Annotated in this window: 54 protein-coding genes and 1 tRNA gene (2 of these 55 running past the window's edge); 30 read left to right on the top strand and 25 right to left on the bottom strand. The window is 69.4% G+C overall.

Annotated elements, in window-relative coordinates; translation table 11 throughout:
* The 4 genes from scpA to ACW14X_RS09725 form a co-directional block, all read left to right on the top strand.
* Window positions 1-1,865, top strand: the 3' portion of a protein-coding gene (gene scpA / locus ACW14X_RS09740) for a methylmalonyl-CoA mutase (RefSeq protein WP_350841187.1). 313 nt of this gene lie to the left of the window's left edge; 1,865 of the gene's 2,178 nt are visible here — the last part of the coding sequence; the start codon falls outside the window, past its left edge; the stop codon is at window positions 1,863-1,865.
* 124 nt (window positions 1,866-1,989) lie between these two features.
* Window positions 1,990-3,618, top strand: coding sequence for a protein kinase domain-containing protein (locus ACW14X_RS09735; protein WP_457166060.1), 1,629 nt, complete (start codon window positions 1,990-1,992; stop codon window positions 3,616-3,618).
* Window positions 3,619-3,630: 12 nt separating this feature from the next.
* On the top strand, window positions 3,631-4,629 hold the full coding sequence (meaB, locus tag ACW14X_RS09730; protein ID WP_457165465.1) for a methylmalonyl Co-A mutase-associated GTPase MeaB: 999 nt from the start codon (window positions 3,631-3,633) through the stop codon (window positions 4,627-4,629).
* A gap of 12 nt (window positions 4,630-4,641) precedes the next feature.
* Window positions 4,642-5,826 (top strand): amidohydrolase, encoded by a 1,185-nt coding sequence (locus tag ACW14X_RS09725; RefSeq protein WP_350841193.1) that lies wholly within the window; start codon window positions 4,642-4,644, stop codon window positions 5,824-5,826.
* Window positions 5,827-5,833: 7 nt separating this feature from the next.
* Here the strand turns inward: ACW14X_RS09725 and ACW14X_RS09720 are convergent, their stop codons facing one another.
* From ACW14X_RS09720 to ACW14X_RS09705, 4 genes are all read right to left on the bottom strand, one after another.
* A complete protein-coding gene (locus tag ACW14X_RS09720) occupies window positions 5,834-7,117 on the bottom strand; it encodes an ABC transporter permease (protein ID WP_201451128.1) in 1,284 nt (427 codons plus the stop codon).
* A gap of 5 nt (window positions 7,118-7,122) precedes the next feature.
* Window positions 7,123-8,403, bottom strand: a complete 1,281-nt coding sequence (locus ACW14X_RS09715) for an ABC transporter permease (protein WP_457165464.1) — start codon at window positions 8,401-8,403, stop codon at window positions 7,123-7,125.
* A complete protein-coding gene (locus tag ACW14X_RS09710; RefSeq protein ID WP_160025225.1) occupies window positions 8,400-9,914 on the bottom strand; it encodes an ABC transporter ATP-binding protein in 1,515 nt (504 codons plus the stop codon). Before ACW14X_RS09710 ends, ACW14X_RS09715 begins: the two co-directional genes overlap by 4 nt.
* 114 nt (window positions 9,915-10,028) lie before the next feature.
* Entirely contained in the window at window positions 10,029-11,117 is a 1,089-nt protein-coding gene (locus tag ACW14X_RS09705; RefSeq protein ID WP_160025224.1) for a BMP family lipoprotein, read from the bottom strand.
* Between the two features lie 179 nt (window positions 11,118-11,296).
* Between ACW14X_RS09705 and ACW14X_RS09700 the strand changes: the two genes are divergently transcribed.
* From ACW14X_RS09700 to ACW14X_RS09690, 3 genes are read left to right on the top strand one after another with little or no spacing between them, the layout of a single operon-like run.
* On the top strand, window positions 11,297-11,710 hold the full coding sequence (locus ACW14X_RS09700; protein WP_160025223.1) for a cytidine deaminase: 414 nt from the start codon (window positions 11,297-11,299) through the stop codon (window positions 11,708-11,710).
* A 53-nt stretch (window positions 11,711-11,763) separates the two neighbouring features.
* A complete protein-coding gene (locus tag ACW14X_RS09695; RefSeq protein WP_457165463.1) occupies window positions 11,764-13,047 on the top strand; it encodes a thymidine phosphorylase in 1,284 nt (427 codons plus the stop codon).
* Window positions 13,048-13,106: 59 nt separating this feature from the next.
* Complete coding sequence (locus ACW14X_RS09690) at window positions 13,107-14,150, top strand: S66 family peptidase (RefSeq protein WP_457165462.1); 1,044 nt, start codon at window positions 13,107-13,109, stop codon at window positions 14,148-14,150.
* 7 nt (window positions 14,151-14,157) lie between these two features.
* Here the strand turns inward: ACW14X_RS09690 and ACW14X_RS09685 are convergent, their stop codons facing one another.
* A complete protein-coding gene (locus ACW14X_RS09685) occupies window positions 14,158-14,613 on the bottom strand; it encodes a MaoC family dehydratase (protein WP_160025220.1) in 456 nt (151 codons plus the stop codon).
* A gap of 35 nt (window positions 14,614-14,648) precedes the next feature.
* Between ACW14X_RS09685 and ACW14X_RS09680 the strand changes: the two genes are divergently transcribed.
* On the top strand, window positions 14,649-15,728 hold the full coding sequence (locus ACW14X_RS09680) for an adenosine deaminase (protein WP_457165461.1): 1,080 nt from the start codon (window positions 14,649-14,651) through the stop codon (window positions 15,726-15,728).
* On the opposite strand, the gene ACW14X_RS09675 is transcribed toward ACW14X_RS09680, so the two are convergent.
* Both ACW14X_RS09675 and deoC read right to left on the bottom strand, forming a co-directional pair.
* Entirely contained in the window at window positions 15,703-16,314 is a 612-nt protein-coding gene (locus ACW14X_RS09675; RefSeq protein ID WP_457165460.1) for a uridine kinase family protein, read from the bottom strand. The two genes, ACW14X_RS09680 and ACW14X_RS09675, sit on opposite strands and share 26 nt — an antisense overlap.
* Window positions 16,315-16,344: 30 nt before the next feature.
* Complete coding sequence (gene deoC, locus ACW14X_RS09670) at window positions 16,345-17,013, bottom strand: deoxyribose-phosphate aldolase (RefSeq protein ID WP_457165459.1); 669 nt, start codon at window positions 17,011-17,013, stop codon at window positions 16,345-16,347.
* Between the two features lie 45 nt (window positions 17,014-17,058).
* On the opposite strand from deoC, the gene ACW14X_RS09665 reads away from it, so the two are divergent.
* Complete coding sequence (locus ACW14X_RS09665; RefSeq protein WP_457165458.1) at window positions 17,059-17,628, top strand: hypothetical protein; 570 nt, start codon at window positions 17,059-17,061, stop codon at window positions 17,626-17,628.
* A gap of 4 nt (window positions 17,629-17,632) precedes the next feature.
* Here the strand turns inward: ACW14X_RS09665 and ACW14X_RS09660 are convergent, their stop codons facing one another.
* The 3 genes from ACW14X_RS09660 to ACW14X_RS09650 form a co-directional block, all read right to left on the bottom strand.
* On the bottom strand, window positions 17,633-19,282 hold the full coding sequence (locus ACW14X_RS09660; protein WP_350719771.1) for a phospho-sugar mutase: 1,650 nt from the start codon (window positions 19,280-19,282) through the stop codon (window positions 17,633-17,635).
* A gap of 641 nt (window positions 19,283-19,923) precedes the next feature.
* Entirely contained in the window at window positions 19,924-20,721 is a 798-nt protein-coding gene (locus tag ACW14X_RS09655; RefSeq protein ID WP_400460525.1) for a purine-nucleoside phosphorylase, read from the bottom strand.
* Between the two features lie 31 nt (window positions 20,722-20,752).
* Window positions 20,753-21,205, bottom strand: a complete 453-nt coding sequence (locus ACW14X_RS09650) for a gamma-glutamylcyclotransferase family protein (protein WP_141806039.1) — start codon at window positions 21,203-21,205, stop codon at window positions 20,753-20,755.
* Between the two features lie 72 nt (window positions 21,206-21,277).
* Here ACW14X_RS09650 and lpdA point away from each other — a divergent pair, with 72 nt between their 5' ends.
* Complete coding sequence (gene lpdA / locus ACW14X_RS09645; RefSeq protein WP_160025212.1) at window positions 21,278-22,678, top strand: dihydrolipoyl dehydrogenase; 1,401 nt, start codon at window positions 21,278-21,280, stop codon at window positions 22,676-22,678.
* A 67-nt stretch (window positions 22,679-22,745) separates the two neighbouring features.
* Here lpdA and ACW14X_RS09640 read toward each other — a convergent pair whose 3' ends face one another.
* Window positions 22,746-23,279: a TetR/AcrR family transcriptional regulator gene (locus ACW14X_RS09640; protein ID WP_160025211.1), complete on the bottom strand. Its 534-nt coding sequence runs from the start codon at window positions 23,277-23,279 to the stop codon at window positions 22,746-22,748.
* Window positions 23,280-23,398: 119 nt separating this feature from the next.
* Here ACW14X_RS09640 and ACW14X_RS09635 point away from each other — a divergent pair, with 119 nt between their 5' ends.
* The 3 genes from ACW14X_RS09635 (at window position 23,399) to erm (ending at window position 26,415) form a co-directional block, all read left to right on the top strand.
* Window positions 23,399-23,941, top strand: a complete 543-nt coding sequence (locus tag ACW14X_RS09635) for a DinB family protein (protein WP_457165457.1) — start codon at window positions 23,399-23,401, stop codon at window positions 23,939-23,941.
* Between the two features lie 35 nt (window positions 23,942-23,976).
* Window positions 23,977-25,377, top strand: a complete 1,401-nt coding sequence (locus ACW14X_RS09630) for an NAD(P)H-quinone dehydrogenase (protein ID WP_457165456.1) — start codon at window positions 23,977-23,979, stop codon at window positions 25,375-25,377.
* A gap of 279 nt (window positions 25,378-25,656) precedes the next feature.
* A complete protein-coding gene (gene erm / locus ACW14X_RS09625) occupies window positions 25,657-26,415 on the top strand; it encodes a 23S ribosomal RNA methyltransferase Erm (RefSeq protein WP_457165455.1) in 759 nt (252 codons plus the stop codon).
* Window positions 26,416-26,511: 96 nt separating this feature from the next.
* On the opposite strand, the gene ACW14X_RS09620 is transcribed toward erm, so the two are convergent.
* A complete protein-coding gene (locus ACW14X_RS09620; protein ID WP_457165454.1) occupies window positions 26,512-29,889 on the bottom strand; it encodes a pyruvate carboxylase in 3,378 nt (1,125 codons plus the stop codon).
* Window positions 29,890-30,026: 137 nt separating this feature from the next.
* On the opposite strand from ACW14X_RS09620, the gene ACW14X_RS09615 reads away from it, so the two are divergent.
* A complete protein-coding gene (locus ACW14X_RS09615; RefSeq protein WP_160025206.1) occupies window positions 30,027-30,947 on the top strand; it encodes a hypothetical protein in 921 nt (306 codons plus the stop codon).
* Here ACW14X_RS09615 and ACW14X_RS09610 read toward each other — a convergent pair.
* The 3 genes from ACW14X_RS09610 to ACW14X_RS09600 form a co-directional block, all read right to left on the bottom strand.
* Complete coding sequence (locus ACW14X_RS09610) at window positions 30,944-31,624, bottom strand: hypothetical protein (RefSeq protein WP_457165453.1); 681 nt, start codon at window positions 31,622-31,624, stop codon at window positions 30,944-30,946. The two genes, ACW14X_RS09615 and ACW14X_RS09610, sit on opposite strands and share 4 nt — an antisense overlap.
* Entirely contained in the window at window positions 31,624-32,790 is a 1,167-nt protein-coding gene (locus ACW14X_RS09605) for a hypothetical protein (RefSeq protein WP_457165452.1), read from the bottom strand. The genes ACW14X_RS09610 and ACW14X_RS09605 overlap by 1 nt, the downstream gene beginning before the upstream one ends.
* A gap of 94 nt (window positions 32,791-32,884) precedes the next feature.
* Window positions 32,885-33,793, bottom strand: coding sequence for a LysR family transcriptional regulator (locus tag ACW14X_RS09600; RefSeq protein ID WP_457165451.1), 909 nt, complete (start codon window positions 33,791-33,793; stop codon window positions 32,885-32,887).
* 93 nt (window positions 33,794-33,886) lie between these two features.
* Between ACW14X_RS09600 and ACW14X_RS09595 the strand changes: the two genes are divergently transcribed.
* Both ACW14X_RS09595 and ACW14X_RS09590 read left to right on the top strand, forming a co-directional pair.
* Entirely contained in the window at window positions 33,887-35,269 is a 1,383-nt protein-coding gene (locus ACW14X_RS09595) for an MFS transporter (RefSeq protein WP_350841226.1), read from the top strand.
* Entirely contained in the window at window positions 35,266-36,054 is a 789-nt protein-coding gene (locus ACW14X_RS09590; RefSeq protein ID WP_457165450.1) for a 3-hydroxybutyrate dehydrogenase, read from the top strand. Before ACW14X_RS09595 ends, ACW14X_RS09590 begins: the two co-directional genes overlap by 4 nt.
* A gap of 11 nt (window positions 36,055-36,065) precedes the next feature.
* On the opposite strand, the gene ACW14X_RS09585 is transcribed toward ACW14X_RS09590, so the two are convergent.
* Entirely contained in the window at window positions 36,066-36,995 is a 930-nt protein-coding gene (locus tag ACW14X_RS09585; protein WP_457165449.1) for an NAD-dependent epimerase/dehydratase family protein, read from the bottom strand.
* Between the two features lie 150 nt (window positions 36,996-37,145).
* Here ACW14X_RS09585 and ACW14X_RS09580 point away from each other — a divergent pair, with 150 nt between their 5' ends.
* Entirely contained in the window at window positions 37,146-37,841 is a 696-nt protein-coding gene (locus tag ACW14X_RS09580; protein ID WP_457165448.1) for a TetR/AcrR family transcriptional regulator, read from the top strand.
* A 227-nt stretch (window positions 37,842-38,068) separates the two neighbouring features.
* On the opposite strand, the gene ACW14X_RS09575 is transcribed toward ACW14X_RS09580, so the two are convergent.
* Entirely contained in the window at window positions 38,069-39,832 is a 1,764-nt protein-coding gene (locus ACW14X_RS09575; RefSeq protein ID WP_457165447.1) for an acetyl/propionyl/methylcrotonyl-CoA carboxylase subunit alpha, read from the bottom strand.
* Between the two features lie 46 nt (window positions 39,833-39,878).
* On the bottom strand, window positions 39,879-40,841 hold the full coding sequence (locus tag ACW14X_RS09570; RefSeq protein WP_457165446.1) for an N-acetylglucosamine kinase: 963 nt from the start codon (window positions 40,839-40,841) through the stop codon (window positions 39,879-39,881).
* A gap of 124 nt (window positions 40,842-40,965) precedes the next feature.
* On the opposite strand from ACW14X_RS09570, the gene ACW14X_RS09565 reads away from it, so the two are divergent.
* From ACW14X_RS09565 to ACW14X_RS09540, 6 genes are all read left to right on the top strand, one after another.
* Window positions 40,966-41,715, top strand: coding sequence for a sugar isomerase domain-containing protein (locus ACW14X_RS09565; protein ID WP_457166059.1), 750 nt, complete (start codon window positions 40,966-40,968; stop codon window positions 41,713-41,715).
* A gap of 51 nt (window positions 41,716-41,766) precedes the next feature.
* Window positions 41,767-43,176, top strand: a complete 1,410-nt coding sequence (gene ngcE, locus ACW14X_RS09560; RefSeq protein ID WP_160025197.1) for an N-acetylglucosamine/diacetylchitobiose ABC transporter substrate-binding protein — start codon at window positions 41,767-41,769, stop codon at window positions 43,174-43,176.
* Window positions 43,177-43,180: 4 nt separating this feature from the next.
* Window positions 43,181-44,206 carry a carbohydrate ABC transporter permease gene (locus tag ACW14X_RS09555; RefSeq protein ID WP_160025196.1) on the top strand — a complete coding sequence of 342 codons (1,026 nt, stop codon included), beginning with the start codon at window positions 43,181-43,183 and terminating at the stop codon, window positions 44,204-44,206.
* 79 nt (window positions 44,207-44,285) lie between these two features.
* Entirely contained in the window at window positions 44,286-45,173 is an 888-nt protein-coding gene (locus ACW14X_RS09550) for a carbohydrate ABC transporter permease (RefSeq protein ID WP_160025195.1), read from the top strand.
* Between the two features lie 66 nt (window positions 45,174-45,239).
* Entirely contained in the window at window positions 45,240-46,418 is a 1,179-nt protein-coding gene (locus ACW14X_RS09545) for an acyl-CoA dehydrogenase family protein (protein ID WP_350841582.1), read from the top strand.
* A gap of 80 nt (window positions 46,419-46,498) precedes the next feature.
* Complete coding sequence (locus ACW14X_RS09540; protein ID WP_457165445.1) at window positions 46,499-47,104, top strand: GtrA family protein; 606 nt, start codon at window positions 46,499-46,501, stop codon at window positions 47,102-47,104.
* On the opposite strand, the gene ACW14X_RS09535 is transcribed toward ACW14X_RS09540, so the two are convergent.
* The gene (locus ACW14X_RS09535; RefSeq protein ID WP_457165444.1) at window positions 47,061-47,660 is read right to left on the bottom strand and encodes a Maf family protein; all 600 of its coding nucleotides are present in this window, start codon (window positions 47,658-47,660) and stop codon (window positions 47,061-47,063) included. The genes ACW14X_RS09540 and ACW14X_RS09535 overlap by 44 nt on opposite strands.
* A gap of 143 nt (window positions 47,661-47,803) precedes the next feature.
* Here ACW14X_RS09535 and ACW14X_RS09530 point away from each other — a divergent pair, with 143 nt between their 5' ends.
* The 3 genes from ACW14X_RS09530 to ACW14X_RS09520 all read left to right on the top strand — a co-directional run bounded on the left by ACW14X_RS09530 (window position 47,804) and on the right by ACW14X_RS09520 (window position 48,841).
* The gene (locus ACW14X_RS09530; protein WP_457165443.1) at window positions 47,804-48,187 is read left to right on the top strand and encodes a DUF805 domain-containing protein; all 384 of its coding nucleotides are present in this window, start codon (window positions 47,804-47,806) and stop codon (window positions 48,185-48,187) included.
* Window positions 48,188-48,237: 50 nt separating this feature from the next.
* Window positions 48,238-48,319, top strand: a tRNA-Leu gene (locus tag ACW14X_RS09525).
* Window positions 48,320-48,430: 111 nt separating this feature from the next.
* On the top strand, window positions 48,431-48,841 hold the full coding sequence (locus ACW14X_RS09520) for a hypothetical protein (RefSeq protein ID WP_160025191.1): 411 nt from the start codon (window positions 48,431-48,433) through the stop codon (window positions 48,839-48,841).
* A gap of 2 nt (window positions 48,842-48,843) precedes the next feature.
* Here the strand turns inward: ACW14X_RS09520 and bcp are convergent, their stop codons facing one another.
* Window positions 48,844-49,314, bottom strand: coding sequence for a thioredoxin-dependent thiol peroxidase (gene bcp, locus ACW14X_RS09515; protein WP_141806014.1), 471 nt, complete (start codon window positions 49,312-49,314; stop codon window positions 48,844-48,846).
* A gap of 82 nt (window positions 49,315-49,396) precedes the next feature.
* Between bcp and ACW14X_RS09510 the strand changes: the two genes are divergently transcribed.
* Complete coding sequence (locus ACW14X_RS09510) at window positions 49,397-49,654, top strand: DUF3618 domain-containing protein (RefSeq protein ID WP_160025189.1); 258 nt, start codon at window positions 49,397-49,399, stop codon at window positions 49,652-49,654.
* A gap of 29 nt (window positions 49,655-49,683) precedes the next feature.
* Complete coding sequence (locus ACW14X_RS09505; RefSeq protein WP_457165442.1) at window positions 49,684-50,010, top strand: GroES family chaperonin; 327 nt, start codon at window positions 49,684-49,686, stop codon at window positions 50,008-50,010.
* Window positions 50,011-50,090: 80 nt separating this feature from the next.
* Here the strand turns inward: ACW14X_RS09505 and ACW14X_RS09500 are convergent, their stop codons facing one another.
* From ACW14X_RS09500 to ACW14X_RS09485, 4 genes are all read right to left on the bottom strand, one after another.
* A complete protein-coding gene (locus tag ACW14X_RS09500; RefSeq protein WP_400460639.1) occupies window positions 50,091-50,681 on the bottom strand; it encodes a class F sortase in 591 nt (196 codons plus the stop codon).
* Window positions 50,674-51,915: a hypothetical protein gene (locus ACW14X_RS09495; protein WP_457165441.1), complete on the bottom strand. Its 1,242-nt coding sequence runs from the start codon at window positions 51,913-51,915 to the stop codon at window positions 50,674-50,676. The genes ACW14X_RS09500 and ACW14X_RS09495 overlap by 8 nt, the downstream gene beginning before the upstream one ends.
* A gap of 103 nt (window positions 51,916-52,018) precedes the next feature.
* The gene (locus tag ACW14X_RS09490; protein WP_457165440.1) at window positions 52,019-52,888 is read right to left on the bottom strand and encodes a GmrSD restriction endonuclease domain-containing protein; all 870 of its coding nucleotides are present in this window, start codon (window positions 52,886-52,888) and stop codon (window positions 52,019-52,021) included.
* 217 nt (window positions 52,889-53,105) lie between these two features.
* Window positions 53,106-54,413 (bottom strand): hypothetical protein, encoded by a 1,308-nt coding sequence (locus ACW14X_RS09485; RefSeq protein ID WP_457165439.1) that lies wholly within the window; start codon window positions 54,411-54,413, stop codon window positions 53,106-53,108.
* A 450-nt stretch (window positions 54,414-54,863) separates the two neighbouring features.
* Here ACW14X_RS09485 and ACW14X_RS09480 point away from each other — a divergent pair, with 450 nt between their 5' ends.
* Window positions 54,864-55,535, top strand: a complete 672-nt coding sequence (locus ACW14X_RS09480) for a biliverdin-producing heme oxygenase (RefSeq protein ID WP_350841598.1) — start codon at window positions 54,864-54,866, stop codon at window positions 55,533-55,535.
* A 16-nt stretch (window positions 55,536-55,551) separates the two neighbouring features.
* Window positions 55,552-56,115 (top strand): TetR/AcrR family transcriptional regulator, encoded by a 564-nt coding sequence (locus ACW14X_RS09475; RefSeq protein WP_457165438.1) that lies wholly within the window; start codon window positions 55,552-55,554, stop codon window positions 56,113-56,115.
* A gap of 22 nt (window positions 56,116-56,137) precedes the next feature.
* Here ACW14X_RS09475 and ACW14X_RS09470 read toward each other — a convergent pair whose 3' ends face one another.
* On the bottom strand, window positions 56,138-56,806 hold the 3' portion of the coding sequence (locus ACW14X_RS09470) for an enoyl-CoA hydratase/isomerase family protein (protein WP_457165437.1). Its footprint extends 45 nt past the window's final position; only the last 669 of its 714 coding nucleotides appear in the window; its start codon lies off the right edge, out of view — the gene reads right to left on this strand; it ends in the stop codon at window positions 56,138-56,140.

Raw genomic sequence — 56,806 nt, 5'->3', positions numbered from 1 at the left:
GCGTCGCCTTCGACCTGGCCACCCACCGTGGCTACGACTCCGACCACCCGCGGGTGCGCGGCGATGTCGGCATGGCGGGCGTCGCGATCGACTCCATCTACGACACCAGGACGCTGTTCGACGGCATCCCGCTGGACCAGATGTCGGTCTCGATGACGATGAACGGTGCGGTGCTGCCGGTGCTGGCGCTCTACATCGTGGCCGCTGAGGAGCAGGGTGTCCCGCCCGAGAAGCTGGCCGGGACCATCCAGAACGACATCCTCAAGGAGTTCATGGTCCGCAACACCTACATCTACCCGCCGGCGGCGTCGATGCGAATCATCGGCGACATCTTCTCCTACACCGCCGCGAAGATGCCCCGGTTCAACTCGATCTCGATCTCCGGCTACCACATGCAGGAGGCCGGGGCGACGGCCGATCTCGAGCTCGCCTACACGCTGGCCGACGGTGTCGAATACCTGCGGACCGGTCTGGCCGCCGGCCTCGACGTCGACGCGTTCGCGCCGCGGCTCAGCTTCTTCTGGGCGATCGGGATGAACTTCTTCATGGAGGTCGCCAAGATGCGCGCGGCCCGCGCGCTGTGGTCGCGCCTGGTCTCGCAGTTCGACCCGTCCAACCCCAAGTCGCTCTCGCTGCGGACCCACTCGCAGACCTCCGGCTGGTCGCTGACCGCCCAGGACGTCTTCAACAACGTCGGCCGCACCGCGATCGAGGCGATGGCCGCGACCCAGGGCCACACCCAGTCGCTGCACACGAACGCGCTGGACGAGGCGATCGCGCTGCCGACCGACTTCTCGGCCCGCATCGCCCGCAACACCCAGCTGCTGCTGCAGCAGGAGTCCGGCACGACCGAGATCATCGACCCGTGGGGCGGCTCCTACTACGTCGAGCGTCTGACGCACGACCTCGCCGAGCGCGCCTGGGCCCACATCCAGGAGGCCGAGGCGGCCGGCGGCATGGCCAAGGCGATCGAGCAGGGCATCCCGAAGATGCGCATCGAGGAGGCGGCCGCCCGCACCCAGGCGCGCCTCGACTCCGGTGCCCAGAAGCTGATCGGCGTCAACACCTTCCGGCTCCCCTCCGAGGACCCGCTCGACGTGCTCAAGGTCGACAACGACCAGGTCTACAAGCAGCAGCTCGCCAAGCTCGAGCGGCTGCGCGCGGAGCGCGACGACGAGGACGTACGCCGGGCTCTGGAGGCCATCACCAACGCGGCCGGCTCGACGAGCAAGCCCAGCGGCACCGGCAACCTGGACGGCAACCTGCTCAAGCTGGCCGTCGACGCGGCCCGGGCGAAGGCGACCGTCGGCGAGATCTCCGACGCGATGGAGAAGGCCTGGGGACGGCACCAGGCCGTCATCCGTACCATCTCCGGTGTGTATCGGGACGAGGCGACGACGTCGGGTGACTCGAAGGTCACCAAGGTGCTGGAGGCGACCAAGGAGTTCGAGGAGGCCGAGGGTCGCCGCCCGCGGATCCTGGTCGCGAAGATGGGCCAGGACGGCCACGACCGTGGCCAGAAGGTCGTGGTCTCGGCCTTCGCAGACCTCGGCTTCGACGTCGACGTAGGCCCGTTGTTCTCCACCCCCGAGGAGGTCGCGCAGCAGGCGGTCGACGCCGACGTACACATCGTCGGGGTCTCGTCGCTGGCTGCCGGTCACCTCGCGCTGCTCCCCGCGCTGAAGGCGGCGCTGGAGGAGCAGGGGCGCCCGGACATCATGATCGTCATCGGCGGGGTCATCCCGCCCGACGACGTGGCCACGCTCGAGCAGATGGGCGCCGCCGCGGTCTTCCTGCCCGGCACCGTCATCGCCGACTCCGCCATCGACCTGCTCGGTCGTCTGCGGGAGCAGCTCGATCACTGACCAGCGGTAGCTCCGAGTATGTCCTCGCCGGGGGCGTCGGGCTCGTCTAGCCTCAGAGCTGTGACGGACCTACGCCCCGGGCGGGCATCCGGGGACGGGCTGATGAGGGGTCGGCGCCTACGAGATCCTCAGCAAGCTCGGTGAGGGCGGCATGGGTGTCGTCCACCTGGCCCGCCACGAGGAGACCGGCGAGCGGGTGGCGCTGAAGGTGCTGCGTACCCATGTCGTGGGGGACGAGGAGACCCGCGCCCGGCTGGAGCGCGAGGTGCGGTCGCTGCGGCAGGTGCGCAGCCCGTGGATCGCCGAGATCGTCGACGCCGACCCGTACGCCGACCTTCCCTACGTCGCGACCCGCTACGTGCCCGGGCCGACGCTGCACGACCGGATCAAGGACGACGGACCCGTCGTCGGCGAGGACCGGTTCTGGCTGGCGCGCTGCCTGGCCGGCGGCGTCGCCGCCTGCCACGACGCCGGCGTGCTGCACCGTGACGTGAAGCCCTCCAACGTGGTGATGGAGGGGCGTACGCCGGTGCTCATCGACTTCGGGCTCGCCCGCGTCGCCGACGATCCCAAGATCACCCTCACCGGATGGCTGGTCGGCACCCCGGGTTACCTGGCGCCGGAGATCCTGGAGGGGACACCCTCCTCGCCGGCCAGCGACGTGCACTCCTGGGCCGCCACCACGGCCTATGCGCTGTTGGGCCGGCCGCCGTTCGGGACCGGTCCGTCGATGGCCGTCCTGGATCGCGTACGCCGCGGCCAGCACGACCTCGACGGCATCGAGGGGTCGATGCGGGACGTCCTGACGGCGGCGCTGGCGACGGATCCCGCTGACCGGCCGGGCCTGGAGGAGCTGCGGGAGTGGCTGATGGAGCCCGAGGTGCCGTGGTCGGGAGCCGACGCCTCGGCGGTCACCAAGGTGCTGCCGGTGACGATGCCGCTGGCCGCCGCACCGGTGGACGCCGGGCTGAAGCCGACGCTGGTGGACCCGGACGCCGCCGGCGATGCCGTCACGGAGGTGGAGGAGGTGCCGCCGACCGCGGTGACCGTGGCCGACGCACCGGCCGAGCCGGTCGTGGTGCGCCGGTTCGACCCGCAGGCGCCGCCACCGGCTCCCTCGCCCGAGCCCGGCTGGAGCCCACCCAGCAAGCACGCCAACCTCAAGCGCTGGCCGGGACCGATGCACTTCCTGATCCTGGTCGCGCTCGCCGCGATCCTCGCCGGGGTCGTGGCTGCGTACCCGTTCCTGGGCGCCACCCTGCTCGGCCTCGGTGTCTGGCTGCTGCGGTCGGTCTCGCTGGCTGCCGACCATCTCTCGAAGCGTCGCGAGGCGCGAGGCCGGAAGTGGTACGACGGCCTCTGGGCGCTCGTCCGCTCACCGTGGGACCTGGTGCGCGCCGTCCCCGGCACGGTGGCGTTGACCGCGCTGACGGGCGTGATCGCGGCCGCCGTCGCGGTCGGCTGCCTGGCGCTCGGGCTGCCGCTGACCGCGGTGCTCTACGTCGCCGCGATGGTCTTCATGTCCGCGGCCTGGCTCGCCTCGCAACGGGTCCGCGACACCGTCGGACCGGTCGCCCGCGCAGCGTCCTCGCCGTCACAGCGCTGGGCCGTCGCCGTCGTCGGCCTGGCGATCATCGCGGTGGCCGTCGCCTGGTATGCGCTGCAGATGGGCGTCTCCTGGGTGCCGCTGGACGACGTACGTTCGGGTCAGCTGCCGGGCGTCGTGCGCGACGTCCTGCGGCGCGCTCGCTGACCGGGTTCGCGATTGGCTAAGGTGCTGGCCATGCCAGGGCCCGACGTACAAGACCTTCTCGACGGCATCAGCGACGGCAAGCGGGCGGCGGTGTCACGGGCGATCACCTTGGTGGAGTCGACCAAGCCCCAGCACCGCGACATCGCGCGCGAGCTGCTCACCAAGCTTCCGGCCGGCGACACGGTGCGCGTCGGGATCTCCGGCGTTCCCGGGGTCGGCAAGTCGACCTTCATCGAAGCGCTCGGCAGCCGGCTGACCGCCAACGGCCTCAAGGTGGGAGTGCTGGCCGTCGACCCGTCCTCGGTACGCACCGGAGGCTCTGTCCTGGGCGACAAGACGCGCATGCAGCGGCTCTCCGTGGACCCCAACGCGTTCATCCGGCCCTCCCCGTCGGCCGGGACGCTCGGCGGGGTCGCCCGGGCGACCGTGCAGGCGATGGCGGTGCTCGAGGCGGCCGGCTACGACGTGGTGCTGGTCGAGACGGTCGGCGTCGGGCAGTCCGAGGTGACCGTGGCGGGGATGGTGGACACGTTCCTGTTCCTCACCATCGCGCGCACCGGGGACCAGCTGCAGGGCATCAAGAAGGGCATCCTGGAGATCTCCGACGTGATCGCGGTCAACAAGGCCGACCCCGACGACCCCCACCGTGCCCAGGAGGCGCGTGCGGCCGCCCGCGAGCTCGCCGGCGCGCTCCGGCTGGTGCGCTCCCGCGAGGAGTGGGCGCCACCGGTGGTCACCGCCTCGGCGCTCCACGACGACGGGGTCGACTCGGTCTGGGAGCAGGTGATGGCCCACCGCGCCCACCTCGGCGAGGACGGGCTGCGCACCAAACGCGCCGAGCAGCAGCTCGACTTCACCTGGGCGCTCGTCCGCGACGAGCTCGACCAGCGGCTCAAGCACTCCGCGGGCGTCAAGGCGATCCGCGACGAGGTGCGTGCCGAGGTGCTCTCCGGGGAGCTTCCGGCGACCGTCGCCGCGGACAGGATCCTCGCCGCCTACGACAAGGATTAGTCTGACAGGACCATGCTGGAGCCTGCTGCCTTCCTCGCCGAGCGAGTCGATGCCTACGACGCCGAGCTGATCGACCTGCGCCGGGACATCCACGCGCACCCGGAGCTCTCCTGGCAAGAGCATCGCACCACCGAGCTGGTCGCCGAACGACTGGAGAAGGCGGGCTGGCAGGTCGACCGGCCGTCCGCGACCGGTCTGATCGCCGACCTGGGCGGTGGGGGCAAGGAGTCGAGGATCGTCGCGCTGCGCGGCGACATGGACGCCCTGCCCGTCGACGACGTCACCACCGACATCTGGACGAGCACCGTTCCCGGGGTCGCGCACGCCTGCGGCCACGACGTCCACACCACGGCCCTGCTCGGCGCCGGCCTCGCGCTGGCCGACCTGCATCGCGAGTCACCGCTGCCCGGTGGCGTACGTCTGCTGTTCCAGCCCGCCGAGGAGGTCATGCCCGGAGGGGCGCTGCACCTGATGAGCCTGGGCGCGCTCGACGACGTGGAGCGGATCTTCGCGCTGCACTGCGACCCGACCGTGGACGTCGGCCGCGTCGGGATCCGCTCCGGCGCGCTGACCAGCGCGGCCGACCTGATCGACGTACACCTCAGCGGCACCGGCGGTCACACCTCGCGCCCGCACCTGACCGGCGACCTGGTCTTCGCGCTCGCCAAGGTGACCACCGAGCTGCCGGTGATCCTGAGCCGGCGGATGGACCCCCGGGCCGGCGTGAGCGTGGTCTGGGGCAAGGTCACCGCCGGCCAGATCCACAACGTGATCCCCGCCCACGGCTCCGTCGGAGGCACCGTACGGATCCTCGACAGCGACGCCTGGAGCGAGGTCGAGCACGTCGTGCGCGAGGTCGTCGCCGAGATCATCGCCCCCTACGGCGTGACCGCCGCCGTCGACTACACCCGCGGTGTCCCACCGGTGAGCAACGACGAGGAGTCCCACCAGATCCTCGTGGAGAGCGTCCGTGAGGTTCTGGGGGAGCGGGGTGCCGTCGTCTCCGCGCAGAGCCTCGGCGGCGAGGACTTCGGCTGGTACCAGGAGCAGGTCGCCGGCTCGATGTTCCGGCTCGGCGTACGCACCCCCGGCGGCCCCACCTACGACCTCCACCAGGGCGATCTGCGCATCGACGAACGCGCGGTGGGCGTCGGCGCCAAGGTTCTGGCCGCCGCCGCCCACCGCGCGCTGGTCTAGCTCGGGGCTACCCCTTTCGGTACGGGATGCCGTCGGCGGCGGGGGCGCGCGAGTGCCCGACGAGACCGGCGACGGCGAAGATCGTCACCACGTACGGCAGCATCAGCATGAACTGCGACGGCACCGGAGAGCCGATCACCGAGAGCACGGACTCGACGTTGGAGGCGAAGCCGAAGAGCAGCGCCGCCAGCGTCGCCTTGATCGGATCCCATTTGCCGAAGATCACCGCCGCCAGCGCGATGTAGCCCGCGCCGCCGGTCATCTCGCGTCCGAAGGACGGCACCGAGACGAGCGTGTACGTCGCTCCGCCGATGCCCGCGATCGCGCCGGCCAGCACGATCGTGCGGTAGCGGGTCGCGATCACGTTGATGCCGACGGTGTCGGCCGCCTTCGGGTGCTCGCCGACCGCGCGCACGCGCAGGCCCCACTTGGACCGGTAGAGGGCCCAGGCGACGAGGAAGACGGCGGCGTACATGATGTAGACCAGCACCGTCTGGCGGAAGAAGATCGGGCCGACCACCGGGATGCCGGACAGCAGCGGGATCTCCAGGCGCGGGAAGTGCGGCGGGTTGTTCAGTGCCCCGGCGTTCTCCGAGAGGACCTGGGAGAACATGAAGCTGGTGAAGCCGATCACGAGCACGTTGAGGACGACACCGACGATGACCTGCTCGACCCAGTAGGTGATCGCGAACAGGCCCAGGAGCAGCGCGACCAGCATCCCCGCGACCATCGCGGACACCAGACCGGCCCACGGACTGCCGGTGAGGGAGGCGACGATCGCGGCGCCGAAGGCGCCGAAGAGCAGCTGGCCGTCGATGGCGATGTTGACGACGCCCGCCCGCTCACCGAGTACGCCGCCGAGCGCACCGAACACCAGCGGCACCGCCAGCGCCAGCGCGCCGGCGAGCAGGCCGACCACGGGCAGCGTCTTGCCCGCGACCGCCCAGGCCAGGAACCCGGACACGGCGATCACGGCGAACGCCGCGACCAGCACCAGGGGAGTCTTGCGGCCGGCGCGAGCGTTCCAGGCGGCGTACGCCGTGCACAGCAGGCACAGCACCACGGCCGTCCACACGACGCCGTTGGCAGGCAGCGTGATGTCGGGGATGGCGAACCAGTCACCGTCGCGGCTCCACCGGAAGGTGGAGTCACCGGTGCGCGGCGCCACGATGACGAGCAGCGCCACCAGCACGGTGAACACCGCCATGACGATGGGCGTCTTCCACAGGCCCGGGATGCGCTCGGCGACGACTGGTTCGTCGGAGTTGACCGGAAGATCGACAGTGGACACGGTCCTCAGGCCTCCTTCGTGGGGAGTCGGAAGATCGCCTTCACCAGAGGTGGCGCGGCGAGGAAGAGCACGATCAGGGACTGGATGACCAGCACGATGTCGACCGGGATGCCTTCGGAGGCCTGCATGAAGAAGCCGCCGGACTTGAACGCGCCGAACAGGACCCCAGCGGCCAGGATGCCGAACGGCCGCGACCGGCCCAGCAGCGCGACGGTGATCGCGTCGAAGCCGATCCCGGCGTCGAGACCGCTGGTCGCGCCGTCGGTCACCGAGCCGAGCACCTGGTTCACACCGGCCAGGCCGACCAGCGCGCCGGAGATCAGGAACGCGCTCAGGTAGGCGACCCCGACGTTGATGCCGGCAGCCTTCGCGGCCGAGGGGTTCTCGCCGACCGCACGGAACCGGTAGCCGAGCGAGGAGCGGTTGAGGATCCACCAGACCAGGAACGTCGCCAGCACTGCGAGCAAGAACCCGGCGTGCAGGTTGAACTGCGGCCCGAGCAGGTCGGGCAGGATCGCCGACTCCGGCATCGGCGAGGACTTCGGGTTGCCCGACCCGGGCGCCTGGAGCAGCGACTTGCGGGTCAGGGCGTAGAAGACCAGGTAGTAGCCGATGTAGTTGAGCATGATCGTCACGATCACCTCGTGGGCGCCGGTGAGCGCCTTGAGGAGGCCGGCGATCCCGCCCCACAGGGCGGCAGCCAGTGCTCCGACGAGGATGGCCAGCGGCAGGTGCACGATCATCGGCAGGTCGAACCTGACCGCCACGAACGCGGCCGCGGCGCCACCGAGCAGCATCTGCCCGCGGCCGCCGATGTTGAAGAGCCCGGCGCGGAAGGTCAGGCCGATGCCGAGCCCGGCCAGCGTCAGCGGCGCGGCGAACTTCATCGTCTCGGTGATCGGCTTGATCTGCTGGGCGAACGTGCCGCCCAGATCGTTGTAGACCGAGCCCCGCCACAGCGAGACGTACGCCCCCGAGATGGCCTCCCACGCGTAGAAGAACGTGTCGGAGGGGCGGGCGAAGAAGTAGGAGAGCCCGTAGCGGACGTCCTCGTCGGTGAAGAGGATCATCAGCGACCCGAAGAACATCGCGAGCACCACCGAGAGCACCGCGACCAGCGCGTTGCCCGTGGTGATCTCGCGCATCGCCACGTGCCAACGGCTCGCCTCGGGCACCCGGTCGGTGTCGGCAGACGCCTTCACCGGCTCAGCAGGCTCGGTCGACTCAGTCGGCTCGGTGGGCTCTGTCGTCTCGGCCGGCTGGTTCTCCGGCCCCTTCTCGCTCACGACTCGCTCCCTTCAGGAGACTCGCCGGCCATCATCAGGCCGAGGGTGTCGCGGGAGGTGTCGGCGGGCACGATGCCCACGACCCGCCCGCGGTAGAGGACCATGATCCGGTCGGCGAGAGCGGCGATCTCGTCGAGCTCGGTGGAGACCACGAGCACCGGGACACCGGAGTCGCGCGCGGCCACGATCTGCTGGTGGATGAACTCGATCGACCCGACATCGACGCCGCGCGTCGGCTGTGCCGCGACGAGAAGTCGCAGGTCACGGGAGAGTTCACGGGCGACGACGACCTTCTGCTGGTTGCCGCCCGACAGCTGCCCGGCCAGGGTCGAGACCCCGGGGGCGCGTACGTCGTACTCGGCCAGCTTCTCCTTGGCGAAGGTGTCGAGCTTCTTCAGGTTCAGCGAGCCGCGCGAGACGAAGGGCTCGTCGTAGCTGCGGTTGAGCATGAGGTTCTCGGCGATGGTGAAGTTGCTGACGAGACCGTCGACCTGGCGGTCCTCGGGGATGAACCCGATCCCGGCCTCGAGCGCCTTGCGCACCGAGCGGCCCACGATCTCGCGGCCGTCGAGCATGATCGAGCCCTCGACGTGCGGAGCCAGGCCGACCATGGCCTCGGTGAGCTCGGTCTGGCCGTTGCCCTGGACCCCGGCGACGGCGAGGATCTCACCGACGTCGATGTGGAAGCTGATCGAGTCGACGTGGACACGACCGTCCTCGTCGGCGACGGTGAGGTCGGAGACGACGAGCGCGCGCTCGCCCGGCTGCGCCGGGTCCTTGTGCACCTTGAGCTCGACCGGTCGCCCCACCATCAGGGCCGCGAGCTCGGCGTTGGAGGCCTCCGGGGAGGCCTCGCCGACCACGGCGCCGCGGCGGATGACCGTGATCCGGTCGGCCACCTCGCGCACCTCGCGCAGCTTGTGGGTGATGAACACGATGCCCGTGCCCGACTCCTTGAGCTGGCGCATGATCGCCATCAGCTCGTCGGTCTCCTGGGGCGTCAGCACAGCGGTCGGCTCGTCGAAGACGAGCACCTCGGCGTCACGCGAGAGAGCCTTGATGATCTCGACCCGCTGCTGCACGCCGACGGGGAGATCCTCGACGAGCGCGTCGGGGTCCACCTGGAAGCCGAAGCGCTCGGAGATCTCCCGGACGCGCTTGCGGGCGGCGTCGAGGTCGAGACTGCCGGCGAACCCGGTGGCCTCGTGGCCGAGCATGACGTTCTCGGCGACGGTGAAGACGGGGATGAGCATGAAGTGCTGGTGCACCATGCCGATGCCGGCGGCCATCGCATCGCCGGGACCCTTGAAGCGCTGCGGCACGTCGTCGATGACGATCTCGCCCTCGTCGGCCTGGTAGAGGCCGTAGAGGACGTTCATCAGCGTGGACTTGCCCGCGCCGTTCTCACCGAGCAGGCAGTGGATCTCACCCGGCTCGACGGTCAGGGAGATGTGGTCGTTGGCGACCAGGGAGCCGAAGCGCTTGGTGATGTCGCGAAGCGCGAGTCTCATGGCACGGATCATTCCTTGCAGGGGTGGAGAAATTCCGGAAGTACGTGGTGAGGGGGCCGGGTGTGTCCGGCCCCCTCGTCGTGGTGGTCGCGACGAGCGGGACCACCACCTAGGTCACTTCGCCAGGTAGGAGTTGACCTTGATCGAGCCGTCCTTGATGCCCGCGGTGACTTCCTCGATCTCGTCGGGGAGGGTCTCGGAGACCTTGGACTCGAAGTTGTGGAACGGCGCCAGGCCGACCCCGTCGTTCTCCAGCGTGCCGACGTACGGCGTCGCGTCGAACTTGTCCTCACCCGCGGCGAGGATGACATCCGTGGTGGAGGTCTTCATGTTCTTCAGGATGGAGGTGAGCACGACGTCCTGGGTGTTCGGGTCGGTCTCGTAGAAGTCGGCGTCGACACCGATCAGGGCGACCTCCTTGCCGGAGTCGTCGATCGCGGTGAGCGCACCCTGGTAGATCGGGCCGCCGACCGGCAGGATCACGTCGGCGTTCTGGTCGATGATCTGGCGGGCCGTGTTGGTGGCCTTCTCGTTGGCGACGAACTCACCGGTGAAGGAGCCCTTCTCGCCACCCTCGTAGCCGACGACCTTGACGTCCTTGTTCTTGGTCTTGGCGTAGTACTCGACGCCCTGCTTGAACCCGTCCATGAAGATCGTCACGGTCGGGAACGGCTGGCCGCCGTAGGTGCCGACGACGCCGGTCTTGGTGTAGTCGGCGGCGACGTAGCCGGCCAGGAATGCGGCCTGGGCGGTGTCGTAGAGGATCGGCTTGATGTTCTCCGCGTCGGTCTTGCCGTCGAAGTCGGCGTCGGCCGCGTCGTCGATCAGGACGTACTCGGTCTCGGGGTTGGCCTTGGCGGACTCGATGGTCGCGGCCGAGAGCGCGAAGCCGACGGTCACGATGGTGTCGCAGCCCTGCCCGACCAGGCTCTCCAGGTTGGAGGTGTAGTCGTTGGGGCTGTTGGACTCGACGTCCTTGAACTTCGCGCCGAGCTCGTCGGCGGCTTCCTTCACACCCTCGTAGCTGAGCTGGTTGAACGACTTGTCGTCGAACCCGCCCTCGTCGGAGACGATGCAGGGAAGGTAGTCGCTGTTCCCCTCCCCAGCGCGCTCGGCCGGCGCCTCTCCGCACGCGGCGAGCGCGGCAGTGGTCAGGACCGCGGCGAAGCCGCCGGCGGCGGCCTTCTTGATGTTGTTCTTCACTGGTGCCTCCAGGTCGTTGCTCCGCGAAGCGCGGCGCAAAGGACATTCATGTCCGAACGTTCTCCCCAAAGACCGAGCATTGCCAGGGATTACGCGAACGGTTACCAACTTTTGATCTCGACGAAGCCTAAGCCTCGTACCTTGTGCTTGGTTGTCCGGACAGGCTTTAAGGTCGAACCATGACCGAGAAGCAGACGTACGCCGCAGAGGGCTTTGACTGGGAAGGCCTGCGTGCACAGGCGGTGGAAGCCGCAAAACATGCGTACGCGCCCTACTCCAACTACCCCGTCGGAGTGGCCGGATACGCAGACGACGGACGCCTGCTCCACGGGTGCAACGTGGAGAACGCCGCCTACGGCGTGACCCTCTGTGCCGAGTGCGGGCTCGTCTCCTCACTGCACATGACCGGCGGCGGCCGCCTCACCCACGTCGTCTGCGTCGACGGCTCCGGGGAGGTCATCATGCCCTGCGGCCGCTGCCGTCAGCTGCTCTGGGAGAACGGCGGCCCGGAGCTGCTGCTGATGACCGTCTCGGGAGTGAGGCCGATGTCCGAGGTCCTCCCGGACGCCTTCGGTCCGGAGAATCTCGCGTAGGCCTGGCTCCGGCCGGTAGCGGACCTGCGGCGATCGCGCCTTACGCTGTCCGCATGGCGGAACATGATGCGGTCGAGGTGATCCTCGCCAAGCGCGACGGTGGCGAGCTGAGCGACTCCCAGATCGACTGGATGATCGCGGCGTACACCCGTGGGGTGGTGGCCGAGGAGCAGATGTCGGCGCTCAACATGGCGATCCTGCTCAACGGGATGTCGCGGCGGGAGATCGCGAGGTGGACGGCGGCGATGATCGCCTCGGGAGAGCGGATGTCGTTCTCCTCCCTGGACAGGCCGACCGCCGACAAGCACTCCACCGGAGGCGTGGGCGACAAGATCACGCTGCCGCTGGCACCGCTGGTCGCCGCGTGCGGGGTGGCGGTGCCGCAGCTGTCCGGGCGCGGGCTCGGCCACACCGGTGGCACGCTCGACAAGCTCGAGTCGATCCCGGGGTGGCGCGCGTCGCTCTCGAACGAGGAGATGCTGGCCCAGCTCGGGTCGGTCGGTGCGGTGATCTGCGCGGCCGGTGAGGGGCTGGCTCCGGCCGACCGCAAGCTGTACGCGCTGCGCGACGTCACCGGCACCGTCGAGTCGATTCCGTTGATCGCCTCCTCGATCATGTCCAAGAAGATCGCCGAGGGCACCGGGGCGCTGGTCCTCGACGTCAAGGTCGGTGCCGGGGCGTTCATGAAGACGCTCGCCTCGGCGCAGGAGCTGGCGCGCACGATGGTCGACCTCGGCACCGACGCGGGCGTCAACACGGTCGCGCTCGTGACCGACATGGCCACCCCGCTCGGCCTGACCGCCGGCAACGCCATCGAGGTCACCGAGTCCGTCGAGGTCCTGGCCGGCGGCGGACCCGCCGACGTCGTCGAGCTGACCGTCGCGCTGGCCCGGGAGATGCTGGCCGCTGCCGGTGTGTCCGGCCCGGATCCCGCCGACGTACTCGCCTCCGGCAGGGCCATGGATGCCTGGCGGGCGATGATCTCGGCCCAGGGCGGCGATCCGTCGGCACCGCTGCCGGTCGCCCGCGAGACCCACGTGGTCACCGCGCCGACGTCCGGTGTCCTCACCCGGCTCGACGCGATGGCTGTCGGGCTCGCCGCCTGGCGCCTCGGCGCCGGGCGGGAGCGGAAGGAGGACGCCGTCCAGGCCGGGGCCGGGGTCACCTGGCACGCTCGCCCGGGCGACTCCGTCGCTGCCGGTGCGCCGCTGTTCACCCTCCACACCGACACCCCTGAGCGCTTCGACCGTGCGCTGGCCGCGCTGGAGGGTGGCTACGAGATCGAGGACGGGGCTGCGTACGAGGCGACTCCGCTGATCCTCGACCGGATCGGCTGACTCGACCAGCGCGCGATAACCGTTCGCTTCACCGGTCGGCGTACCGCCAGACTTCACTCATGGAGATCGTCAAGCCACCCAAGGCCGTCGCGGGCGACAAGGTCGCCGTGCTGTCACCCTCGTTCGCCGCGCCCGGGGTGGCACCGGCGATCCACGAGCAGGCGCTGAGGCGGCTGACTGAGGTGACCGGGCTGGTGCCGGTGGAGTACCCGACGACGAGGAAGGTCGGTGCGACGCCGCAGCAGCGGGCGGCCGACCTGAACGCCGCGTTCGGCGATCCGGAGATCCGGGCGGTGCTGGCGACCATCGGGGGCGAGGACCAGATCACCGTGATCCCGCATCTCGACGCCGAACTCGTGCGGGCCGACCCCAAGCCGTTCCTCGGCTACAGCGACAACACCAACCTGCTCAACTGGCTGTGGACCAACGGCGTGGCCGCCTTCCACGGTGGCTCGACCCAGGTCCACCTCGGTCCGGGGCCGGGAGTCGATCCGATCCACGAGGCTTCGCTCAAGGCCGCGCTCCTCACGGGCGAGACCCTCGAGATCACCGAGCCAGGCGAGTCCGAGGACATCGGGCGCGACTGGAACGACCCGCGCGCGCTGACCGAGTACGGCGAGCGGGAGGCGACCGAGCCCTGGACCTGGACGGGTCCCGAACGGAAGGTCACCGGCCGCACCTGGGGAGGCTGCATCGAGATCCTCCAGTGGGCGCTGACCGCCGGACGCTTCCCGGCCGATCCCGGGGTGCTGGCGGGTGGCGTACTCCTCCTGGAGACCTCCGAGGAGCTCATCCCGGCGCAGGAGTTCGGCTGGATCGCGCGCTCGCTGGGAGAGCGCGGGCTGCTCGAGGCGATCGGCGCGGTGGTCGTCGCCCGTCCGCCGACCTCCGACTTCGAGCGCCGGCCCAGCGCCGAGGAGCGTGCCGCGAAGCGCGCCGAGCAGCGCGACGCGGCGATCGAGACCGTCGCTCGCTACAACCCTGACGCGGTGGTCGTCTTCGGCCCGCCGTTCGGGCACACCCGGCCGCAGTGGATCGTGCCCTACGGCGGCGAGATGACCGTCGACGGCACGACCCAGCGTCTGTGGGCCGACTTCTCCTGAGCGGGGCTCAGTCCGCCAGGAGCAGGACGACCGACTCCGCGACGCAGGCGGGCTTGGCGGAGCCCTCGATCTCGACCGTCGTCCTCACGACGAGCTGGAGGCCGGTGGGGAGCTCGGTGACCTCGCCGAAGGTGATGACCGGGCGGATGCGGGAGCCGACCAGGACAGGCATCGGGAACCGGACCTTGTTGAGGCCGTAGTTGAGCTTCGCGCCGGGGGTCTCCAGCGAGTAGACGCTCATGCCGAGGTAGGGGATCAGCGACAGGGTCAGGTAGCCGTGGGCGATGGTGCCCCCGAAGGGACCCTCCTTGGCCCGCTCCTCGTCGACGTGGATCCACTGGTGGTCGCCGGTGGCGTCAGCGAAGGCGTTGACGCGGTCCTGGTCGACCTCGAGCCATTCGCCGGTGCCGATCTCGGTGCCTGCGGCGTCGGAGACTTCTTGGAGAGTGGTGAATGTGCGCACCCCCGGAATCTAGCGGCATACGGAATGATGGGCCCATGGAACCGTCCGACATGCAGATCAAGGCCGCCCCGAAGGTGCTGCTCCACGACCACCTCGACGGTGGCGTACGTCCCTCGACCCTCGTCGAGCTCGCCGCTGAGGTGGGTCACCGGCTGCCGGAGGGGACTCAGGACGATCCGGTCGCGCTGGAGGAGTGGTTCGTGACCAGTGCGGACTCGGGGTCGCTGGAGCGCTACCTCGACACCTTCGCGCACACGCTGGCGGTCATGCAGACGCTGCCTGCGCTGACCAGGGTGGCTCGGGAGTGCGTCGAGGACCTGGCCGAGGACGGCGTCGTCTACGCCGAGGTCCGCTGGGCGCCGGAGCTCCATCTGGCCAACGGTCTCGAGCTGGACGAGGTCGTCGCGGCCGTCCAGACCGGGTTCGACGAGGGGATGGCGGCCGTTGCGGCGACCGGTCGGAAGATCGTCGTACGCCAGCTGCTCACCGCCATGCGGCAGGCCGCTCGCGCCGCCGAGATCGCCGAGCTCGCGGTGACCTGGCGCGACCGCGGCGTCGCCGGGTTCGACATCGCCGGGCCGGAGAAGGGCTTCCCGCCGAGCCGGTTCCTGGCGGCGTTCGAGCACCTCGCCGCCGAGAACATGCGCTTCACGATCCACGCCGGCGAGGGCTTCGGGCTGCCCTCGATCTGGGAGGCGGTGCACCCCTGTGGCTGCGACCGGCTCGGTCACGGCGTACGCATCGTCGACGACATCACCCTCGAGGAGGGCGAGGCGCCGCGGCTCGGCCGGCTCGCTGCGTACGTCCGCGACCGGCGGATCCCCCTCGAGCTCTGCCCGCGCTCCAACGTGCAGACCGGGGCGGCGAAGTCGATCGCCGAGCACCCGATCGGGCTGCTCTACGACCTGGGTTTCCGGGTCACGATCAACACCGACAACCGACTGATGTCACGCACCTCGATGTCGGCGGAGATGGCCGGCATCGTGGAGGCCTTCGGCTGGGGGCTGCCCGAGCTCCAGCGGCTGACGACCAACGCGATGAAGTCGGCGTTCCTGCCCTACGACGAGCGGGTCGACCTGATCCACGAGATCAAGGACGCGTACGCGGCCCTGTGAGTCGCTGGATGGCGATGAAGCCGTGCTTCGGGTAGACCGCCGTGCAGCCCTTCGCGACCGCGTCGGCGACGACCTGCGGCTGTGCGCGCATCAGCGCCAGGCCCCGCTTGACCAGCACGAACGGTGGTTTGCGGTGCTCGCGGAGGTCGCGGGTGAGTCGGCGCCAGAAGGTCACCGTCGGTGACTGGGTGACGCAGAAGGCGGCGGCCAGCAGCCCCGCGTCGCGGCACTCGGCGACGATGTCCTGGGCGAAGATCCCCTCGGCGACGAAGAACGGCTCGTCGCCGAGGGTCAGTGACTGGCAGCCGGTGCGGCCGTCGTGGGCGATGTCGTAGACGGGTACGTCGGCAGTGCCCGTCTCGCAGAGCGCCGTGATCGCCTTCACCGCGTCAGCGGGATGCCAGGAGTCGGGGTGGTCCCAGTCGACCAGGCCCGCGTTGGGGCCCTCGGTGATCCGGGGGAGCGAGGGGTCGGAGCCGTCCTTGTAGAAGTCGTCCAGCCTCAGGACCGGCAGCCCGAGCCGCTCGGCGAGGCGGGACTTGCCGGCGCCCGAGGGGCCGGCGAGGACGATGACCTGAGCGCGCACCGGAGCATTCTCGCCTGTGGCGGGCCGAAGTCAGTAGCCGGCGCCGGGAGCCGACCCCGCCAGCAGCGCGCGCGAGCCCGACACCCCGAGCCTGGTCGCCCCTGCGGCGATCATCTGCTCGGCCTGCTCCATGGTGCGTACGCCGCCCGAGGCCTTGACCCCGAGGTCGGGGCCGACGGTCTGGCGCATCAGCTTCACGGCGTGGACGCTGGCGCCGCCGGCGGGGTGGAAGCCGGTGGAGGTCTTCACGAAGTCCGCGCCGGCACGGACGGCCGCCTGGCACACGCCGACGATCTCGTCGTCGTCGAGCGCCGCGGACTCGATGATCACTTTCAGCACGGTGGGAGCGGGAACGGCCGCACGTACGGCGGCGATGTCGGCCTCCACGTCGTCGTACCGCTTCTCCTTCGCGGCGCCGACGTCGATGACCATGTCGACCTCGTCCGCGCCGGCGTCGACCGCGGCGCTGGCCTCGGCGGCCTTGATCGAGGAGAGGTGCTTGCCACTCGGGAACCCGCACACGACCGCGATCTTCAGCTCGGCCGGCGCGTTGACCGGGAGCATCGAGGGAGAGACGCACACCGAGTAGGTGCCGAGCTCGGCGGCCTCAAGGATCAGCGCCTCGACGTCGGCGTGGGTCGCCTCGGGCTTGAGAAGGGTGTGGTCGATCAGCTTCGCGATGTCAGCGGGGGTAGGCACGGGCTCAGCATATGCATCTACGCCCGGAGGGCTAAGGTTTGCGCCGTGAATGACGATCAGCCCGAGGAGTGGTTCCGCAACTCCAGCAGCACCACGTGGGGATTCCTCTCGGCAGGGGCCGCGATCGCGGTCGTGGTGATCGACGCGGTCACCGGCTGGCACCCCGAGACGACAGCCGGTGGGGTGCTCTTCGCGCTGGTCGCGTACGCCGCGTTCGTCCGCACCAAGGTCGGGGTCAGCGAGGGCGACTTCGTCCTCCACCACCTCTACTCGACGGTGCGCTTCCCGATGGCCGCCCTGGAGAGCGTCTCGGTCGGCCGCACCCTCGGCGCCTACGCCGGCGGACGCACCTACGTCAGCGGTGCCGTCGGGCGTCCGATGCGGGAGGCGATCAAGGGCGCCAAGCGCGACCACAAGCCGCTGAGCAACCACGCCGACTTCATCGAGGACCGGCTCAACGCGCTGGCCCAGGACGCCCGCGACCGGCGCCGGATCAAGCGCGACTCCGACGAGCAGTTCGCCCTCGCCGAGGACGTACGCCGCAGCTGGGACTGGCCGCTGATCGCCGTCACCGGGGTCGTGGCCGTCGTCTTCGTGGTCCTGCTCTTGATCTAGCTCTCTAGACGCCGAGGGCGGCGCGGATGTCGACCTTGAGCGCGCCGAGAGCGATCTCGGCGTCCGTGCGGGCCTGTGCCAGAGCCTCCGGTGAGTCGACCGGCTCGACGACCTCGAGGTAGCACTTGATCTTGGGCTCGGTGCCGCTGGGCCGCACGATCACCCGTGACCCGCCGGCCAGCTGATAACGGATCCCGTCGGTCGGCGGCAGGCCACCGATTCCGGTGGTGAGGTCGTCGAGCTGCTGCACGGTGGCCCCGGCCAACGCGGTCACCGGCCGGTCGCGGAGGCGCTGCATCGCGGCCGCGATCTGGGCCGGGTCCTCGAGCCGGACGGAGAGCTGGGTGGTCGCGTGCAGGCCGTGCTCGACGGCGAGCTCGTCGAGCAGGTCGGCGAGGCCACGACCCTCCGCCTTCAGCGACGCCGCCAGCTCGCACAGGAGCAGCAGCGCCGAGATGCCGTCCTTGTCGCGTACGTGCTCGGGGTCGACGCAGTAGCCCAGCGCCTCCTCGTAGCCGAAGGCGAGCCCCGGCGCGCGCGAGATCCACTTGAAGCCGGTCAGCGTCTCGGCGTAGGCCTGGCCGGCGGCCGCGGCGATCTTGCCGAGCAGCGAGGAGGAGACGATCGAGGCCGCGTACGTCCCGGTCACGCCCTTGCGGATCAGGTGGGTCGCCAGCAGCGCGCCGACCTCGTCACCGGTCAGCATCCGCCACTTCTTTCCGACTGGGATCGCGGCCGCGCAGCGGTCGGCGTCGGGGTCGTTGGCGATGACCAGGTCGGCGCCCTTCTTGCTTGCCAGCGCCATCGCCCGGTCCATCGCCCCGGGCTCCTCGGGGTTGGGGAAGGCGACGGTCGGGAAGTCGGGGTCGGGCCGCTCCTGCTCCTTGACCACGAGCGGCTCGGGGAAGCCGGCGAACTTCATCGCCAGGTTCACCAGATCGCCGCCGACACCGTGCAGCGGCGTGTAGACCGTCTTGAGGTCACGCGGGCCACCTTCGGTGAGGAGCCCAACCACGGTGTCGAGATAGCTGTCGACCAGGTCCTCGCTGATCACCTGGCCGGCCGGCCCCTGCGGGACCGAGCTCACCTTGTCGACCGCCGCGATCCGCTTCGCGATCTCGATGTCCGCCGGCGGCACGATCTGTGAACCGTCACCGAGGTAGACCTTGTAGCCGTTGTCCTGCGGCGGGTTGTGGCTGGCCGTCACCATCACGCCAGCGCTCGCGCCCAGCGCCTTGACGGCGTACGCCAGCACCGGCGTCGGCAGCGAGCGCGGCATCACCAGCGCGTGGAGGCCCGCTCCGGTCATCACCTCGGCAGTGTCCTGGGCGAAGACGTCGGAGTTGTGCCGCGCGTCGTAGCCGATCACCACCGGCCCCTGCGCGCCGGTCGCGAGCAGGTAGCGGGCCAGCCCCGCGGCGGCCTTGATCACGACCACCCGGTTCATCCGGTTGGGCCCGGCCCCGAGTGCGCCTCGCAGCCCAGCGGTGCCGAACTGCAGCATGCCCGAGAACCTGTCGGCCAGCTCGGCCGCGGCGCCCGGGGCGGTGGACGTGAGGAGGCTCTCGAGCTCTGCTCGGGTCTGTGCATCTGGGTCATCGGCAAGCCATTCCCGGGCTTGGACGACGAGCGCAGATTGATCTGTGGGGACCATGGATCTGACCCTAGGTCATCGGGTGGCGGAAGATGGAAGGGCTTCTGCCGTTTTGTGGCTGGGGTTTGCCGCCGACCCGTTCTTGGAGGGTGTTCTCAGCGCCGTCCGGAGTAAAGGACGGCCTTCGGCCGCCGGCTGACGCCGGCCGCTACGCGGTCCTTGACACCGGCCGTCGCTGAGAATTTTGGCTGGCTATCGGGTCGGCGGCAGGGGTGTGGCGCAGCGGTTTGGGCTGGGTAGGGGCTTGGGGACTGGGGTGGGCCGACCGCCGGAAAGAATTTTCCTTCCGGTGAGGCGAACGAATTTTCGTTCGCCTCAAATGGAGCCTGGCCCGGGGGCGGGGTTGGCGCGTGGAAGAAAATTTTCTTCCACCCGGAGACCCATGTCTGATCTCGGAGTGGAGCGGTCACCGGCCGTGGGTGCCTGTGCCGTGGCCACACCCGGGCCGCCGCCCCGATAGCCAGCCAAGTCTTTTCTCGACATGGTCCGGTGTCAAGGACCGCGAAGCGGCCGGCGAAGCCGGCGGCCGCAGGCCGTCCTTGACTCCGGGGCAGGTCGAGAAGACCCTCGAAGAACGGGTCGGCGGCCCAAGACCAACCCCGAAGAACGACCCGCGACAAGCGTCGGACCGGATGAAGACCTCAGATCTTCGGCAACAGATCCCCGAGAAGCCCACCCATCCGAGCAGCCGCATTGCGCCCAGCCTCGAGAACCTCGGCATGGTCGAGCGGCTGGTCGGAGATGCCGGCGGCGAGGTTGGTGACCAGCGAGATCCCGAGGATCTCCATGCCCGCCTCGCGAGCCGCGATCGCCTCGAGGGTGGTCGACATGCCGACCAGGTCACCACCGATGATGCCGGCCATCTTCACCTCGGCCGGGGTCTCGTAGTGGGGGCCGGGGAACTGGACGTACACACCCTCGTCGAGCGACGAGTCGACCTGCTTCGCCAGCCCTCGCAGGCGCGAGGAGTAGAGGTCGGTGAGGTCGACGAAGTTGGCGCCGACCAGCGGAGAGGTGGCGGTGAGGTTGATGTGGTCCTTGATCAGCACCGGGGTGCCGGGGGACCAGGACGGGTTGAGTCCGCCGCAGCCGTTGGTGAGCACCATCGTCGAGCAGCCCGCGGCCGCGGCGGTGCGTACGGGGTGCACGACCGCGTCGACGCCCTTGCCCTCGTAGTAGTGGGTGCGGCTGAGGAAGACCAGCAGGTTGCGACCGCTCGCCGAACGGATGGAGCGGATCTTGCCGCTGTGCCCCTGGACGGCCGCGGCGCTGAAGCCGGGCAGGTCGGTGGTGGCGATCTCGGTGTAGTCCTCGCCGAGCGCGTCGACGGCGGGCAGCCAGCCCGAGCCCAGCACCAACGCGATGTCGTGCTTCTCGATGCCGGTCTTCTCCGCGAGCGCGGAGGCGGCTTCCTTGGCGAGTTCGTAAGGCGTGGTCACTCGCCGAGTTTAGACCCGCGCCCAGACCGACTCAGTCGTTGGACCGGCACGGGCGCGTACGCAGCGCGTGCACGTAGTCGTCCGGTGCCCCGGCCGCCTCGGCGGCATCGGCCAGCGCGCCCAGGTGTCGGGCGTCCGGGATGCCACCCTCGTACGTGTCCAGGACATAGGTCTCGCAGAGCAGGTCCTCGGCGAGCGCCGAGATCCGCACCTTGGTCTTGAAGTAGAGACCGATGTCGGCCAGCTCCCATTTCTCCAGGGCTTCCATGTCCTGGTCCACGACGTCGTAGACCGCGACGAAGACCTGCTCGAACGGGTCCTGGACGATCGTGGCCGTCGGTCCGTCGCCGAGCACGTTGTCCTCGCCCCCGAAGGTGAGTCGCCAACCACCCAGCCACCCGGTCGTTCGCAACGGCGAATGCGGGCACCGCTCACTCATCAGCGCCGGGTCGAGATTGACGCCATAGGCCGCATAGAGAGTCACGGGTCACGAGGTTACCGCCCAGTCCTCACCCGCTTGGGATCTATCTGTTATTGGCGGTCTACCCTTGGGTACGTGACCCACTTTGATGTTCTCGTCCTCGGCGCTGGCCCCGGTGGCTACGTCGCCGCCATCCGTGCCGCTCAGCTCGGCAAGTCCGTCGCCGTCGTCGAAGACAAGTACTGGGGCGGTGTCTGCCTCAACGTCGGGTGCATCCCGTCCAAGGCGCTGCTGCGCAACGCAGAGATCGCGCACATCATCACCCACGAGAAGAAGACCTTCGGGATCTCGGGTGACGCGACCATGGACTTCAGCGCGACCTTCAAGCGCAGCCGCGGTGTCGCGGACGCCAGCGCCAAGGGCGTGCACTACCTGATGAAGAAGAACAAGATCACCGAGATCGACGGCTGGGGCACCCTCACCGGGCCGAAGTCGATCGCCGTCAAGGGCAAGGACGGCGCCTCGACCGACTACACCTTCGACAACCTGATCATCGGCACCGGCGCGACCGTCCGCTCGGTCCCGGGTGTCGTGCCCAACGGGCAGAACATCGTGACCTACGAGGAGCACATCCTCACCGAGCAGCTGCCGAGCTCGATCATCATCGGCGGCTCGGGCGCCATCGGCGTCGAGTTCGCCTACGTGCTGAAGAACTTCGGCGTTGACGTCACGATCGTGGAGTTCCTCGACCGGATGGTGCCGACCGAGGACGCCGACGTGTCCAAGGAGCTGCTGCGCCAGTACAAGAAGCTCGGCGTCAACGTGCTGCTCTCGACCGCCGTCAAGGGCGCCGAGGACACCGGCTCGGGCGTGAAGGTCACCGTGGCTCCGGCCGCCGGTGGCGACGAGCAGGTCCTCGAGGCCGACAAGTTCCTGGCCGCCTTCGGGTTCGCGCCGCGGGTCGCGGGCTTCGGCCTCGAGAACACCGGCGTCGAGCTCACCGACCGTGGCGCGATCGCTGTCGACGCCCGTGGCCGCACCAACGTCGAGGGCATCTACGCCATCGGTGACTGCACCGGCAAGCTGATGCTCGCCCACACCGCCGAGGCCATGGGTGTCGTCGCCGCCGAGACCATCGCCGACGCCGAGACCATGGAGATCAACTTCGACATGATCCCCCGCGCGACGTTCTGCCAGCCGCAGATCGCCTCGTTCGGCTACTCCGAGGCGCAGGCCAAGGAGAAGGGCTACGACGTCAAGACCTCGTCCTTCCCGTTCTCCGCCAACGGTAAGGCCCGCGGCATGGCCGAGACCGTCGGCTTCGTGAAGATCGTCGCCGACGCCGAGCACAACGAGATCCTCGGCGCCCACATGATCGGCCCCGAGGTCACCGAGCTGCTGCCCGCGCTGACGCTCGCCCAGCAGTGGGACCTGACCGCCGACGAGGTCGCGCGCAACGTCTTCGCCCACCCGACCCTGTCGGAGGCGATGAAGGAAGCCATCGAAGGCATCGCTGGTCACATGATCAACCTCTGATCAGACCGATCTCTCGCATCGAGGCCCGGATCCGCGGATCCGGGCCTCGTCGCGTCTGCGGTGTCCTCTACACGCCCGCCGTGACCGGGCCGATCTCGATGCCGAGCAGGTCCCACGCCCGGCGGGCGGCGGCCTCACGCGCCTCCGGGGTCGGTCCGTGCACCCCGCCGGAGACCATCGCGACGGCGAGCATGAGGTCGTCGGTGCTGTAGGTCTGCCTCGGGAGCCCGTCGATGGCGGTGCGTACCCGGTCGGCCAGGAAGCGGGAGCTCTCCTCGTCGGTGAGCCGGATGATGCCGACGAACGCAGTCGAGCGGATCATCTGCCAGGTGACCACGCCGAGCACGTCGGCGAGCGTCGCATCGGGGCGGGCGGCGACCTGCTCGATGTCTCGTACGTTCTCCTCCAGTACCGCGGTCGCCAAGGTGAGCCGGTCGGGGAAGTGTCGGTAGAGGGTGCCCTGGCCGACGCCGGCGCGCTTGGCGACCGCCGACATCGGCGCGTCCAGACCCTGCTCGGCGAGCACCTCGCGGGCGGCGGCGACCAGGAGGTCCCGGTTGCGGACCGCGTCGCTTCGGGTCGGGCTGGCTGGGCTCGTCATCCCAGCAGGGTAATGGCCGGCCGATATTTTTCGCCCCCGACCAATGCGGACAGAAACTGACCTGAACGCGTCATAGCGTTGCTGATGTCAGAGGGAAACACCACCAAGGAGTCCATGTCATGACCGCAACCGCCGCCAGCGCCGTGAAGACCAGCGCCACCGCCACCCTGTCCCGTGAGCGGACCGACCTGCTCGAGACCCTGGCCAAGCACCGCGGCTTCCTGCGCTACGCCGTCCGCAACCTGACCGACGAGCAGGCCCGGCTCACCCCGACCGCCTCCGCGCTCAGCCTCGGCGGCCTGGTCAAGCACGTGTCAGCCTGCGAGCGGGGCTGGGCCGACTTCATCGTCCGTGGCGCGGTGGCGCAGGAGCTCACCCCGGAGAAGTACGCCGAGTTCGCCGCCGACTTCGTGCTCGCCGAGCACGAGACGCTGCAGGGCGTGCTCGAGGCGTACGAGGACGTGGCCGCGGCAACCGACGAGCTGATCCGCACGGTCGATCTGGACGCCGACCACGCGCTTCCCGAGGCGCCGTGGTTCGAGCCGGGTGGCCGCTGGTCCAACCGTCGCGTCCTCACCCACATCCTGGCCGAGACCGCCCAGCACGCCGGCCACGCCGACATCATCCGGGAGACCATCGACGGTCAGAAGACGATGGGCTGACTCTGCCGCTCCGGGCGCGTGGAAGAATGCGGCCCATGGCGCGGGTGACGATCATTGGTGGGGGTCCAGGCGGATACGAGGCGGCGCTGGTCGCGCAGCAGCTCGGGGCGGAGGTCACGGTCGTCGACCGTGACGGCCTCGGTGGCAGCGCGGTGCTCACCGACTGCGTGCCGAGCAAGACCCTGATCGCCACCTCCGAGCTGATGTCGGACATGACGCTCGCCCGCGACCTGGGCATCAACTTCCGCGACCACCACGGCGACCCGGCCACCGAGCTCTACGCCGATCTCGAGCTGGTCAACAAGCGCGTCAAGTCGCTCGCGCTCGCGCAGTCGAGCGACATCGAGAGCCGGCTGACCCGCCGTGGGATCCGGATCGTCAAGGGCACCGGGCGCATCGACGCCGACAAGCGTCAGGTGATCGCGACCCGGGACCAGGACGGAACCGAGGAGGCGATCGAGCACGACGCGGTCCTCATCGCCACCGGCGCCCGGCCGCGGGTGCTGCCCACCGCCCAGCCCGACGGCGAGCGGATCCTGACCTGGGAGCAGGTCTACGACCTCGACGAGCTGCCCTCGCACATGATCGTCGTGGGCTCGGGTGTCACGGGTGTGGAGTTCGCCAACGCCTACCTCAACCTCGGCTCCCAGGTCACCCTGGTCTCCTCGCGCGATCGGGTTCTCCCCGGTGAGGACGCGGATGCGGCGACGGTCCTGCAGGACGTACTCGAGCGGCAGGGGATGAACATCCTCAGCAAGTCGCGGATGGAGTCGGTGACCCGCTCCGGCGACGTCGTCACCGTCAAGCTGACCGATGGCCGCGAGGTCACCGGCAGCCACTGCATCCTCGCGCTCGGCTCGATCCCCAACACCGAGGGCCTGGGCCTGGAGGAGGCCGGCATCGAGCTCGACGAGGGCGGGTTCATCCGCACCGACAAGGTGTCGCGTACCTCCGCCTACGGCGTGTACGCAGCCGGCGACTGCACCGGCGGCTTCATGCTCGCCTCGACGGCCGCCATGGCCGGCCGGATCGCGATGCGCCACTTCCTCGGCGACGCGGTCATCCCGATGGACCTCAAGGAGGTCGCGGCCAACGTGTTCACCTCCCCGGAGATCGCCACGGTCGGCTACTCGCAGGCTCAGGTCGACTCGGGCGAGGTCGTCGCCGACACTCTGCGCCTCGACCTCAAGGGCAACGCTCGCGCCAAGATGCAGGGCATCTCCGACGGCTTCGTCAAGCTCATCTCTCGCCCCGGCACCGGCGTCGTCATCGGCGGCGTCGTCGTCGGCCCGCGCGCCTCGGAACTCATCCACCCCATCACGCTCGCCGTCTCCACCGGGCTCACCGTCGATCAGATCGCCAACACCTTCACCGTCTACCCCTCGATCTCCGGCTCCACCGCCGAGGTCGCCCGCCGCCTCCACCACGTCGAGTAGTCACCGACGTCGGCCGAGACGTCACTTGCGTCGGCCGACACGTCACGTACGTCGGCCGAGAGGGCACCCGAAAACGGTGTGCGAGCAGCGCCACGGTTTCGCTAGCGTGAGCGCCATGGGTAACTGCTGCATGACGATGTTCGTCCGGATCCGCCGCCGCTGACGGCGCGGATCCCACCGAAGCACTCGTCGCATTCGCGCCGCCACCTGGCAACCCTGCCGGGCGGCTCCGAGTGCTACCCGCAGGCCGCCCGGCTCCTTCTGTCTCGAGGAGCATCCATGCCCGACGTACGCCCTGGCCGGCACGAGCTCGGCCAGAACTTTCTCACCGACAGGTCGGTACTCGACCGCATCGTCCATCTCGTCTCGCAGCGGCAGGGTCCGCTGGTCGAGTGGGGTACCGGCAACGGCGCCGTCACCCTGGCGCTGTCCGAGCTGGGTCGTCCGCTGGAGGGGGTCGAGATCGACTCTCGCCGGGCGGCCGAGCTGCGCCGACGGATCGGCCCGCACGTGTGCATCGCCGAGGGCGACATCCTGCGGCACGCGCCACCGCAGGACGCGGTCGTCGTCTCCAACGTCCCGTTCCACCTGACCACACCGATCCTGCGCCACCTGCTCGCCTCGACGACGTGGCGCCATGCCGTACTCCTCACCCAGTGGGAGGTCGCCCGCAAGCGCGCGGGCGTCGGCGGTACGACCCAGCTCACCGCGCAGTGGTGGCCGTGGTTCACCTTCACCCTCGACCGCCGGGTCCCGTCGACCGCGTTCCGTCCGCGGCCGAGCGTCGACGGCGGGCTGCTGCTCATCGACCGCCGTCGTGAGCCGCTGCTCCCGGACGCGGACATCCGCGACTTCCAGTCGTGGGTGGCGAAGGTCTTCAGCAGCCGAGGCCGCGGGGTCGCCGAGATCCTGCGCCGCAACGGCGTCCCGGCTCGTCTCGCCAACCAGATCGCTCAGCGGCGTCGGCGATCCCATGCACCGGTGCTCCCGCGGGACCTGCGTGCGGAGGACTGGGTCGAGGCGTACGCAGCGGTCTGACCTGACGAGACGTCACTCGCGCAGGCCGAGATGGCACCTAGGTGCCATCTCGGCCTGCCGCAGCGACGCTTCGGCCGACGGGGCTGACGTCTCGGCTCAGCCGAGGACGAGCACCAGGTCGCCGCCGTCGACGGCCTGGGTGCCGGAGAAGGCGAGACGGGAGACGGTGCCGTCGACGGGGGCGGTGATGGCGGCCTCCATCTTCATGGCCTCGATGGTGGCGACGGTGTCGCCGGCCTTGACCGACTCACCGGCCGCGACCGAGATGGTGACGACGCCCTGGAACGGCGCTGCGACCTGGCCGGGAACGGCGGGATCGGCCTTCTCGGCGGCGGCGACCTCGGCGGCGACGGAACGGTCACGTACTCCGATCGGACGCAGGTGGCCGTTGATCGTGGCCATGACGGTGCGGATGCCGCGCTCGTCGGGCTCGGAGACTGCGGTGAGCCCGAAGATGACCGTCTTGCCCTCGGAGAGCTCGACGATGTGCTCCTCGCCCTCGCGCAGGCCGTAGAGGTAGTCGAGCGTCGAGATCACCGACACGTCGCCCCACTTCGAGCGGGCTTCGGTGAAGTCCTTCGTCGGTCCGGGGAAGAGCAGCCGGTTGAGCGTCCCACGACGGTCGGAGGCGAGCCCGGCGGCGTCCTCGGCAGACAGCGTCGGCGACGGCGCCTTCCAGGAGCGTCCCGCGGTCGCCTTGCTGCGGAACGGCTCGGGCCAGCCGCCCGGCGGGTCACCGAGCTCTCCGTTGAGGAACCCGATGACCGAGGCCGGGATGTCGTACGCAGCCGGGTCGGCCTCGAACGCAGCCGGGTCGGCACCAGCGGCGACCAGCGACAGCGCCAGGTCGCCGATGACCTTCGAGGACGGCGTGACCTTGGGGACGCGGCCGAGGATCTGGTTGGCAGCGGCGTACATGTCCTCGATCTGCTCGAACTTCTCGCCCAGCCCGAGCGCGATCGCCTGCTGGCGCAGGTTGGAGAGCTGGCCGCCCGGGATCTCGTGGCGGTAGACCCGGCCGGTAGGCGCGGGCAGCCCGGACTCGAAGGGCGCGTAGACGCGGCGTACGGCCTCCCAGTAGGGCTCGAGCGAGTTGACCGCCGCCAACGACAGGCCGGTGGCACGCGGGGTGTGGTCGGTCGCCGCCACCAGCGAGGAGAGCGGCGGCTGGGAGGTGGTCCCGGCCATCGACGCGGTCGCGGCGTCGACGGCGTCGACGCCGGCCTCGATCGCGGCCGTCAGCGTGGCCAGCTGGCCACCCGCGGTGTCGTGCGTGTGCAGGTGGACCGGCAGGTCGAACCGCTCCCGGAGCGCGGTGACCAGAGTGCGCGCGGCGGGCGCCCGCAGGAGCCCGGCCATGTCCTTGATCGCCAGTACGTGCGCCCCGGCCGAGACGATCTCCTCGGCCAGCCGCAGGTAGTAGTCGAGCGTGTAGAGCTTCTCGTCGGGCGAGGAGAGGTCGCCGGTGTAGCAGAGCGCCACCTCGGCGACGGAGGTCCCGGTCGCCCGCACCGCGTCGATCGCGGGCCGCATCTGGGACACGTCGTTGAGCGCGTCGAAGATCCGGAACACGTCGATGCCGGTCTCGGCGGCCTCCGAGACGAATGCGTCGGTGACCTCGGTCGGGTAGGGCGTGTAGCCCACCGTGTTGCGACCACGCAGCAGCATCTGGAGGTTGATGTTCGGGATCGCCTCACGCAGCTGCGCCAGCCGCTCCCACGGGTCCTCGGAGAGGAAGCGGAGAGCCACGTCGTACGTCGCCCCGCCCCAGGCCTCCATCGACCACAGCTGCGGCGTCAGCCGGGCGACGTGGCCGGCGACGCCGAGCAGGTCGGTGGTGCGGACCCGGGTCGCCAGCAGCGACTGGTGGGCGTCGCGGAAGGTGGTGTCGGTGACCGCGACCGGCTCCTGGGAGCGCAGTGCGGCGGCGAAGCCCTCCGGCCCGAGCTCGCGAAGCAGGTCGCGAGAGCCCGCCGGCGGAGCCACCGACAGGTCGAGCTTCGGCAGCTTCTCGACCGGGTGGAGCGAGACCGGGGCGGCGCCGTGCGGCTGGTTGACGGTCACGTCGGCGAGGTAGGTGAGCAGCTTGGTCCCGCGGTCACCGGAGGCCCGCGCGGTCAGCAGCTGCGGGTGGGTCTCGATGAACGAGGTCGTGATCGAGCCCGAGATGAAGTCGGGGTCGTCGAGCAGCGCCTGCAGGAACGGGATGTTCGTCGCCACCCCGCGGATGCGGAACTCCGCCACGGCCCGCCGGGCCCGGGTGACGGCGTCCTCGAAGGTGCGCCCGCGACAGGTGAGCTTGGCGAGCATCGAGTCGAAGTGGGGCGAGACCTCGGCCCCGGCGTACGTCGTGCCGCCGTCGACCCGGATCCCGGCACCGCCGGGGGAGCGGTAGGTGGTGATCATGCCCGTGTCGGGGCGGAAGTTGTTGGCGGGGTCCTCGGTGGTGATCCGGCACTGCATCGCCGCGCCGCGCAGCTGTACGGAGTCCTGGGTCAGCCCCAGGTCGGCCAGCGTCTCGCCGGAAGCGATCCGCATCTGCGAGCGAACCAGGTCGACGTCGGTGACCTCCTCGGTCACGGTGTGCTCGACCTGGATGCGCGGGTTCATCTCGATGAAGACGTAGTTGCCCGCGGGGTCGAGCAGGAACTCGACGGTGCCGGCACAGGAGTAGCCGATCTCCTTGGCGAACCGCACCGCGTCCGCGCAGATGCGTTCGCGCAGCTCAGGGTCGAGATTGGGCGCGGGAGCGATCTCCACGACCTTCTGGTGGCGGCGCTGCACCGAGCAGTCGCGCTCGAAGAGGTGGATGACGTTGCCCTCGCCGTCGGCGAGGATCTGCACCTCGATGTGACGCGGCTCGACCACGGCCTGCTCGATGAAGACGGTCGGGTCGCCGAAGGCCGCCTCGCCCTCGCGCATGCAGGTCTCGACCGCCTCGCGCAGCTTGTCGGGGTCGTCGACCCGCCGCATCCCGCGGCCGCCACCACCGGCGACCGCCTTCACGAAGAGCGGGTAGGGAAGAGCGGAAGCGGCGGAGACGAGCGTGTCGACATCGGTCGACGGCTCGACCGACTGCAGGGTCGGTACGCCGGCAGCCTTGGCCGCTGCGATGGCGGTGGCCTTGTTGCCGGTGAGCGTGAGGACCTCCGCGGAGGGCCCGATGAACGTGATCCCCGCCCGGGCGCAGGCCTCGGCCAGCGCCGGGTTCTCGGAGAGGAACCCGTAGCCGGGGTAGATCGCGTCCGCGCCGCTCTGCTTGGCGACCTCGACGATCGCGTCCGGATCGAGATAGGCCCGGATCGGGTGACCGAGCTCTCCGATCTGGTAGGCCTCGTCGGCCTTCAGCCGGTGCTCTGAGCCCCGGTCCTCGTAGGGAAATACGGCGACTGTTTTCGCCCCGAGCTCGAAGCCCGCACGGAAAGCTCGGATCGCGATCTCGCCGCGGTTGGCAACCAACACCTTCTTGAACATGGCGGTCACGCTACCCATCCGAAGCGGGTCGTCCCAGGTTATGGGACGTTTCCTTTCAGTTGGCGGACACCGGGCCTGCGTGAAGTGTGCGGATTCGTTGGGACCGCGCGACGGCTCCCGTCGATACCGTCGGCGGAATGAAAACCATGATTCGTCGGCGTCGCTCAGCTCTCGTCGCCCTCGCGGGCTCAGCCCTGCTGGCCGGATCGCTCACCGCGCTCGGCGCGGCGAGCTCGCCGGCCGCCGCGGCCGGCACCGTGAACTGCTCCGGCTCGATCAACGGCAAGGCGGGCGGCTACATCCGCAAGCGCTCCATCAAGAACAGCACGGTGACCGGCGACTATCGCAGCGCCGGCGCGGTCAGCTGGACGCCGCGGGCCTGGATCGAGATCGGCGGCGCCGGTGACGCCACCACCTGGAAGACCAGCTACATCGTGCCCGGCACCGACGGCACCGGCCGGACCGTGACCATCGGTGGGACCAACGGGCAGTCCGTGCTGACCGAGACGAAGTCCGCGCAGCTCTACCGCACCAACGGCACCGCGGTGACCGGCTGGAGCCCCAAGAAGGTCGTGAACGGCCCGACGACCGCGGTCTACAGCGTCACCACCTCCGGCGTCGTTCAGCAGACCGCGCTCTCCTACTCCAGCGCGGGGACCCGCCTCGGCACGGTCACGAACCTGCCGGTCACCCTGCCGAGCACCACGACCGTCGCAGGCGTGTGGACGAGCCACAACGGGGTGATGTACAACCTGCTCTACTCGATCAACCCGAGCACCAACAAGCTCGAGCAGATCGTCGTACGTCCCGACCGCCCGGCGGAGGCGAAGAAGTACGTCGTCCGCAGCCTCGGCACCGGCTGGCGCTACCTGTCGGTGCACAACTGCTACGACGCCGACGGCGCGGTCGCGGCCAAGGACATCGTCCTGATCAATCCGACGACCGGCAACGCGGTACGCATCCGTCAGAGCAGCGGGATCGGGCACAGCACGACTTTCTCGGCCTCGACCCGGGTCGGCACCGACGGCTCGTGGAAGTGGAGCGGGATCAGCAGCTAGCTGGTAGGCCCTCGTCCCGGCCAGAGGTCGAGCAGGTCCCCCGGGCGCAGCCCGAGGGCGTGTTCGATGTCGCCGGGCGAGGTCTCACGCAGATACTGCGAGACCAGCTGGGCCAGCTCCATCCAGTAGCCGCGCAAGGTCGACTCGGACAGATACATCGACCGGCTCATCTCGGCGTACGTCAGTCCGCGGGCGCGGTGGGCGAGGACCTCGCGTTGCCTCGGCGTGAGGACGGTGATGCTGCGGCGGCGGACGAGGACCTCGATGAGGCCGGTGATATCCGGGGGGATCACCGGCTCATCGGCGGCGACCGCGCGGAACGCCGCCTCCGCCTCGGCCAGCGAGGCCGCCTTCGAGACCACGCCGGTCGCACCGGCGGCGAGGCAGGCCGCGAGCACGAACCGGCGCTCCTCCTGGGAGTAGACGCAGACCCGGTAGCCGGCCTCGACGATGCGCCGGATGGCCGTGGTGCCCTGCGAGGCGTCGGGCTGGCCGGTGTTGGCGAGGTGGAGGTCGAGGATCACCACGTCGGCCTCCGGCATCGCCGTCAGCAGGTCCTCGACGGACCCGTGGCTGGACACGAAGGTGAGATCGGGCAGGAGCAGGCTCAGCGATGCGCGCATCGCCGTCGCGTCGTCCACGTGGCTGAAGCGCGGCCCGGAGGTCACGTCAGACATCACGGCACCTCCGCGGCGGTCGTCTGCGCCAGCGTGACCGTGGTGCCGAGGTCGCGGATGCTGGTGATCTGGACGTCGACGCCCGAGCGGGCGAGCTGCTCGACGACCACCTCGCGCAGACCGACCCCGAACGTCGTCGCCGAGGTGTCGAAGCCGACGCCGTCGTCGTGCAGCGTGACCTCCCAGCCGGTGCCGTCCTCGTCCTCGGCGGCGTGCAGGACGACCCGGCCCGCCCGAGCGTGCTGACGTACGTTGAGGAGCAGGCTGCGCAGCGCCGCGGCCAGGTCGTCGGCGAGACCGCGCGGGAGCGTGACGTCCTGGGCGAGGTCGGCGACCACCGTGATCGGGAGGTCGTCGAACTCCGCGCCGACGGCGGTGACCACCGCCGCCAGGTTGGTCGCCTCGCTCACCGGCGGCGGGGTCTGACCGCTCAGATAGGCGCGCATCCGGTTGAGCTCGACCTCGGCCTGCGACCGCAGCGCGCCGTTGCCGTCGGCGGTGTCGGTCTCCACGAGCAGCCGCATCATCGCGGTGCCGTTGTGGATGGCGAGCCGGGCACGACGCTCCTCCTCGGCCTTGGCGGCCTCGGCGGCATAGCGCCGCGCCTCATCGGCCTCCGTCCCGATCCGCACGATCGTCTGACAGCCGAACCAGGCCAGCGGCCCGAGCACCAGCAGGGTCAGGCAGGTGCTCACCGCGAGGGTGAGATCGGCCGGCCCATTCACGGTCGGCGCGATGTAGACCACCTCGGCCACCGCCAGCGAGGCGAGCAGGAACATCCACAGCCACCGCGAGCGTACGGCCGAGAGCCCGCAGGACACGCACAGCGCATAGCCCAGCTGGAACCCCACCCAGGTGCCCGTACGCAGCTCCACGGGGACCGTCCACAGCCCCACGATCAGCAGCGCCACGGCCACGGCGACGTCGAGCACGGCGTACGGCACTCCCGGCGGCCGCCGCGTGACAAGGGTGATCGCCGCGATGGCGACGAGCATGACGGCCGCGAGGATCCAGCTGGCCCCGGTCAGCCAGGGGTGGTCGGCACGGGACAGCGCGGGCAGCGCCGCGAGCAGCGACGGCGCCATCTGCGCGAGGGTCGCCAGCCGCATCCCGGCCACGAAGAATGCCACCAGACGCACGGCGGCTGCCCGAGTCGAATGTGGCACCCGTGAATTGTCGCTGATGGTCGGCGGAACGGCGGAGCATGGGGCCAGGATCAGGCATCCGGCGCCGGGCCGGTACCAACGAATCCGCGGGGCGTCACCGGCCGATCAGCGCGTCTCGCTGTTCCGCCATCTGTTCCCGCAGGCCGCCCACGACGGCGGCCACGGCGGGCCGCCGCCAGGACTCGGGATGCACGACCGCCCAGTAGGGCAGCCGCTGGTGGATGTCCTCCTGCAGCATCCGGACGAGGTCGGGGTGCCGGTCGGCCATGAAGCAGGGAAGCAGGCCCAGACCGGCCCCGGCCCTGGTCGCCTCGACGTGCACGAAGACGTTCGTCGAGGTGACCGCGTCGCGGATGCCGGGCAGCAGGCGCCGGGGGAGGTCGAGGTCGTCGACCTGGAGCATCGAGTCGACGAAGTAGACCAGGCGGTGGCGTACGGCCTCCTCGATCGTGGCGGGAGCACCGTGACGCTCCAGATAGCCGGGAGAGGCGTAGAGGCCGAGCTCGTACTCGCCCAGGTGCATCGCCCGGCCGCGGTTCACCGCCGGCTCGCCGACGACCACCTCGATGTCGACACCGGAGCGGTGCTGGGCCGCCTGCCGGGTCACGGTGACGATCTCGACCGAGAGCAGGGGATGGTCCTGCCGCAGCGCGGCCACCGCCGGCGAGGCGATGTACGCAGCGAACCCGTCGGTCGTCGACATCCGCACCACGCCGGCCACCGGGTCGGCCGGCTCGTCGGCGGCCAGCCGGGCCAGCGACTCGGCGACCCCCTCGGCGGCACGCGCCGCGCGCTCACCGAGAGCGGTCAGCGCCCAGCCGTCGGAGCCGCGCACCAGGACCCGGCCGCCGAGGGCACGCTCGAGGGCGGAGATGTTGCGGCTGACCGTCGTGTGGGTCAGGCCCAGCGAGCGGGCGGCGGTGGTGAAACGGCCGCTGCGGGCCACCTCCAGCAGCACCAGCAGCTGGTCGGCGGACGGCGGTGTCGATGGGGAGGTGGCCATCGGGCCAGAGTACCGATGATGTGCATTTTCGTTCACACCGTGTGCCAACATGCGCGTTGCAAGCACATTATGACCGCTGTCACACTCCCAACCATGACCTCCACACAGCCGGGCGCCACCGCCGCCCCCAACGACCCAGTCGACGAGCAGAGCCTGCTCCGCAGGACCGTGGCGGCCTCCATGGCCGGCACCGTCGTGGAGTGGTACGACTTCTTCCTCTACGCCACCGCCTCGGCGCTGGTCTTCGCCAAGGTGATCATGCCGGCCACCGGCAACGCCTACGACGCGATCATCGCCGCCTTCGTGACGTACGCCATCGGGTTCGTCGCCCGCCCGCTGGGCGGCGTCGTCTTCGGCCACATCGGCGACCGCCTCGGCCGCAAGTACACGCTGCAGCTGACCATCATGCTGATCGGTGTCGCCACCGTGCTGATGGGCTGCCTGCCGACGTACAACCAGATCGGCCTCGCCGCGCCGATCGCGCTGGTGGTGCTGCGGTTCGTGCAGGGGCTCGCCCTCGGCGGCGAGTGGGGCGGCGCCGTCCTGCTGGTCGCCGAGCACGCCCCCGACGACAGGCGGGCGACCTGGGCCGCCTGGCCGCAGGCCGCGGTGCCGGTGGGCAACCTGCTCGCCACGCTGGTGCTCACCGTGATGACCCTCGCGCTCTCCGACGCCGCCTTCCTGGCGTGGGGCTGGCGGGTCGCGTTCTGGCTCTCGGCCGTGGTGGTCGTCGTCGGCTACTTCATCCGCCGCTCGGTGACCGACTCGCCGATCTTCGAGGAGGCGAAGGCGGAGCAGACCGAGTCCGCCTCGACCGGGTACGGCGTCTTCGAGGTGCTCCGCCGCTACCCGCTGGGCGTGCTCAAGGGCATGGGCCTGCGATTCGCGGAGAACATCATGTACTACCTGGTGGTGTCCTTCTCGATCGTCTACCTGGTCGAGGACCAGAAGATGGACCAGGGCGCCCTGCTCGGCCTGATCGCGGTCGCGCACGCCTGCCACTTCTTCTTCATCCTCGCTGTCGGCCGGATCGCCGACGGCGTGGGCCGCAAGCCGGTCTACCTGGTGGGCGCGGTGCTCGGCGCGACCTGGGGCTTCTGGGCGTTCCCGATGCTCGACACCAAGGACAACCTCGCCATCGTGGCGGCGCTGATCGCCGGTCTGGCCATCCACGCGCTGATGTACTCCACGCAGCCCGCGATCATGGCCGAGATGTTCCCGACCCGGATGCGCTACTCCGGCATCTCGATCTCCTACCAGGTGACCTCGATCTTCGCCGGCTCGCTCGCGCCGCTGCTGGCCATCGCCTGGCTCAAGGACACCGGCACCTGGACCAACACCGCGATCTATCTCGCCGTGGCCGGCATCATCACCGGCCTGGTCGTGCTCACCCTCAAGGAGACCAAGGGCACCTCGCTGCGGGCCCTGGACCGTGCCGACGCCGAGCGTGCTGAGCGCGAGGTGACCCCGGCGTGAGCTCAGCGACGACGGCCCCGTCTGCGTCGGTCGATTCCGGACGTACGCTGCGGGGCCGCCGCGCGCTGGTCACCGGCGGCGCCTCGGGAATCGGTGCGGCGGTGGCCCGCGAGCTCGCCGCCCGTGGTGCGAAGGTCGTCGTCGCCGACGTGGCCGGCGACGCCGCCCATGCCCTCGCCGAGGAGATCGGCGGCGAGGCGTGGGTGGTGGACCTGACCGCGACCGAGGAGCTGGACGACCTCACCCTGGAGGTCGACGTCCTGGTCAACAACGCCGGCATCCAGCGGGTCAGCCCGATCGAGAAGTTCGACCCCGACGACTTCCGCAGGATCCACTCGATCATGCTCGTCGCTCCGTTCCTGCTGGTCAGGGCCGCCTTGCCGCACATGTACGCCAACGGCTGGGGCCGCATCGTCAACATCTCCTCCGTGCACGGCCTGGTCGCCTCCCCCTTCAAGAGCGCCTACGTCTCGGCCAAGCACGGCCTGGAGGGACTCTCGAAGGTGACCGCCCTCGAGGGCGGTCCGCACGGGGTGACCAGCGTCTGCATCAACCCGGGCTACGTGCGTACGCCGCTGGTGGAGAAGCAGATCGCCGACCAGGCCGAGGTGCACGGGGTCCCGGCCTCCGAGGTGGTCGAGCAGGTGCTCCTGCAGGACGTTGCGGTGAAGCGGCTGGTCGAGCCGGAGGAGGTCGGCTCCCTGGTCGGCTGGCTCACCGGCCCGGACGCCTCGATGGTCTCCGGTGCCTCCTGGGCCATCGACGGCGGCTGGAGCGCCCGGTAGCCCCATCCCGCTCAGGCCTGCGTACGCCACCAGTCCGCCGTCGCCTTGGCCCCGGTCTCGAGCGGGGTGGGGGCCAGGCCGAGCAGGGCCTCGCTGGCCGAGGAGTCCAGCACGAACGGCTTGTCGAACTGGTAGACCATCTCGGCCAGCTCCCGGGTGCCGGCGTGCACCGTGCCGATCGCCTTCATCGTCCAGGTGGGGATGCGGCCGACGCGGGGTGCGGCGACCCCGGCCACGTCGGCATAGAGCTGGACGAGCGCACGCTGGGAGATGGCGGGTGCGGTGGGCGCGTGCAGGAAGGAGTTCCACAGGCTCTCCTCGTCGGCCGCCCGGATCATCGCGGCGCCCAGGTCGGGAACGTACGTCCAGGAGTGGGGTGCGTCCGGGTCGCCGAGGACGCGCATGGTGCGGCCGGCGAGGACCGTCGGCACCATCCGCTCGCCGGCGTGGGCGGTACGTACCAGCGGACCGTAGAAGTCCGAGGCCGCGACGCTGACCGTCGGGGTCGGTGAGGCGTCCCGGGCGCCGAGCAGCTCGACCCGCACCGCGGGCTTGCCGAAGTCGGCGTTGCGCGGCGTCTGCTCGGTCATCGGCCCGGTGACGTGGCCGTAGGCGTAGAGGCTCTCCGGGAAGACGACCACAGCGCCGGCCCGTCCGGCGGCCTCGAGCACGACCTTCTCGGCCCGCGGGAGCTCGGTGCGCCAGGTGTCGGCGGCGTAGGCGCTGCCGTGCATGCAGTGGAAGACGGCGCTCACGCCCGCGGCCGCCTGGGTGACGGTGTCGAGATCCGTGGCATCGCCGCGGAGCCGCTCGATGCTCGCGTGTACCGGGCCGCTGCCGGAGCGGGTGAGGAGGCGTACGCGATCGCCGCGGGCGGCGAGCTGCTGGGCGATGGTCGCGCCGACGGGGCCGGCGCCGATGACGAGGTAGGTGCTGTTCATGACTGTCTCCGTTGATTCGGTGGGCGAGCCGGTTGGCTCAAGAAAGGAGAGCACTGCTCTCGGAATGAGTGTGGCGCGCTGTTGCTCAGAAAGCAAGAGCAGTGCTCACTTTTGTTGACATCGCTCTCTGGAGACGGGCACGATGACGTCATGACAGGCACTCCACGCGAACGGGCGCGGGCGCAGACCATGGACGAGATCGTCCGGATCGGCCGCGAGCACCTGGCGATCCACGGTGCCGCCGCGCTCTCGCTGCGCGCGGTCGCCCGCGATCTCGGAGTGGTCTCCTCGGCGGTCTACCGCTACGTGAAGAACCGAGACGAGCTGCTGACTCTGCTGCTCGTCTCCGGGTACGACGAGCTGGGTGACGCTGGCGACGCCGCCGTCGCCTCGGCCCCCTCGGACGACTACCGCGCCCAGTTCGTGGCGCTCGGCCGCGCGGTCAGGACCTGGGCGCTCGCCGAGCCGGCGACGTACGCCCTGCTCTTCGGGTCGCCCGTCCCCGGCTACGCCGCGCCGGACGAGCGCACCAGCGTGCCCGGCACCCGTGTCCCGACCGCGATGCTGCGCCTGGCCGCCGGCGCCATGGCGGCCGGTCGACTGAGCGTGCCCGAGGAGCCGGGGGAGATCTCACCCGCTCTCGCCACGGGGCTCCAGGGCATCCGCGATCAGCTCGGCCTCGACCTGCCCGACGCCTGCCTCACCCGTGGCGTACTCGTCTGGACGAGCCTCTTCGGCCGCGTCAGCTTCGAGGTCTTCGGCCAGTTCGGCCCCGACGCCTTCGGCGACCCCGCCGCGCTCTTCGAGCTCCATCTGGCCACGCTGGCCGACGAGCTCGGGTTATGACGCGCGGGATGCTCACCGAGGTAACTCGGTGAGCGTGCACTGACTTCGTGGAGTTCCGCGAAGGAAGCGACCGCTGACCGAGTTACCTCGGTGAACGGCCGCCCAAGCTCGCTCGGGCGGTGGCCCTTCAGCAAGGTATGCAGGAAAAGGCGCACATCCCTCGCGGAACTCCGCGAGGGATGCGCGCCTTCGGCTGCATACCTTGACGAAGGAACAGCCCGGACGAGCTACTTGATCTCGGCGATGACGGCGCCGTTGGTGACGGTCTCGCCCACGGTGGCGTTGAGGCCGGTGATGGTGCCGGCCTTGTGGGCCTTGAGGGGCTGTTCCATCTTCATCGCTTCGATGACCACGACGACGTCGCCCTCGGCGACCTCTTGGCCTTCGTCGACGGCGATCTTGACGATGGTGCCCTGCATCGGCGAGGTGACCGAGTCGCCGGAGGCGGCCGCGCCAGCCTTCTTGGCCGACCGCTTGGGCTTCTTCGCCGCACCGGCGCCGCCGCCGACGGTGAGGCCGCCGAGCCCGGCGGGCAGGGAGACGTTGAGGCGTTTGCCGCCGACCTCGACCACGACGGTCTGACGCTCGCCGGCCTCCTCGGCTTCACCCAGACCGCCGGTGTAGGGGGTGATCTGGTTGTCGAAGTCGGTCTCGATCCAGGTGGTGTAGACGTCGAAGGAGCCGTTCTCCGCGGTGTAGGCCGGGTCGGAGACGACGGCCTGGTGGAACGGGATCACGGTGGGCATCCCGTCGACCTTGAACTCGTCCAGGGCACGACGCGAACGCTGCAGGGCCTGTTCACGGGTGGTGCCGGTGATGATGAGCTTGGCGATGAGGGAGTCGAAGGCTCCCGGGATGGTCTCGCCCTTCTCATAGCCCCCGTCCAGACGGACACCCGGTCCGGCGGGTGGTGCCCATTCGGTCAGGGTGCCCGGTGCGGGCATGAAGTTGTTGCCGCCGTCCTCGGCGTTGATGCGGTACTCGATGGAGTGGCCGCGGACCTCGGGGTCGTCGTAGCCGAGCTCTTCGCCGGCGGCGATGCGGAACATCTCCCGGACCAGGTCGAGGCCGGTGACTTCCTCGGAGACGCAGTGTTCGACCTGGAGGCGGGTGTTGACCTCGAGGAAGGAGATGGTGCCGTCGGCGGCGACGAGGAACTCACAGGTTCCGGCGCCGACGTAGCCGGCCTCGCGCAAGATGGCCTTGGAGGACTCATAGAGGCGTTTGTTCTGTTCCTCGGTCAGGAACGGGGCGGGGGCCTCCTCGACCAGTTTCTGGTGGCGGCGCTGCAGGGAGCAGTCCCGGGTGGAGACGACCACCACGTTGCCGTGGGTGTCGGCCAGGCACTGGGTCTCGACGTGGCGGGGCTTGTCGAGGAACTTCTCCACCAGACACTCACCGCGCCCGAACGCACCCACGGCCTCGCGGACCGCGGACTCGTACAGGTCGGGGATCTCCTCCAGGGTGCGGGCGACCTTGAGGCCGCGGCCACCGCCGCCGAAGACGGCCTTGATCGCGACCGGCAGGCCGTACTCCTGGGCGAAGGCGACGATCTCGGAGGCGTCCTTGACCGGGTCCTTGAGCCCCGGCGCCAACGGCGCCCCAGCCTTCAAAGCGATCTGCTTGGCCTTGGCCTTGTCCCCCAGCGCATCGATGGCCTCCGGCGAGGGCCCGATCCAGGTCAGACCGGCGTCGATCACGGCTTGGGCGAAGTCGGCGTTCTCGGCCAGGAACCCGTACCCGGGGTGGACCGAGTCCGCACCCGACTGCTTGGCGACGTCGAGGATCTTCTCGATCGAGAGGTACGACTCCGCCGGGGTCGCCCCGCCGAGGGCGTAGGACTCATCGGCCAGCCGCACGAACAGCGCGTCACGGTCGGGCTCGGCATAGATCGCGACCGACCCGATCCCGGCGTCCTTGCATGCACGGATCACTCGAACCGCGATCTCACCGCGGTTGGCGATCAGGACCTTGGTCAATGGCTTGCTCAACGAGAACTCCTCGATCGTGACTGCTGGGACTCCGTCGTAACGATTGTCACACCTCGCCGAGCTGAGCGAGCGAGGAGGTTACTCGACGGTACACGGCATCGTCGACGAGCACGCCCGCATGCCGCAGGGCCAGCACGGCCGCTCCGGCCAGGCCGTCCGTCGCCACGACTGCCCCCGGAGCGACCCGCGCGGCGAAGTCGGGCTGCCGGGCCAGGACGCTCCCGGCTGCGACCAACGGCCCCTCGACATCAGGCGTACGCACCGCCGCCAGCGTCTCCGCCAGCCCCGCGGCCGCTCGGTCGAGGATGCCCGCGGCGACCTCGTCGCCGGCATCCGCCGCGGTGAAGACGAGCGCGGCGAAGTCGGCCAGCCGCAGCGGCGGCATCGCGTAGAGCGCCGCCGTCGCCGCGACGAGGGTCCCGGTCCGTCCGCCTTGTGGCCGTTCGTCCCGGACCGTGCCGAGGCGGTCGAGCAGCAGGCCGGTCAGCGCCGTGGTGGCGCCGCGCCCGTCGAGCGGCGCCAGCCCGGCACGTACGACCTCTCGGCCCAGCCAGAAGCCCGAGCCGACGTCCCCGAGCAGCCAGCCCAGTCCGTCCGAGATCCCCGCGAGCCGGCCGTCCTCGACTCGTACCGCCGACGCCCCCGTGCCAGAGAGCAGCACATAGCCGTCCGGCGCCGCCGTCCCCGAGAAGTACGCAGCCAGCACATCGAAGTCGAAGACCGGCTCCGCCGCGACCAGGTCGGAGAGAGCGGCCACGATTGCGGCCCGGTGGCCGGCGTCGCCCGCCCCCGCCACCGCCAGGGCCGCGCCGGCGAGCTGACCGGCATTTGCGGAGGTCACAGCCTGTGTCACCGCCGCCCGGATCGCCGTCGTGGCAGCGTCGACACCGGCCGAGGTCGGGTTGCCGCTGCCGGCCTTGCCGATGCCTGTGCACCGGCCGTCTGAGGTGACCACGACGGCGCGAGTGCTGGTGCCTCCCGCGTCGAGTCCCAAGTAGTTGTCATTCATTGACACCGTTTCGTAACAGAAAACCATTGCCAGGCGTACTCTCTCCAAATAGTTTTCGAGCGCAGGCCTCGACATACGGTCGCGGCCGGAGTTTGCTAGGTGGGTGGACTAATTGACCAGAGACGTGTTCGGAGCCTTCGATGAGCAGGTTCGCACACGCCTGTCCGAGCTGCAGTCGATGGCGCAATCCGGTGGCCTCGACGAGGCGGTCGAGGCGATGGTCGGCAGCATCCGCAACGGCGGTGTGCTGCAGGCATTCGGCACCGGCCACTCGCAGGCGTTCGCGATGGAGATCGCCGGACGGGCCGGTGGTCTGATCCCCACCCACGCCATCGCTCTGCGCGACACGGTACTCAAGGGCGACCGGCCGGCGAGCGATCTCAAGGGCGGCCTCCTCGAGCGTGACACCAACATCGCCAACGAGCTCTGGGAGCTCCACGAGTTCCACCCGGAGGACGTCTTCCTGATTGCGTCCAACTCCGGTGTCAACGGCTCGATCGTCGGCATCGCGCTGCGGGCGAAGGAGGAGGGCCACACGGTGATCGCGGTGACCAGCCTCCAGCACACCAACGCGGTCACCCCCAAGCACCCCAGCGGCAAGCGCCTGGCCGAGATCGCCGACGTGGTGATCGACAACCTGGCTCCGTTCGGCGATGCCACCGTCCCGGTCGGCGACGGCGGCGTGCTCGCCGGTGCCGTCTCCTCCATCACGGCGGCCTACATCGCCCAGCTCCTGACCCTCGCCACCGCCGCGAGGATCGAGGAGACAGGCGAGACCCCGCCCCTCTACCTCTCCGCCAATATCCCGGGTGGCGATGAGCACAACGATGCGTTGAAGGCTCGCTACGGCGAACGCATCGGAAGCATGGCCTGAACACCCGTAATGAAGAAGTAACGAGGAAACCACCCGAAAGAAGGCAGCACGATGTCCCAGCAGCTTCACCGGCTCGACCGCCGGACCCTTCTGCGCGGCACCCTCGCCGGCGCGGCGCTCGTGTCGTTCTCTGGAGCGCTCGCCGCGTGTGGCGCGCCCGGTAGCGACACCGATAACTCCGGCGGTGGCACCAAGTCCGCGTCGAACCCGTTCGGCATGCCCAAGGACGGCACCGTCGACGCAGTGATCTTCGACGGTGGCTACGGCTACGACTACGTCGAGTTCGCCGCCGGCATCGTCGGCAAGGAGTTCGCTGACGCCGACCTCAAGGTCAGCGCCACCACCAAGATCGCGACGGAGCTTCAGCCGCGCTTCGTCGGCGGTACGCCCCCGGACCTGATCGACAACTCGGGTGCGGACCTGATCGGCTTCAGCTCGATCGCCGCCCAGCTCGAGGAGCTCGACGACGTCTTCGAGGCCGACAGCTACGAGGGCGTCAAGATCGAGGACACCCTCTACCCGAACGTCAAGGTCCCCGGCACCTACAGCGACCGGTTCGTGGCGATCAACTACGTCATGACCCTCTACGGCGTGTGGTACTCCGCCTCGCTCTTCGAGGAGAACGGCTGGACCGCGCCGAAGACCTGGGACGAGGCGCTCGACCTGGGTGCCAAGGCCAAGGCCAAGAAGAAGTACCTCTGGACCTGGGGCAAGGAGGCGGCGACCTACTACCGCACCCTGGTGATCGACTCGGCGGCCAAGGAGGGCGGCGACGAGGTGCGCCTCGGGCTCGAGAACCTCGAGAAGGGCATCTGGTCCCACCAGGTCATCCAGGACATCCTCGGCAAGCTCGGCGAGATGGTCAGCCAGGACATGTTCATCCCGGGCGGCGCCGGCACCCAGTTCACCGCCGCGCAGGCCAAGTGGTCCAACGACCAGCAGGCGCTCCTCTACCCGAGCGGCGGCTGGATCGAGAACGAGATGAAGGACGCCACCAAGGAGGGCTTCGAGATGACCGGCATCCCGGAGTTCGTCCTCAGCGACAGCCCCGCGCTGCCGTACGAGGCCGTCCGTGCCGCGGCCGGCGAGGCGTTCATCGTCCCGAGCAAGGCGAAGAACCCGGCCGGTGGCAAGGAGATCCTGCGCGCCATGCTGTCGAAGGAGGCCGCGACCAACTTCGCCAAGACGAAGCTCGCGCCGACCATCGTCAAGGACACCATCCCTGCTGACGGGTTCGGCTCCGCGGCTCTGAAGTCGCAGAGCGCGATGCTCGACGCCGCTGGTGAGAACACCTTCAACTTCCAGTTCTACGACTACTACGGCACCAACGCCGACGAGCTCGTCGTGTGGAACTCGTTCCTCTCCGGCGACCTCGACGTCAAGGGCCTGACCAAGGCAGTCCAGGGCATCTTCGACAAGGTCGCCGACGACTCATCGATCGAGAAGCTCAAGGTTTCCTGACACCATGCCGGACCCATCAACCACGATGGCCCAGACGGCCGGCGGCCCCTCCGAGGAGAATCCTTGGGGGGCCGCCCCCGGCCGGCGCCGCCGCAAGCTCACCCTCGACCGGGCACTGTTCATGACGGTCTTCCTCGGCCTTCCGGTCGCGGTCTTCGTCATCTTCGTCGTGGTCCCGATCGGGCAGGCCCTCTTCTACTCGCTCACCGACTGGACCGGTTTCTCCCCGGTCATGAACTTCGTCGGCCTGGACAACTACGCCAAGCTGCTCGACGACGACACCTTCCTCAAGGCGCTGCGTAACAACGTACTGCTGACGATCGTGGTGCCGTTCGTGACTCTGGTCGCGGCGCTGGCGATCGCGGTGGTCGTGACCACCGCGGGTCCCAGCACCGGTCAGGTCCGAGGTCTGAACGGGTCCGGCTTCTACCGGGTCGTCTCGTTCTTCCCCTACGCGGTCCCGGCCGTCGTCATCGGTCTCCTCTGGGCTCAGGTCTACGACCCCGCCGCAGGCCTGCTCAACGGCATGCTCACCGGCGTCGGCCTCGACGGGTTCAAGGACTACGCCTGGCTAGGTGAGGTGCGTGCGGCGATGCCGGCCTCCATGTTCGTGATCATCTGGGCGAGCATCGGCTTCTACACCGTGCTCTTCGTGGCCGCCATCAAGGGCGTACCCGCGGAGATCTACGAGGCTGCGCGCATCGACGGTGCCGGTCGCTTCCGCACCGCGATCTCGATCACGCTGCCCTCGATCCGTGACAACGTGCAGACGGCCTACATCTATCTGGGGATCCTCACCCTCGATGCGTACGTCTTCATGGCGGCGCTCGCCCCTGGCGGCGGCCCTGCCAACAGCACGCTCACGATGAGCCAGCACCTGATGAACACCGCCTTCAAGAAGAGCCAGTTCGGCTACGCCACCTCGATGGGCGTGGTGCTCGCCCTGGTCACGCTGCTCTTCGCCGCCCTGGTCTTCGTCGTCTTCCACTTCGCCGGCGGCCGGGACAAGAAAGCCGAGGTACGACGATGAGCGAGCGTAAGCGAGCGAACATTGGATCTTTCATCGGGCCGCGTCCGTATTCTGGCGCTTGCGCTACGGAGGTGGCCCGATGAGTGCCGTCACTCTGGACAAGCCAGTCGCCACCCGCTCCGAAGGCGGGCGACGTACGCCCGGCGACGCCCTGGTCGCCGGCACCTCGCACACGATGCTGATCATCTGGTCGGTCATCGTCATCGTGCCCTTCTGCTGGGTGGTGCTCTCCTCGTTCAAGACGTCGAAGGAGATCCTCTCCTCGCCGTTCTCCCTGCCTGCGGAGTGGAACTTCGACAACTACGTCAGCGCCTGGACCAAGGCCGGCATCGGGACGTACTTCTTCAACACCGTCATCGTCGTCGGCACCGCCTTGGTGCTGGTGATGCTGCTGGGGGCGATGTGCGCCTACGTGCTGGCGCGGTTCGAGTTCTTCGGCCGCAGGGTCATCTACTACACGATGCTGGCTGGGCTGACCTTCCCGGTCTTCCTGGTCATCGTGCCGCTGTTCTTCGTGCTCCAGGGCTTCGGGCTGCTCAACACGCTGCCCGGCCTGATCCTGACGTACGTCGCCTACGCGCTGCCGTTCACCGTCTTCTTCCTCTACGCCTTCTTCAAGACGTTGCCCGACGACGTCTACGAGGCCGCGATGATGGACGGTGCGGGCGAGTGGCGCACGTTCTTCCAGATCATGCTGCCGATGGCCGCACCCGGGATGGCCGGGGTGGCGATCTTCAACTTCCTCGGGCTGTGGAACCAGTTCCTGCTGCCGGTGGCGCTCAACACCGACCGGAACAACTACGTGCTCACCCAGGGCATGGCGTCGTTCTCCTCTCAGGCGGGTTACAACGTCGACTTCGGCGCGCTCTTCGCCGGGGTGGTGCTGACCGTGCTTCCGGTGCTGGTCGTCTACCTGATCTTCCAGCGGAGAATCGCTGGGACGGTCTCGACGGGCACGTTCCGCTGAGCCTGATCTGACCCAGATGTGACGCGGATCTCGCGCCCCAGGTTAATAAGCGCTAACCTGGGGCGCGTGACCGCTTTTCTCCAGCCCGAGCACGAAGAGTTGCGTGCTGTCGTCCGTGACTTCGCCCAGAAGGAGATCGCGCCCCATGCCTCGCAGTGGGACCGCGACCATCACTTCCCTGTCGACGTGGTCCACAAGATGGGTGAGCTGGGCCTGTTCGGCCTGACCGCGCCCGAGGCGTACGGCGGAGGCGAGGGTGACCTCGTCGCGCTCTGCGTCGCTATCGAGGAGCTCGGCCGCGTCGACCAGTCGATCGGGATCACGCTCGAGGCTGCCGTCGGTCTGGGTATCAACCCGATCCTCACCTACGGCACCGACGAGCAGAAGGAGCGCTGGCTCCCCGACCTCGTCGCGGGCAAGAAGCTGGCCGGGTTCGGGCTGACCGAGCCGGGTGCGGGTTCCGACGCCGGCGCGACCGCCACGAAGGCCGTCCTCGACGGCGAGGAGTGGGTCGTCGACGGCGCCAAGCAGTTCATCACCAACTCCGGCTCCTCGATCACCTCGGTCGTCACCGTCACCGCGCGCACCGGGACCCGCGACAACGGCAAGCCCGAGATCAGCACCATCATGATCCCCTCGGGCACGCCCGGGTTCACCGCCGAGAAGGCGTACGACAAGCTCGGCTGGCACGCCTCCGACACCCACCCGCTCTCCTTCGACGGCGCCCGGGTGCCGGCCGACCACCTCCTCGGTGAGCGTGGCCGCGGCTACGCCCAGTTCCTCGCCACCCTCGACGACGGCCGCGTCGCGATCGCCGCGCTCGCGGTCGGCTGCATCCAGGCCTGCCTCGACATGGCGCTCGAGTACGCGGGGGAGCGGCAGACCTTCGGTGGCCCGATCGGCCGCAAGCAGGGCGTCGCCTTCCAGATCGCCGACCTCGAGGTCATGCTGCGAGCCTCGCGGCTGCTGACGTACGAGGCAGCCGCCATGAAGTCCGGGCTCGACTCGGGCGCCGTGACGATGAAGGAGTTCAAGCAGGCGGCTGCCGCCGCCAAGCTGTACGCCACCGAGTCGGCCGTCACCGCGACCCGCATCGCCACCCAGGTCTTCGGCGGCTACGGGTTCATGGAGGAGTACCCGGTGGCCCGCTTCTACCGCGACGCGAAGATCCTGGAGATCGGCGAGGGCACCTCTGAGGTGCAGCGCATGCTGCTTGCCAGAGGTCTCGGCCTCCCCGTCGAGTAGGCGCGAATCCTACGGCACGCTGAACGAAACCCGCGAAGTAATCAAGAGCCATCTCACCATTGACCGTTTACTGTGGCCACATGGTGTTCGGGGGACAGCTGCTGGGAGGGCTGCGTCGCACCCGCCTCCTCGGGGAGGTGGTCCGCTTCATGATGGTCGGCGGAATCGCGACAGCAGTCGCTTTCGTGCTGTTCAACGGACTGGTCCACGGCTTCTTCATGGGGTCGGGGCCGATGAACGGTCAGCCGATCCCGGCCTACATCGTCGCCAACACGGTCGGCATGCTGATCAGCTACGACCTGAGCCGCCGTTGGACGTTCCGTCACCGCGTCTCCGACCATCCCGATGGCGGGTTCACGGCCTATGTCGTGATCAACGCGGTCACGATGCTGCTGCCGGTCGGGTGCCTCTACGTCACCCGTAGCGTGATCGGCTGGGACAGCGCGATCGCCGACAACCTCTCGGCCAACGTGGTCGGCGTGCTGCTGGGGCAGATCGCCCGGTTCTTCCTCTTCCGGAAGTTCGTCTTCGGCCGCCCGATCCGCTACACGCAGGTCTACGGCAGCGTGGAGGAGGAGGCCGCGGCGCTGGAGGCCGCGGCAGGCGGGACGGTGCTGATGGCTCCGGAACGCCGAGAGCCGGTCAGCGGTTCCACAGAGCCGGCCACGCATGACCGAGCCGGCTGAGCAGGTCGCGTAGCAGCGGCAGGCTCAGCCCGACCACGTTGTGGTGGTCGCCCTCGATCCCGGTGATGAAGGCCCCGCCGAGCCCGTCGATCGTGAACGCGCCGGCGACAAGCAGCGGCTCGCCGGTCGCGACGTACGCAGCGATCTCCTCGTCGCTCACGTCGGCGAAGTGCACCGTCGTGGCAGCCGTCTGCGACACCTGCCGGCCGGTCGTGGTGTCGACCAGGGCGTGCCCGGAGACGAGTACGCCGCTGCGCGCCCGCATCTCCCGCCAGCGCTGGGTCGCCTCCTCGGGGTCGTGCGGCTTCCCCAGGGGCTTTCCGTCCAGCTCGAGGACGCTGTCGCACCCCAGCACGAGCGCCCCTTCGGGCACCTCGGGACGGCCGGCGACGGCGTCCCGCTTGAGCTCGGCGAGCCCGAGCGCCAGCTCCGTCGGCGGCAGTCCATCGAGCTTGCTCTCGTCGACACCGGAGACGATCACCACAGGTTCGACACCTGCGCTGCGCAGCGTCTGCAGCCGGGCGGGGGACTTGGAGGCAAGGACCAGCGTGGTCATGGCTCAACCCTAGGGGTAGTGGTCCTTTACCCCGGAGTCCGTCCCGACTAGGTTTCGCACATCCAACCCATCTCAATGAGGAGAAATCCGAAGTGACGGATTACCCGCCGCCCCCGCCCCAGCAGCCGTACGGTGCTGGCCCCGTGGGCGAAGTTTCGCTGAGCCAGCCGCTCCGCGGTGCGTCGCCCCGCGACGCCATCGTGCGCTTCTTCAAGAAGTACGCCTCCTTCGAGGGCCGCGCCAGCCGGTCCGAGTTCTGGTGGCCCTGGGGCGCTGCTGTGGTCGTCAACATGGCGATCAACCTGCTCCTCGGCGCCGACTCGACCGCCGGTTCCATCATCGGCGGCATCTTCGCGCTCGCCATCCTGGTCCCGTCCCTCGCGGTCGGTGCCCGACGCCTGCACGACACCGGCCGCTCCGGCTGGTGGCAGCTGCTCTGGCTCCTCCCGTGCATCGGTTGGATCGTGCTGATCGTCTTCTGGGCCCTCCCGGAGAAGGCCGAGGGCGACAAGTACAACGTCGCCTGACCGGCGGCTAACCACGAACGGCGATCAGTCTCTAGACTGATCGCCGCTCGGCCGAAGTGGTGGAATTGGCAGACACGCAGCACTTAGGATGCTGTGCTCCAGGGCGTGCGGGTTCAAGTCCCGCCTTCGGCACACAGAGTCCGGGTCCGACCCGGGGCGTCCCAGGGTCGATCCCCATGGACATTGGTCACCGGACCCTCAAGGATGGAAGAACACCACCCCATCCAGGAGAGGGATGAAGTCATGTCGTTCAAGGACAACGCGTCCAACTGGCGCGATGGCGTCCAGAAGGGCGTCGAAGGCGCCAAGCCCGCTGTTGCGGACGCCAAGGTGAAGTCAGCACCTCACCTTGTCACCGGCGGCGAGAAGACCGTCGAGAAGGCCGGCGAGTTCAAGGCTCAGATCGAGGCCAAGAGGGCTGCGATGGCGTCCGCACCCGACGCGGACACGCCGCGCAACCAGGCCCTGTCGGGTCTGCTCCAGGTCGGCGCGGCCGCCACCGACGTCGCCGCCCAGGCGGGCGAGTGGCTGATGGAGACCGGTGCCAAGTGGAGCGCCGGCGCCGGCCCCGTGGTCGTCGAACCGCCGAAGGAGATCCCGGGGGAGGACGTACCTCCTCCGCCTGACTTCAAGAAGCCCGACGACCAGCAGTAGAGCTACGAGGCGAGGCCGAGGTCGCGGCGGAGCTTGGCGACGTGACCGGTCGCCTTGACGTTGTACTGCGCGACCTCGATCTTGCCCTCCTCGTCGACCACGAACGTCGAGCGGATCACGCCCTCGACGACCTTGCCGTAGAGCTTCTTCTCGCCGTAGGCGTCGTACGCCTTGTGCACCGAGAGGTCCTCGTCGGAGGCCAGGGTGATGGTGAGCCCGTCACGCTCGCGGAACTTCGCGAGCTTGGCGGGCTTGTCCTTGGATACGCCGACGACCTCGTAGCCGGCGGCCTTCAGCGAGTCGATCGAGTCGGTGAAGTCACAGGCCTGCTTGGTGCAGCCGGGGGTCATCGCGGCGGGGTAGAAGTAGACGATCACCTTGCGGCCGCGGAGGCTGCTGAGCGAGACCTCCGCGCCGGTGTCGTCGGGAAGAGTGAAGTCGGGGGCCACATCGCCCGGCTCGAGACGCGTCATGGAGCCAACCTAGCGAACATTCCCAGGCGAACCGCAGCGGTGGAGCACGCAGTGGACGTACGCCGGTTGCTAAGGTCTGCGCATGTCCAAGGACCAGACTTCCTCGCTCGAGTCCGAGATCGAAGAGATCCGCGAGCGGCTCGCAGGCACCATCGACGAGCTGATCTACCGGGGCAGCCCGAAGACGATCGTTCAGCGCCAGGTGGCGGCCATCAAGGCGGTCTACGTCGACCCGGTCTCCGGTGAGCCGAAGATGGGCAACATCGCGAAGACCGTCGGCGGGGTGGTGGGCACCGTCGTGCTCATGGCCACGCTGCGTAAGATCACCAAGGCCAACTGACCACTCCCCACCGGCAAGGCAACACGGACGTGACCGACAAGACCCCCATCAAGATGCTCCACGACCGGGTGCTGGTCGAGGTCGCGTCCGACGCCGGTGAGCGTCGCTCCTCGGGCGGCATCGTCATCCCGGCGACGGCCGCCATGGGCGCGGCCCGGCGGCTCACCTGGTCACGGGTGGTCGCCGTCGGTCCGCACGCGCGGGCCGTCGAGATCGGTGACCGGGTGCTCTTCGACGCCGATGACAAGCCGGAGGTCGAGGTCGCCGGAGAGGTGTACGTGCTGATGCGGGAGCGCGACGTGCACGCTGTTGCTGCGGAGCGGATCGCGGACGAGTCCACCGGCTTGTACCTCTGATTTACTGCCGAGTCGGCGCATCCGACCCCTCTGGCTCGCTTCGCTTCGCCAGACACGGGGTCAGATGCGCCGACTCGGCGTCACGAAGGCAGTGCGTTGAACCGATGCGCCATCACGACGATGTTGCTGTCGTAGCTCGAGCCGTTCCAGTCGGTGCAGGTGATGATCACCAGTCGGCCGTCGCCGTGGTCCTGCCCGAAGAGGCGCTGGGCCTGCTCGGCCAGCTCCTTGCGGCTGAGCACCTCGACGGAGTCGACCTGGTGCTGGAAGGTCCCGTCCTTGGTGACGATGTCGACCTCCTGCCCCTCCTCGATGTGGTCGAGCTTGTTGAGGCTGCCGCCACCGGTGTGGACGGTGTGGCCGGTGACGACCGTCTGACCCTGCGCTGAGCCTGGCTTGGCGCTGCCGACCCACCAGCCGATCTCGCGCGGGTTGCGCGGCGGGTCGAGCACCTCGCCCTTGAGGCGGATCGGGACGACCCTCGCCTTCGTGTTCAGCCCGGGCAGCTCGAGGCGCTGCGGGGCGCCGGGCGGCACCTCCACCGCGGCGCTGCCGCTGGGCCACAACAGCCCGGCCAGCACCATCGCGACAGCGAGCACGACCAGCGCGGTCCAGAGGCCACCCGCCGCCGCGGCGAGCCGCGGCGGCGAGTCAGCAGAGGTGTCAGCCACGCCGCAACGTGCGGACGTATGTCGCCACACCGGCGCCCGCGGCCGCGAGGAGCAGCAGGGTGACCAGAGCGATGCGTCCGGCGCTGCCGTCGTCGTAGCTCTCCACACCGGCGGTCACGACGGTCGGGACCGAGGCCGGCGGGTTGGCTGCCTTCGGCGGGTTCTTGACGACCGTCTTCGTGACCGGGCTGTTCGGGCCACAGTGGCTGGTGCCGATGGTCAGGTGCGCCAGGCTGCTGCCGACGAACGCCTCGGCGGCCGGGAGGATCTTGGCGTCGAGCGCGGTCACCGTGATCGCGCCGGGGGACTTGTCCTGTGCGTTGAGGGTGATGTCGAGGACGTTGTCCTCGAGCGGAGCGAGCTGCTCCTCGATCGAGGTCAGCAGTGTGTTGAGCACCTGCTTCTGCAGTTCGACGACGACGGGATCGATCGGCTGGAGCGCACCACCTAGACCGTTGGTCAGCTGGGCCCGCAGACCCTTGATAACGACATCGACCACGCCGGAGAGATCGGTGACTACCTTCTGGTTCACCGCGGGGTCGACGGGCAGGTCGACGAGGGTCTCCCGCTTGCCGCCGGGCAGGACCACGTAGGCGGAGGAGTTGGCGATGGTGCTGTCGCCACGGGCGGTGTCGTCATTGGCGGTGCAGTGGCTCTGCACGGCGCCGAGGTCCACGTAGATGCCGGCACCGTCCAACCCGTCGACCGCGGGGGCGAGGAGCTGGTCGAGCGCGCTGACGATCTGGCTCTGGAACGGCTTCAGGGCCTCCTGGACCTTGGCATCCATACCCTGGAACAGGTCGGACTGGATCACCTGCAGGTCGCCGAAGTCGAGGCTGGCTGCGTCGAGCTTGATGTTGTCGCCGCCGCTGAGGCAGTCGCCGGATCCGGCCGCGACCAGGGTCGCACCGTCGCCGGCGATGCCGGCGCAGGCGGCCGAGGTGGCGTTGCGCTTGGCGACCGCGTCCTGGGCCAGCGTGCCGACGTGGATGGCGTCCTGGCCACCGAGCGCCGTGACGATCGGCTCGTTGGTGCCCTTGGCCGACTCGCTGGAGCCGTCGTTGGTGACGGCATAGGTGCCTGAGTCGGTCGCTCCGGTGCCGGCCAGCTCGAGGCTCAGCGCGGTTGCGGACGCCTGCGACACCGTGGCGGCGCTCGCAGGTGCGGCTGACAAGGCAACCATGGCGGCTGCAGCCGCCACCGCGGCCCCCCGCGCGATGAGTGTTGTGCGCACGTGAATATCCCTCCCTTTGACGTTCGTCACACTCAACGGAGGAGGAGCCTCGTACGTTACGGGCTGGGGTATCGCTTCTGACCTGCGGAATCCGGGTGTCGCGTCAGCTGTCGCAGACCGTGCCGTCCTTGTCGCCGTCGCGGTACCAGGCGTACTCGGCGTCGCGGCCCTTCCGGTAGGGCCCGTAGCCCTTCGCGGTCGCCTTGGCGCAGGTGTCGAAGCGGGGATCCTCACCCGAGTCCGGGGCGGGGTCGCTCGGGGCAGGGTCGCTCGGTGCCGGGTTGCTCTGCGCCGGCCCGGCCAGGCGTACGGTGATCTCGGGGTTGTCGCAGCCGGCGGCGATGTCCTCGATCGCGGCCTTCTCCGCACGGTCGACGAAGAGGCTCCAGCGGATCTTCACGGCGACCCAGTCGGCCACGTACGTGCAGTGGTAGCTCGTGGCGTCGGGCATCCAGTCGGCCGGGTCCTGGTCGCCCTTGCTGCGGTTGGTCGCGGCGGTGACGGCGATCAGGGCGCGCGGGTCACCGAGGTCGTTCGCGTACGCCTCCCGCTGCTCGTCCGTCCACGCGTTGGCGCCGGACTCCCAGCCCTCCTTGAGCGCGACCATGTGGTCGATGTCGAGGCCGCCGGGGCGCTTGACGGTGACCCCGTCGTAGGTGGAGAGCCATACGCCCCTGGAGACGTCGCACCTGCCGCGGGCCTTCTTCTTCGACTCCTCGAGGAGCACCTCGGTGCGGGCGTCCTGGCAGTCGCCGTCGGCGTCGACCCAGTGGTTGAACTTCTCCCTCTCGTAGCCGGAGGCGACCTCCTTGGCGACGGGGAGCTTCGCGATGGCTTCGGTCAGCGGAAGGCTGACCTTCTCGCCGCTGTCGGCGCCGTATCCGGCTTGGACGGCGGTGTCTGGCTGGGAGACCTCGGCGCAGCCGGAGCAGAGGAGTACGACGGCGAGCAGGGTCGCCAGCGGGCGCAGCATGGGGTGACTCCAGAGAGATGGGGGAAGAGCTCTGGGGAGCATCGGGGGCGGCCCAACCCTGTCGGATCCCACGGCGGGCGGCACGCAGGCGCGCCGCCCAGAACCTGCACCCTTTCCGACAAAACGAGCGCGTCCCGGGCCGAGGCTGGAGCCTTGGCCCGGGACGTGGTTGTCGCAGGTTCTACGACGGTTCTACCGGGGAGTCCTGATCAGCGGATCAGGCGTGCGACCGGCGCAGCAGGAACCACCGGGTGGCGGCAGCAGCGGCGACGAGCAGCACGAGCGCGCCGGCGGCGAACCCGCCCTTGGCGGCCGGGGACGAGAGCAGGTTGAGCTCGGCGTTGGCCGGGGCGTTGTCGGGCTTGGCCTGGACGCTCGTGTCCGGGTCGGACTTGTCGCCGGAGACGACGACGTCGACGTTCTTCTTGTCACCGCTGGCCGCGGCCTTCTCCTCGGAGGCGGTGAGGCCGTTGGTGCCGCAGGTGCTGGTGCCGATGGCGACCTTCGCAGCGGTCGGGGCGCCGACCTTCTTCACGGCGTCGAGGACCTTGATGTCCAGAGCGGACACCTCGAGCGACTTGGCGGTCTTGTCCTGCTTGTTCAGGGTGAGCTTGACCAGGTCGGTCTCGAGGCCCTTGAGCAGCACGGCGAGCTGCTCCTTGATGTGCTCGATCAGGTCGACGCGGATCGAGACGTCCAGGCCGGCGAGCCCGTCCCTGGTCTTCAGGCCCGACTGGAGCAGCGTGTCGACGCGGCCGAGGACGGCGTCGGTCACCGGGGAGAGGTCGGGAACGACCGTCGTGTTCTTCTTCGGGTTCGCCGGCAGGTCGGCGACCTTGATGTCGCCCTTGCCGGGGACGTTGACGGTGACGGCGGCGTTCTTGAGCTGGGTCTTGCCCTTGAACGTGGAGCCCTGCGCCATGCAGGTGCTCTCCGCGGCGTCGAGGTCGACACCGACCGAGAGGCCGCCGACCTTGGCGAGCACGCCGGAGACGACGGTCTGGACCAGGTCGTTGACCGGGCCGAGCTTGACGTGGACGTCCTTGCTCTCGTCGTTGAGCAGGTAGTCGGTGGTGGCGCCCAGCTTCTGGAGGTCGAGCTCGGCGAGGTTCACCGTGACGGCCTCGCCCGGCTTCACGCAGCTGGAGCCGTCGCCGATGGCGACCAGGGTCGCGCCCTTGCCGGCCAGGGCCGAGCAGGCGCCGGAGTAGACGGTGCCGTTCTGGAGGGCGGCTGCCGCGTCCTGGGCGAAGACGCCGACCGAGAGCAGCTGCTGCTCGCCCGCGAGGAGCGGAAGAGCGGGCTTGTTGGTGCCCGAGTTGACGGTCTTCTTGCCGTTGTACGTGGCGGTGTAGCGACCGGTGTCGACCTTGACCTTGTCAGACACGTTGACGGTCAGAGCGACCGACGAGGCCTTGGCCTGGGGCTTCTCCGCCGCAGTCGCCGGGGCCGCGGTCACGGAAAGACCGATCATCGCGGTCGCCGCAGCAAGGGCGGCTCCGCGGACCGAGAGTGGGGAGCGCAAGTGACTTCTCCAATGGTGTTGATAACTGTCGATGACAGGGCACGACGAGTAGAAGTCAGCCTCTGCAGCCCCCCGGTTGCTGTGACTCGCCGTGACGAAGCGGGGAGTTTAGCCACGTCGGATCGCGGGTGCATAGGCGTACGAGACGGCCCGGATGGCCGTGAAATCGGCCGTAACTTCCCCGGCAACACGTCGTCTTCGAGCACCTGGTCGGACCCCTTGTTGATCTTCCTCATGATCGCTACCCGAACGTCTGAGACGCCTGGGCAAGTTGTGGTCGTCACGTTGTGCTCTCCGGTTCGGGAACAATGCACTGTAGGCATCTCCACAACCCGATCTGGCGCCAGTTTGTTAGGGTTACCTAACCAAAACCTTGCCGACTTTCTGACAGTGTGTCAGGATCTTTGCCGGACCGCCGATCGCTGCCGCCCGACCCTGACTGGAGGACACATGTCCGCCCTGCTCGCCGACGAGATGCACGACGCTCCACTCTCCGCGCTGATGCGCGAGGGCTCTCGGATCCAGCACACGGCCGCCGAGAGCTCCTCCTTCATGGAGGAGCTGCTGGCCGGCCGGGTCAACGAGCAGGGGTACGCCGACTATCTGCTGCGCCTGCGCAAGGTCTACGTCGCGCTCGAGACGGTCGGCCGCGACCTGGCCGCCACGGACGCCGTCGCCGAAGCCGTCCATGACGTCGCCCTGGAGCGCCTGGCCTCGATCGATGCCGACCTGGCCGTGTGGGCGCCCGGTGTCGACGGTGACGCCGTGGAGTCGGCGGCCGTCGATGCGTACGTCGCTCGGATCGAGGCCACTCGCGCCTGGGGCGGTCTCTACGCCGCCCACCACTACACGCGCTACCTCGGTGATCTCTCCGGTGGCCAGGCGATCGGCCGGCTGCTCGACCGGTTCTTCGAGCTCGACGGCGAGGGGGTGGCGTTCTACGAGTTCGCCGAGATCCCCAAGCCGAAGCCCTACAAGGACGGCTACCGCGCCCGCCTCGATGCGCTGCCCCTCGGCCCCGCGGAGAAGATCCGCATCGTCGAGGAGGTCCAGGTCGCCTTCGGTCTCAACCAGGCCCTCTTCGAGGAGCTCGGCGCTCGCCTCGACACTTATCGCAGGTGAACTAGGGTTCGCTCTCGTGCCCCGTATCGCCGCCGAGAACGTCCCCGAGCACCGCAGACTGGTGCGCGAACGGATCTTCGCGGCGTTCGCGGAGCTGATGGCCGAGGGCAGCTACGACGCCGTCAGCATGTCGAAGCTGGCACAGCGCGCGGAGATCGGACGCACCGCGATCTACCACCACTTCAAGGACCGCGACGCGGTGATGGTCGCGTTCGCGACCCACGAGACCTCGGAGTACGTCGCGTCCCTCCAGGCTCAGCTCGCCGCGAGCGATCAGCCTGCCGAACGGCTGCGGATCTACGTACGCAACCACCTCACCCTCGGCGAGAAGTTCCACATGGGCTTCGGCCCCCAGGTCTACGGCGGGCTCCCCGAGGAGGCTCGCCAGGAGATCCGTGAGCACGTCGTCGCCGTCGAGCAGGTCCTCGCCGGGATCCTCGAGCAGGGCGCCGAGGAGGGCGTCTTCGCCGTCTCCGACATCGACGCCACCCTCGCCCTCGTCCACGCCGTCCTGGGCACCCGCAACCTTCCGGCTGAGCGGATCGAGGAGTTCGTCCTCCGCGCCGTCGGTGCCCTGTGAGTCGCGCGCGCAGGTAGGTCGGCTAGCCCTGCGGCAGGCCGACGCTGTTCCTCTGGAAGTCGACGAGCCGTTCGTTCTCGTAGGTGATGCGGTCGGCAGTGCCCTCGAGGGCGCGGAACATCTCCTTCAGGGTGCGGATCCCGTCGGGCGACTGGCGCACGATGAGCTCTGCCAGCTCGAGAGCGACCGCCTCGGCTTCGTCGGCAGGAGCCGTACGCAGGGCCAGGCCCGTCGCGACGGCCTCGTCCGCCCCGACCGGGCGCCCGGTGTAGATCAGCTCCTTGGCGCGGGAGAGGCCGACGAGCTGGGTCAGTCGGGCCGGGCCGACCGGAACGCCCAGCCGGGCGCCGGCCCAGGCGAGCTTCAGGTTGGCCCCGGCCACGCGCAGGTCGCAGCCGGCGATGATCTCGGCGCCGGCGCCCACGCAGTTGCCGACGCAGACAGCGATCGTCGGCACGGGCACCTGCTCGACGAGCCGGTAGAGCTCGGCGAACGCCTCCATCCGGGCGACTCCGCCGGCCGCGTCCAGGGGCTCGGTGACGTCCGCGCCTGCACAGAAGGCGTCGGGAGATGTCGTCGAGAGCACCACGGCGCGAACCTCGCCGTCATCGGACAGTTCCTTCAGCGCGTCGTTGAACAGGCGGAGCGTCGGGGTGTCGAGGGCGTTTCGCTTCTCGGGACGGTTGAGCCG

Source organism: Nocardioides sp. YJ-D4 (assembly GCF_054031495.1).
The sequence above is the reverse complement of the archived record's forward strand: the minus strand, read 5'-3'. Positions and strand labels throughout refer to the sequence as shown.

Bases quoted from the DNA above. Each gene is read 5' to 3' on its own strand.
- ACW14X_RS09725 (WP_350841193.1), top strand. From the start codon at position 4,642: ATGCTGGAGCCTGCTGCCTTCCTCGCCGAGCGAGTCGATGCCTACGAC.
- ACW14X_RS09710 (WP_160025225.1), bottom strand. From the start codon at position 9,914: ATGAGACTCGCGCTTCGCGACATCACCAAGCGCTTCGGCTCCCTGGTC.
- ACW14X_RS09700 (WP_160025223.1), top strand. From the start codon at position 11,297: ATGACCGAGAAGCAGACGTACGCCGCAGAGGGCTTTGACTGGGAAGGC.
- ACW14X_RS09695 (WP_457165463.1), top strand. From the start codon at position 11,764: ATGGCGGAACATGATGCGGTCGAGGTGATCCTCGCCAAGCGCGACGGT.
- ACW14X_RS09690 (WP_457165462.1), top strand. From the start codon at position 13,107: ATGGAGATCGTCAAGCCACCCAAGGCCGTCGCGGGCGACAAGGTCGCC.
- ACW14X_RS09680 (WP_457165461.1), top strand. From the start codon at position 14,649: ATGGAACCGTCCGACATGCAGATCAAGGCCGCCCCGAAGGTGCTGCTC.
- ACW14X_RS09660 (WP_350719771.1), bottom strand. From the start codon at position 19,282: ATGGTCCCCACAGATCAATCTGCGCTCGTCGTCCAAGCCCGGGAATGG.
- ACW14X_RS09640 (WP_160025211.1), bottom strand. From the start codon at position 23,279: ATGACGAGCCCAGCCAGCCCGACCCGAAGCGACGCGGTCCGCAACCGG.
- ACW14X_RS09635 (WP_457165457.1), top strand. From the start codon at position 23,399: ATGACCGCAACCGCCGCCAGCGCCGTGAAGACCAGCGCCACCGCCACC.
- ACW14X_RS09630 (WP_457165456.1), top strand. From the start codon at position 23,977: ATGGCGCGGGTGACGATCATTGGTGGGGGTCCAGGCGGATACGAGGCG.
- erm (WP_457165455.1), top strand. From the start codon at position 25,657: ATGCCCGACGTACGCCCTGGCCGGCACGAGCTCGGCCAGAACTTTCTC.
- ACW14X_RS09620 (WP_457165454.1), bottom strand. From the start codon at position 29,889: ATGTTCAAGAAGGTGTTGGTTGCCAACCGCGGCGAGATCGCGATCCGA.
- ACW14X_RS09615 (WP_160025206.1), top strand. From the start codon at position 30,027: ATGAAAACCATGATTCGTCGGCGTCGCTCAGCTCTCGTCGCCCTCGCG.
- ACW14X_RS09610 (WP_457165453.1), bottom strand. From the start codon at position 31,624: ATGTCTGACGTGACCTCCGGGCCGCGCTTCAGCCACGTGGACGACGCG.
- ACW14X_RS09600 (WP_457165451.1), bottom strand. From the start codon at position 33,793: ATGGCCACCTCCCCATCGACACCGCCGTCCGCCGACCAGCTGCTGGTG.
- ACW14X_RS09595 (WP_350841226.1), top strand. From the start codon at position 33,887: ATGACCTCCACACAGCCGGGCGCCACCGCCGCCCCCAACGACCCAGTC.
- ACW14X_RS09585 (WP_457165449.1), bottom strand. From the start codon at position 36,995: ATGAACAGCACCTACCTCGTCATCGGCGCCGGCCCCGTCGGCGCGACC.
- ACW14X_RS09580 (WP_457165448.1), top strand. From the start codon at position 37,146: ATGACAGGCACTCCACGCGAACGGGCGCGGGCGCAGACCATGGACGAG.
- ACW14X_RS09570 (WP_457165446.1), bottom strand. From the start codon at position 40,841: ATGAATGACAACTACTTGGGACTCGACGCGGGAGGCACCAGCACTCGC.
- ngcE (WP_160025197.1), top strand. From the start codon at position 41,767: ATGTCCCAGCAGCTTCACCGGCTCGACCGCCGGACCCTTCTGCGCGGC.
- ACW14X_RS09555 (WP_160025196.1), top strand. From the start codon at position 43,181: ATGCCGGACCCATCAACCACGATGGCCCAGACGGCCGGCGGCCCCTCC.
- ACW14X_RS09550 (WP_160025195.1), top strand. From the start codon at position 44,286: ATGAGTGCCGTCACTCTGGACAAGCCAGTCGCCACCCGCTCCGAAGGC.
- ACW14X_RS09540 (WP_457165445.1), top strand. From the start codon at position 46,499: ATGGTGTTCGGGGGACAGCTGCTGGGAGGGCTGCGTCGCACCCGCCTC.
- ACW14X_RS09535 (WP_457165444.1), bottom strand. From the start codon at position 47,660: ATGACCACGCTGGTCCTTGCCTCCAAGTCCCCCGCCCGGCTGCAGACG.
- ACW14X_RS09520 (WP_160025191.1), top strand. From the start codon at position 48,431: ATGTCGTTCAAGGACAACGCGTCCAACTGGCGCGATGGCGTCCAGAAG.
- bcp (WP_141806014.1), bottom strand. From the start codon at position 49,314: ATGACGCGTCTCGAGCCGGGCGATGTGGCCCCCGACTTCACTCTTCCC.
- ACW14X_RS09510 (WP_160025189.1), top strand. From the start codon at position 49,397: ATGTCCAAGGACCAGACTTCCTCGCTCGAGTCCGAGATCGAAGAGATC.
- ACW14X_RS09490 (WP_457165440.1), bottom strand. From the start codon at position 52,888: ATGCTGCGCCCGCTGGCGACCCTGCTCGCCGTCGTACTCCTCTGCTCC.
- ACW14X_RS09480 (WP_350841598.1), top strand. From the start codon at position 54,864: ATGTCCGCCCTGCTCGCCGACGAGATGCACGACGCTCCACTCTCCGCG.